Annotated in this window: 32 protein-coding genes; 14 read left to right on the forward strand and 18 right to left on the reverse strand. The window is 46.9% G+C overall.

Going from position 1 to position 47,906, the window contains the following annotated elements; all coding sequences use genetic code 11:
- Both A4R26_RS27080 and A4R26_RS27085 read left to right on the forward strand, forming a co-directional pair.
- Positions 1–5,611 (forward strand): HAMP domain-containing protein (locus A4R26_RS27080; RefSeq protein ID WP_081169702.1); only part of this gene is annotated, 5,611 nt, incomplete at its 5' end.
- A 72-nt stretch (positions 5,612–5,683) separates the two neighbouring features.
- Complete coding sequence (locus A4R26_RS27085) at positions 5,684–6,979, forward strand: response regulator (protein WP_081169670.1); 1,296 nt, start codon at positions 5,684–5,686, stop codon at positions 6,977–6,979.
- 171 nt (positions 6,980–7,150) lie between these two features.
- Here the strand turns inward: A4R26_RS27085 and A4R26_RS27090 are convergent, their stop codons facing one another.
- Positions 7,151–7,600, reverse strand: a complete 450-nt coding sequence (locus A4R26_RS27090) for a response regulator (protein WP_081169671.1) — start codon at positions 7,598–7,600, stop codon at positions 7,151–7,153.
- Positions 7,601–7,837: 237 nt separating this feature from the next.
- Here A4R26_RS27090 and A4R26_RS27095 point away from each other — a divergent pair, with 237 nt between their 5' ends.
- Positions 7,838–8,083 carry a hypothetical protein gene (locus tag A4R26_RS27095; RefSeq protein WP_133054794.1) on the forward strand — a complete coding sequence of 82 codons (246 nt, stop codon included), beginning with the start codon at positions 7,838–7,840 and terminating at the stop codon, positions 8,081–8,083.
- Positions 8,084–8,309: 226 nt separating this feature from the next.
- Here the strand turns inward: A4R26_RS27095 and nagB are convergent, their stop codons facing one another.
- From nagB to A4R26_RS27110, 3 genes are all read right to left on the reverse strand, one after another.
- A complete protein-coding gene (gene nagB / locus A4R26_RS27100) occupies positions 8,310–10,217 on the reverse strand; it encodes a glucosamine-6-phosphate deaminase (protein WP_081169673.1) in 1,908 nt (635 codons plus the stop codon).
- 193 nt (positions 10,218–10,410) lie between these two features.
- The gene (locus A4R26_RS27105; RefSeq protein ID WP_081169674.1) at positions 10,411–11,988 is read right to left on the reverse strand and encodes a beta-N-acetylhexosaminidase; all 1,578 of its coding nucleotides are present in this window, start codon (positions 11,986–11,988) and stop codon (positions 10,411–10,413) included.
- 331 nt (positions 11,989–12,319) lie between these two features.
- Entirely contained in the window at positions 12,320–14,218 is a 1,899-nt protein-coding gene (locus A4R26_RS27110) for a CocE/NonD family hydrolase (RefSeq protein WP_081169675.1), read from the reverse strand.
- 112 nt (positions 14,219–14,330) lie between these two features.
- On the opposite strand from A4R26_RS27110, the gene A4R26_RS27115 reads away from it, so the two are divergent.
- Positions 14,331–15,359: a glycosylasparaginase gene (locus tag A4R26_RS27115; protein ID WP_081169676.1), complete on the forward strand. Its 1,029-nt coding sequence runs from the start codon at positions 14,331–14,333 to the stop codon at positions 15,357–15,359.
- 257 nt (positions 15,360–15,616) lie between these two features.
- On the forward strand, positions 15,617–16,336 hold the full coding sequence (locus A4R26_RS27120; protein WP_081169677.1) for a copper homeostasis protein CutC: 720 nt from the start codon (positions 15,617–15,619) through the stop codon (positions 16,334–16,336).
- Positions 16,337–16,383: 47 nt separating this feature from the next.
- Here A4R26_RS27120 and A4R26_RS27125 read toward each other — a convergent pair whose 3' ends face one another.
- A complete protein-coding gene (locus A4R26_RS27125) occupies positions 16,384–17,061 on the reverse strand; it encodes a hypothetical protein (RefSeq protein WP_133054795.1) in 678 nt (225 codons plus the stop codon).
- A gap of 130 nt (positions 17,062–17,191) precedes the next feature.
- Positions 17,192–19,039: a M61 family metallopeptidase gene (locus A4R26_RS27130; RefSeq protein ID WP_081169679.1), complete on the reverse strand. Its 1,848-nt coding sequence runs from the start codon at positions 19,037–19,039 to the stop codon at positions 17,192–17,194.
- A gap of 131 nt (positions 19,040–19,170) precedes the next feature.
- Here A4R26_RS27130 and A4R26_RS27135 point away from each other — a divergent pair, with 131 nt between their 5' ends.
- On the forward strand, positions 19,171–19,647 hold the full coding sequence (locus A4R26_RS27135) for a nucleoside deaminase (protein ID WP_081169680.1): 477 nt from the start codon (positions 19,171–19,173) through the stop codon (positions 19,645–19,647).
- A 170-nt stretch (positions 19,648–19,817) separates the two neighbouring features.
- Here the strand turns inward: A4R26_RS27135 and A4R26_RS27140 are convergent, their stop codons facing one another.
- Both A4R26_RS27140 and A4R26_RS27145 read right to left on the reverse strand, forming a co-directional pair.
- Positions 19,818–20,177: a hypothetical protein gene (locus tag A4R26_RS27140; protein ID WP_081169681.1), complete on the reverse strand. Its 360-nt coding sequence runs from the start codon at positions 20,175–20,177 to the stop codon at positions 19,818–19,820.
- 39 nt (positions 20,178–20,216) lie between these two features.
- Complete coding sequence (locus A4R26_RS27145; protein WP_081169682.1) at positions 20,217–20,789, reverse strand: RNA polymerase sigma factor; 573 nt, start codon at positions 20,787–20,789, stop codon at positions 20,217–20,219.
- Between the two features lie 344 nt (positions 20,790–21,133).
- On the opposite strand from A4R26_RS27145, the gene A4R26_RS27155 reads away from it, so the two are divergent.
- Positions 21,134–21,904, forward strand: coding sequence for a C40 family peptidase (locus tag A4R26_RS27155; RefSeq protein WP_081169684.1), 771 nt, complete (start codon positions 21,134–21,136; stop codon positions 21,902–21,904).
- Between the two features lie 89 nt (positions 21,905–21,993).
- Here the strand turns inward: A4R26_RS27155 and A4R26_RS27160 are convergent, their stop codons facing one another.
- The 7 genes from A4R26_RS27160 to A4R26_RS27195 form a co-directional block, all read right to left on the reverse strand.
- Positions 21,994–23,352: a thioredoxin family protein gene (locus A4R26_RS27160; RefSeq protein WP_081169685.1), complete on the reverse strand. Its 1,359-nt coding sequence runs from the start codon at positions 23,350–23,352 to the stop codon at positions 21,994–21,996.
- A 206-nt stretch (positions 23,353–23,558) separates the two neighbouring features.
- Positions 23,559–24,101 (reverse strand): inorganic diphosphatase, encoded by a 543-nt coding sequence (locus A4R26_RS27165; protein WP_081169686.1) that lies wholly within the window; start codon positions 24,099–24,101, stop codon positions 23,559–23,561.
- Positions 24,102–24,431: 330 nt separating this feature from the next.
- Entirely contained in the window at positions 24,432–24,833 is a 402-nt protein-coding gene (locus tag A4R26_RS27175; RefSeq protein ID WP_133054796.1) for a hypothetical protein, read from the reverse strand.
- A 471-nt stretch (positions 24,834–25,304) separates the two neighbouring features.
- The gene (locus A4R26_RS27180; RefSeq protein WP_081169689.1) at positions 25,305–26,363 is read right to left on the reverse strand and encodes a PhoH family protein; all 1,059 of its coding nucleotides are present in this window, start codon (positions 26,361–26,363) and stop codon (positions 25,305–25,307) included.
- A gap of 300 nt (positions 26,364–26,663) precedes the next feature.
- Complete coding sequence (locus A4R26_RS27185) at positions 26,664–27,638, reverse strand: hypothetical protein (protein ID WP_081169690.1); 975 nt, start codon at positions 27,636–27,638, stop codon at positions 26,664–26,666.
- A gap of 649 nt (positions 27,639–28,287) precedes the next feature.
- Positions 28,288–28,806, reverse strand: a complete 519-nt coding sequence (locus tag A4R26_RS27190) for a YdeI/OmpD-associated family protein (protein WP_081169691.1) — start codon at positions 28,804–28,806, stop codon at positions 28,288–28,290.
- 520 nt (positions 28,807–29,326) lie between these two features.
- Positions 29,327–31,912, reverse strand: coding sequence for a rhamnogalacturonan lyase family protein (locus tag A4R26_RS27195; RefSeq protein ID WP_081169692.1), 2,586 nt, complete (start codon positions 31,910–31,912; stop codon positions 29,327–29,329).
- A gap of 276 nt (positions 31,913–32,188) precedes the next feature.
- Here A4R26_RS27195 and A4R26_RS27200 point away from each other — a divergent pair, with 276 nt between their 5' ends.
- Positions 32,189–33,445 (forward strand): alkaline phosphatase family protein, encoded by a 1,257-nt coding sequence (locus A4R26_RS27200; RefSeq protein WP_081169693.1) that lies wholly within the window; start codon positions 32,189–32,191, stop codon positions 33,443–33,445.
- 295 nt (positions 33,446–33,740) lie between these two features.
- Positions 33,741–35,012: a flavin monoamine oxidase family protein gene (locus tag A4R26_RS27205; protein ID WP_081169694.1), complete on the forward strand. Its 1,272-nt coding sequence runs from the start codon at positions 33,741–33,743 to the stop codon at positions 35,010–35,012.
- Between the two features lie 1,530 nt (positions 35,013–36,542).
- Here A4R26_RS27205 and A4R26_RS27210 read toward each other — a convergent pair.
- Together A4R26_RS27210 and A4R26_RS27215 are read right to left on the reverse strand one after the other, a co-directional pair.
- Positions 36,543–36,812: a hypothetical protein gene (locus A4R26_RS27210; protein ID WP_081169695.1), complete on the reverse strand. Its 270-nt coding sequence runs from the start codon at positions 36,810–36,812 to the stop codon at positions 36,543–36,545.
- A 530-nt stretch (positions 36,813–37,342) separates the two neighbouring features.
- Complete coding sequence (locus A4R26_RS27215; RefSeq protein ID WP_081169696.1) at positions 37,343–38,980, reverse strand: L,D-transpeptidase family protein; 1,638 nt, start codon at positions 38,978–38,980, stop codon at positions 37,343–37,345.
- An 811-nt stretch (positions 38,981–39,791) separates the two neighbouring features.
- Between A4R26_RS27215 and A4R26_RS27220 the strand changes: the two genes are divergently transcribed.
- Complete coding sequence (locus A4R26_RS27220; RefSeq protein ID WP_081169697.1) at positions 39,792–41,633, forward strand: gamma-glutamyltransferase family protein; 1,842 nt, start codon at positions 39,792–39,794, stop codon at positions 41,631–41,633.
- Positions 41,634–42,010: 377 nt separating this feature from the next.
- On the opposite strand, the gene A4R26_RS27225 is transcribed toward A4R26_RS27220, so the two are convergent.
- The gene (locus A4R26_RS27225) at positions 42,011–42,436 is read right to left on the reverse strand and encodes a tellurite resistance TerB family protein (RefSeq protein WP_081169698.1); all 426 of its coding nucleotides are present in this window, start codon (positions 42,434–42,436) and stop codon (positions 42,011–42,013) included.
- A gap of 418 nt (positions 42,437–42,854) precedes the next feature.
- Between A4R26_RS27225 and A4R26_RS27230 the strand changes: the two genes are divergently transcribed.
- The 4 genes from A4R26_RS27230 to A4R26_RS27245 form a co-directional block, all read left to right on the forward strand.
- A complete protein-coding gene (locus tag A4R26_RS27230; RefSeq protein ID WP_081169699.1) occupies positions 42,855–43,484 on the forward strand; it encodes an RNA polymerase sigma factor in 630 nt (209 codons plus the stop codon).
- Positions 43,485–44,264: 780 nt separating this feature from the next.
- On the forward strand, positions 44,265–44,846 hold the full coding sequence (locus tag A4R26_RS27235; protein WP_081169700.1) for an RNA polymerase sigma factor: 582 nt from the start codon (positions 44,265–44,267) through the stop codon (positions 44,844–44,846).
- 60 nt (positions 44,847–44,906) lie between these two features.
- Positions 44,907–46,034, forward strand: a complete 1,128-nt coding sequence (locus A4R26_RS27240; protein WP_165760427.1) for a FecR family protein — start codon at positions 44,907–44,909, stop codon at positions 46,032–46,034.
- 368 nt (positions 46,035–46,402) lie between these two features.
- A partial coding sequence (locus A4R26_RS27245) for a SusC/RagA family TonB-linked outer membrane protein (RefSeq protein ID WP_133054797.1) occupies positions 46,403–47,906 on the forward strand: 1,504 nt, incomplete at its 3' end.

Genomic DNA, 47,906 nt, shown 5'->3' on the forward strand with positions numbered 1-47,906 from the left:
TACGATGGTTGACCAGTTGAACTCCTTCTCCTCGGAAGTAACGCGTGTGGCGCTGGAGGTAGGTACCGAAGGTAAACTGGGCGGACAGGCGCAGGTTAAAGGGGTGGCCGGTACCTGGAAAGACCTTACCGACTCGGTGAACGGGATGGCCAGTAACCTTACCGGCCAGGTGCGTAACATCGCCGATGTTACCACCGCCGTGGCAAAAGGCGACCTGAGCCGCAAGATCACGGTGGATGTAAAAGGAGAGATCCTTGAATTGAAAAATACGATCAATACGATGGTCGATCAGTTGAACTCCTTCTCGGCCGAGGTAACGCGCGTTGCGCGGGAAGTAGGTTCCGAAGGTAAACTGGGCGGCCAGGCAAAAATAAAAGGGGTAGGTGGGGTATGGAAAGACCTTACCGACTCGGTGAACGGGATGGCCAGTAACCTTACCGGCCAGGTGCGGAACATTGCCGAAGTAACAACCGCCGTGGCGAAGGGTGACCTTAGCCGTAAGATCACGGTGGATGTACGCGGTGAGATCCTCGAGCTGAAAAACACCATCAATACGATGGTGGATCAGTTGAACTCCTTCTCTTCAGAGGTAACGCGTGTGGCGCTTGAAGTAGGTACCGAAGGTAAACTGGGCGGTCAGGCCCAGGTAAAAGGGGTGGCCGGAACCTGGAAAGACCTTACCGACTCGGTGAACGGGATGGCCAGTAACCTTACCGGCCAGGTGCGTAATATTGCCGAAGTGACCACCGCGGTGGCGAAGGGTGACCTTAGCCGTAAGATCACGGTGGACGTAAAAGGAGAGATCCTCGAGTTGAAAAATACCATCAACACCATGGTAGACCAGTTGAACTCATTCGGTTCTGAGGTAACGCGTGTGGCGCGTGAGGTAGGTTCAGAAGGTAAACTGGGCGGACAGGCAGATGTGCCTGGTGTGGGTGGAACCTGGAAAGACTTAACGGACAGTGTAAATAAAATGGCGAGTAACCTTACCTCGCAGGTGCGTAACATCGCAGAGGTTACCACCGCGGTGGCGAATGGCGACCTTAGCCGCAAGATCGATGTGGATGTAAAGGGCGAGATCCTCGAGTTGAAGAACACCATCAACACGATGGTTGACCAGCTTCGCGGTTTTGCATCGGAAGTAACGCGTGTGGCGTTGGAAGTAGGCACGGAAGGAAAGCTGGGCGGGCAGGCCCAGGTAAAGGGAGTAGCCGGAACCTGGAAAGACCTTACCGACTCGGTGAACATGATGGCCAGCAACCTTACCGCCCAGGTGCGTAACATTGCCGAAGTGACTACCGCGGTGGCGAAGGGTGACCTTAGCCGTAAGATCACGGTGGATGTAAAGGGGGAGATCCTCGAGTTGAAGAATACCATCAACACGATGGTGGATCAGCTGAACGGCTTTGCATCGGAAGTAACGCGTGTGGCGCGTGAGGTAGGTTCGGAAGGAATGCTTGGCGGACAGGCCGACGTACCCGGTGTGGCCGGAACCTGGAAAGACTTAAACGATAGCGTAAATAAAATGGCGAGTAACCTTACCTCGCAGGTGCGTAACATCGCAGAAGTGACCACCGCGGTGGCCAATGGCGACCTTAGCCGCAAGATCGACGTAAACGTAAAAGGAGAGATCCTCGAGTTGAAGAACACCATCAACACGATGGTTGACCAGCTTCGCGGGTTTGCATCGGAAGTAACGCGTGTGGCCCGTGAGGTGGGTACGGAAGGAAAACTTGGCGGACAGGCAAATGTGCCTGGCGTGGCCGGCACCTGGAAAGACCTTACCGACTCGGTGAACCAGATGGCCGGTAACCTCACCGTTCAGGTGCGTAATATTGCCGAGGTAGCCATTGCGGTGGCTAACGGCGACATGTCGAAAAAAATTACGGTTGACGTACGCGGTGAGATCCTGCAGCTGAAAGAGACCCTGAACACGATGGTGGACCAGCTGCGCGCATTCGCATCGGAAGTAACGCGTGTGGCCCGTGAGGTGGGTACCGATGGTAAACTGGGCGGCCAGGCGTTTGTGCCCGGTGTGGCCGGTACGTGGAAGGACCTTACCGACTCTGTAAACCAGATGACCGGTAACCTTACCGACCAGGTGCGAAACATTGCCGAGGTTACGAAAGCGGTGGCAAGCGGCGACCTGTCAAAAACGGTGGCCATCGACGTTAAAGGCGAGATCCTCGATCTGAAAAATACGATCAACACGATGGTTGACCAGTTACAGGGTTTTGCATCGGAAGTAACGCGTGTGGCGCGTGAGGTAGGTACCGAAGGTAAACTGGGCGGCCAGGCCGAAGTGCGTGGCGTGGCCGGCACCTGGAAAGACCTTACCGACTCGGTGAACATGATGGCCAGTAACCTTACCAACCAGGTGCGGGGTATTGCCAAGGTGGTAACCGCGGTGGCAACCGGTAACCTGAAACAAAAACTATCCATTGTGTCACGCGGCGAGGTATCGCAACTGATAGATACCATCAATGAAATGATCGATACGCTCGCAACCTTTGCCGACCAGGTTACTACGGTAGCCCGTGAGGTGGGAGTTGAAGGCAAGTTGGGCGGACAGGCCAGTGTGCCGGGAGCCAGCGGCATCTGGAAGAACCTTACCGAGAACGTAAACCAACTGGCGCAGAACCTTACCACGCAGGTGCGTTCGATCTCGGAGGTGGCATCGGCGGTAACGAAAGGCGACCTTACCCGTACCATTCGCGTGGAAGCGAAAGGGGAGGTGGAAGCCCTGAAAGATACCATCAACCAGATGATCACCAACCTGCGCGAAACCACCTTGCGTAACCAGGAACAGGACTGGCTGAAATCGAACCTCGCCAAGTTCGGTCAGATGCTGCAGGGACAACGCGACCTGAAAACGGTAACGCAAAAGATCCTGTCGGAACTGGCGCGGGTAGTAAGCGCGCACTTTGGCGCCTTCTACATTTTGCGGCAGGATGAGGATACCAACAATGAAGTAAAACTGAAGCTGTTTGCAGCCTACGGCTACAAGTCGGATAAAAATATTCAAACTATATTCAGCATTGGCGAAGGCCTGGTAGGACAGGTGGCGTTCGAAAAAGAACGGATCATTCTCTCCAATGTGCCGGCCAATTATATTCGCATCAGTTCGGCATTGGGAAAAGCGAAACCGGCCCATGTGATCATTCAGCCGGTGTTGTTCGAAAACAACGTAAAAGCGGTTATCGAGCTGGCGTCGCTCGATACTTTCAGCCAAACCCATCTCGACTTCCTCAGCCAGCTAACCGAAAGTATCGGTATCGTGTTGAACACCATCGAGGCGAATACCCGTACCGAAGAGTTGCTGTCGCAGTCGCAGTCGCTGGCCAGCGAGTTGAAAGTACAACAGGAAGAGCTGCGCAGAACGAACGATGAGCTGCAGGATAAAGCGCTGCTGCTGGTAAAACAAAAGAACGAGGTGGAAGCCAAGAACAAGGAGGTGGAAGAAGCCCGCCGTTCACTGGAAGAAAAAGCCGAACAGTTAACGCTTACCTCCAAATACAAATCGGAGTTCCTTGCGAATATGTCGCACGAGTTGCGCACGCCGTTGAACAGCCTGCTGATCCTGGCGCAACAACTGTATGAGAACGCCGAAGGGAACCTCACGGAAAAACAAATACGCTACGCAAAAACCATTCACTCATGCGGCGATGACCTTATACAACTGATCAACGACATTCTCGACCTGTCGAAGATCGAATCGGGTTTCATTACCGCCAATATAGCGCCGGTACGTTTCTTCGAGATCACTTCTTTTGTTGAAACTACCTTCAAACCGATAGCAGAAGCGCGGCACCTGCGCTTTACAATAGAAACGGATACCCGTTTGCCGGAAAACATGGAGACCGATATTCAGCGGTTGAATCAGATCTTGAAAAACCTGTTGTCGAACTCTTTCAAGTTCACCGAAAAAGGAGAGGTGAAACTGAAGATCTACGAAGCCAACAGGAACTGGAAACCCGGAAACTCATCCCTGCTCGACAGCGCGCAACGGGTGGTTGCCTTTGCCATCAGCGATACCGGTATCGGGATCCCGCTCGAAAAACAAAGCATCATCTTCGAGGCTTTCCAGCAGGCGGAAGGAAGTACCAGCCGTAAATACGGCGGTACCGGTTTGGGGTTGAGTATCAGCCGCGGTTTAACCGAGCTGTTAGGCGGTACCATCGAACTGGAAAGTACACCCGGCCAGGGAAGTACATTCACGCTGTTCCTGCCCATAGAGAATGTTTCGGGTGTGGTAACCCGCGAGGCCCCGGCCAAACTCACCGAATACCAGTACCAACTGGGCAACGATAGCGGTGAAATTGATACGCTGTTGAATTCGATAAGGGTAACCGGTGAAGGAAATGACACCGGCGGTTTGCATATCGTAAATGAAATGATCAACGATACCGGCGACGACCGCAACAATGTACAGCCAAGCGAAAAGGCCATCCTGATCGTTGAAGACGATATCCGCTTTGGTAAGATCATTATTGAAAAAGCGCACCAGTACGGGTTGAAAGCCATTGTAGCCACCAACTATATAGAAGTATTTGATTTTATCAACCGCTTTATGCCTATTGCCATTACGCTCGATGTGAAGCTGCCAGATACCAGCGGCTGGAAGGTGATGGAGCTGTTGCGCAATGATCTCAGTTACCGGCATATACCCATTCATTTGATCTCGGGCGAAGAGAACCGGGCACTGGCATTGAAACGGGGCGCCCGCAGTTTCCGGTTAAAACCGCTGGATAATGTATCGCTCAACGACCTGTTCGACGATATAGTGGCCTTCAATAAAAAAGATGTAAAACAGATCCTGGTGGTGGAAGATAACGAGGTAGATGCATCGCAGATCGTTAAATTACTGGGTACCGACAATATGCACGTAACGCTGGCCGAAACGGGAGAAAAGGCAATGCATGAGATCAATAACAGGGATTTCGATTGTATCATCCTCGATTATTCGCTGCCCGATCTGCCGGGAAGTGAACTGGTGAACCAGGTGGCGGAAAGAAAACCGAGGCTTACGCCGGTGATCATGTATTCGGCCAAAGATTTCAATAAAAAAGAATTACAGCAGCTGAACAATGTAAGTAGCAAGATCCTGTTGAAAGGCGTAAACTCGCTCGAGCACCTGCTGGAAGAAACCATTCTGCACCTGCATATTAACCATAAGGACCTGCAGTCGGAAAAACGGAAAGTGATCGAAAATATCAGGAAGAAGGAAGATATCCTTACCGGAAAGAATATTTTAGTGGTAGATGACGACGTACGCAATTTGTTCGCACTAACTACCGTGTTTGAACGTTATAATATCAACGTGATCACGGCCGAGAGTGGTAAGGAAGCCATCAATATCATCAGGGATGACAATCCGAAGATCGATATGGTGCTGATGGATATCATGATGCCGGAAATGGATGGGTATGAAACCACGCAAAAGATCCGCCGTGAGCACAAGAACAGTACGTTGCCCATCATAGCGGTAACGGCAAAAGCGATGAAAGGCGACAGGCAGAAATGTATTGAGGCTGGAGCATCGGATTACATTACCAAACCTTTAAAAATAGATCAGTTGTTATCGCTCATGCGTGTATGGTTCTATAAATAGCATTTCAACTTTACCATTGACCATTACCATTATGACAATGACCATTGATGAAAAACTAAGAACCCGAAACAAATGCGACCTAAAATTCTGTTAGTAGATGATCGCGAAGATAATTTGATGTCTATGGAAGCCATTCTGGCTCCCGACGGCTATACGTTTGTCAAAGCAGGCTCGGGAAGCCAGGCATTGAAGATCTTGTTGAATGAGATTGACTTCGCCCTTATTCTGATGGATGTAAAAATGCCTAACCTGAATGGATTTGAAACAGCAGCTCTTATCTATGAACGCGAAAAGCTGAAACACATCCCCATCATTTTTATTACTGCCAATAATTACGGTGAGGAGAATGTGTACAAAGGGTACCGCATGGGTGCCGTAGATTATATTTACAAACCCATTAACTCTGAACTACTGCGTGCGAAGGTGGGGGTGCTGGTCGACCTGTACCGCAAGAACCATCGCCTCATTGAACAGGAAAAACGGCTTATCGTTATAAACCGTAACCTCGAAATGGAGATTGCCGAGCGCAAGGCTTCCGAAGAAAGGGTAAAAGAGCTGAACCGCCAGTTGCTCGAAAATATCGCCCTGCTTGAATCGGCTAACCGCGATCTCGACCGGTTTGCGTTCATGGCCTCGCATGACCTGCAGGAACCTTTGCGTAAGATCCGCACTTTCAGCGACCTGTTGTTTGTAAAATACCAGGATGTGCTCGACAATCCTGCCATAAATTACATCAACCGCATTCAGAATGCAGCGGTGCGTATGCAAACGCTTATCAGTGATATCCTGGCGTTTTCGCGGATCAATAATGAGAAAGACACGTTTGTCAATTACAATCTCAATCTCATTTTACAGGAAGCCGTTGATGAGCTGGATTCCACTATCCAGGAGAAAAAAGCCAGTCTTGAAATACAGGAGCTGCCTGCCATCGATGTGAACCCCGGTTTAATGCGCCCGCTTTTTGAGAACCTGTTGAGCAATGCGCTCAAGTATAGTAAAAAAGAAGAAGCACCGGTAATAAATATCCGCTCGGAAATTATTACGGCCACCACTTCGAATAAAGAACCCGTCAAATACTGCCGCATTTATGTGCAGGATAACGGTATCGGTTTCGATCAGGTGTATGCCGAACAGATCTTCGACATGTTCCGCCGCCTGCATGTGCACAGCGAGTTTGAGGGAACGGGTATCGGCCTCACGCTATGTAAAAAGATCGTTGAAAAACACAACGGGTTCATTTCGGTGCAAAGCAAGGTGAACAAAGGCTCCACCTTTATTATTTCGCTGCCGGTTAACCAGCCTACTGTTGAAAGTAGTAATGAGCCTGATGTGGGCAACATTACTATTGTTGATGTGCGGGAAAAATAATCGGGAGTTTATGGTTTGTTGTTTGTGGTTTGCCGTTCATTAATTCGTAAAATCGTTATTAAATCTTAATCTCGCTTTAATGCTGCAAAAAAGAATTTCAAATTAATAGCGCATCTCAAAGCGCGGCAGCAACAACAAACTACAAACAACAAACCACAAACCACAAACTGTTTATTGTGGATTTAAAACAAACATGGAGCGGGGCGGAAAATACAATACTTTCTTCCAGTCGATAGTAAAGATCTTTTCAAGGATCGTCTTCAATTCGGTTATAGTATGCGGTTTAATAGCATACAGGTTCGATCCCTCGCGATAACAAAACTCTATATTCTGCAGGTCGCTTAATGAAGAATACACGATGATGGGAATAGCGTCGTACTTCCGGTTTGCCCTTATCTCGCGCAAACACTGGCGTCCGTCCTTGCAGGGCATCAGCAGATCGAGGAACACTATATCCGGATTATTTTCGTCCAACAGTTTAAAAAGAATGTCGCCGTTCTCCGCCCTTGATAATACCACTTTGAATGAAAGTTCTTCAATCGCAAGTGAAAAGATCAGGTAGTCCTCGTCGTCATCCTCCGCTATTAGTACATTTGTTGGATACTGATAAGAAACATTCATATATATACTTTTTTTTAGCCTGCTTCCCGGCTTTCACCAGGGACCTCAAAACGTTAACATCACTTTGAGAAATGAAAACAAACCGTAAATACTGCAAATAATAATACCGAAAATACAATCAAAATCGCAATGATGGAATACAATTTTTAGGTTATTGTTTTATAAAAACAGTAAAGTATGCAGGCAAAATCCAGGTATATTATATTGTATTGCGACCAATGCGAAAACATGCTCGCTATGAAACAGTTGTTGCAACATCTGCCGGTTCCTGTTGAAGCGGATTGTGTAGAGAATTTTCAACAACTTTTAGATCATCTTGATAAAAGGCTGCCTGAGTTCATTATCGTCTATGTTAATATTCCGGTAAAAAGCTATATAGATTACCTGAAAAGCCTGAGGGTAAATAACGGGATCGATGAGATTCCGGTATACGTATTTACCGAATTACCCGAAAAACAAACGTTGATAGATCTGATGAATTAATGCCTTCTGAAGAGTTGTGGAGGGCGTTGTTTTGAAAAGGGTGTCATTCATTTGGGTGACACCCTTTTCTTTTAATTAACAGTTACAGGTTCCATGTTACGGCGCTTGCCCCGCTCTGCGGGGGGAATAAATACAAAGGGCAATTTCTTTCGAAATTGCCCTTTGTATTTATTGAGGATGCTTCTTTCAGGATCCCCTGAAACATGCAACTTGTAACCTGTAATATTTAAAAATGCCAGCGTACGAATGCTTCCATGGCGGCGTACTTGGTAAGCCCCAGTTGAGCGTACAGGTTTGCGGTATTGCTGTTCCTGTCTTCAGCCCGCTGCCAGAACTCGCGGCTGTCGCTTCCCTGGAAGGGCACCATGTCTTTTTGCGACTGGTGAATGAAAATGCCAAAACGCTTTTTCATTACCTGGTCGGGGCTCATGGGAATGGCCATTTCAATTTCGCTGAGGTCCCATTCCTGCCAGGCGCCTTTGTACAGCCATACCCAGCAATCTTTTATCCAGTCGTCACCGGCCTCTTTTATGCGGCGTAACGATTCAAATATGATATCGAGACACACTTTATGTGTTCCATGCGGATCGGCCAGATCGCCTGCGCAATAGATCTGATGCGGTTTTATTTTACGCAGCAGTTCCATGGTGAGCTTAACATCCTCTTCACCCATCGGTTTCTTTTCAATGGTACCTGTTTCATAAAAAGGCAGGTTCTGGAAATGGATATTCTCGTCTTTGATGCCCACATACCGGCAGGTTGCCTTGGCCTCACAACGGCGTATGAGCCCTTTTACCGACCTGATCTCCGGCGTGTCTATCTGGTTCGAGCGCTTTGACTTCAGGTATTGACGGGCTGTTTCAAGGATCTGGTTCGACTTTTTACTGTCTACCCCGAACATGTCCTCAAAACCTACGGCAAAGTCCATGAACCGGGTAACGAATTCATCGGTAACGGCAATATTACCCGAGGTTTGATAGGCAACATGCACATCGTGGCCCTGGTCGTGCAAACGCTGGAAGGTACCGCCCATTGAAATGATATCATCATCGGGGTGGGGGCTGAAGATAACACAGCGTTTGGGATATGGTTTGGTGCGCTCGGGGTGATTGGGCAAATGCAGGTCGGGTTTTCCGCCCGGCCAGCCCGTAATACTGTCGCGCAGCATATAATACACCTGCAGGTTGAGCTCGTAAGCGTCGCCTACTTCAACCAGCAGATCGCTTAAACCGTTATCACGGTAATCGATATTTGTCAAACTCAATAAAGGCTTGTTCACTTTCAGCGCCATGTTCACTACCGCCTTGCGGATCATTTTAGGCGTCCACTCCATATCGCCGGTAAGCCAGGGCGATTTGAAGCGCGTAAGATCAGATGCGGCCGCTTCATCGAGTATGAACAAACTGTCGTTATGTTGTTGCAATAATGAGGCGGGTATTTGTTCTGTAACATTATCCTCAACCGATTTTTGTACAACAGCGGTTTTGGCTGGCCCCCATGCCATCAGTAAAATACGCTTGGCTTTCAGGATGGTGCTTATACCCATCGTAACCGCCAGGCGGGGAACTTCCGAGATGTTCGCGAATTCATGTGAATTGGCGATGCGTGTACTTGTATCGAGTGTTACCAGGCGTGTGCGTGAATGAATGCTTGAGCCTGGTTCATTAAAACCGATATGCCCGTTGTTACCAATGCCCAGTACCTGCAGGTCGATTCCGCCGGCATTGTCGATCATGTTCTCATATTCGAGGCAATGTTCCTTTATCTTTTCTTTTGGCGTTTCGCCGTTGGGAATATGAATGTTCTTTGGATCGATATCGATGTGATCGAACAGATGCTTATGCATGAAGCGGTTATAGCTTTGCAGTGCATCATTGTCAATTGGATAATATTCATCCAGGTTAAAAGTGATCACGTTCCTGAAGCTCAGGTTCTCTTCTTTATGCATGCGAACCAGTTCGGCATACATTGAACGGGGTGTTGAACCTGTAGCCAGGCCTAAAACACAGGATTGGCCGGCCGCCTGTTTACTGCGGATGAGATCGGCTATTTCCCTGGCTGCGAATTTTGATCCTTCTTTTAGATCGGGATAAATACGTACTGGTATCTTCTCAAACGAATCAACCATGCTCATATATAATCGGTTTTATAGTTGCGCGAAATTAAAGTTATTTCCAGTATTCAAAAGGAAATGCGGTTCTTTTCGGGTAGAAAAATAATAGCAAACGTTTGTGTTTGAAAAGTTTTAAGTTGTAAGTTATAAGTAGTAAGTAAAAACAGCCTTTAAACCACTTATTACTTATCACTTATTACTTATCACTTACAACTTACTCAAACGTTTTGTTGTAGTTCGTACCCCATAATGTATATCGTTTGCATTGTTCCTGCAGGCGTTTTTCGAAATCGTTCCAGCTGCGTTTTTCTGAAGGGCTCCACAATACTTCACTCAGTGCGCTTACACGCGGGAAGATCATATATTCCACCTTGCTTGTATTGGCCATGTATTCGGTCCATACATTGCCCTGTGCGCCAAGAATATGTTTGCTTTCCGCTGCGCTCAGTTCTTTCGGTACCGGTTCGTATTCGTATGTTTCTTTAACGGGTGTATATCCGCCAATGGTAAGAGAATCCTCTTTTTTTGCCTGCGAGTGATCGAGATACACGTAATTACCGGGTGTCATGATCACATCGTGATCTTGTTTGGCAGCTTCAATGCCGCCCTGCTCGCCACGCCAGCTCATTACAACCGCATTGGGCGCAAGGCCGCCTTCCAGGATCTCATCCCAGCCTATGATCGTTTTTCCCTTGCTGTTGAGATATTTTTCCATGCGCTGTATAAAATAACTTTGCAGTTCATGTTCGTCTTTCAGTTTGTTAACGGCCATCCGCTTCTGGCATTTGGGGCATTTCTTCCAGCTTTCCTTGGGACATTCGTCGCCTCCTATATGCACGTACTTTGAAGGGAATAAAGGCATTACTTCATCGAGTACATTTTGCAGAAACGTAAATACCGAATCGTTGCCTGCACAGAACACTTCGTTGAACACCCCCCATGTTTGCTGCACCTCATAGGGGCCGCCTGTGCAACCCAGGTAGGGATAGGCTGTTAGGGCTGCGGAAGCATGACCGGGCATTTCAATTTCGGGCAGAACGGTAATATAACGTTTGGCAGCATAATCAACTATTTCCTTTACTTCTTTTTGAGTATAGAAGCCGCCGTAACGAATGCTGTCGTTGCCTGTACCGGGGTGGTGGCCTATGATGGTGCCATTGCGCCAGGCGCCTGCTTTGGTAAGGTTGGGGTATTTTTTGATCTCGATGCGCCAGCCCTGGTCATCAGTTAAATGCCAGTGAAAATAATTCATCTTGTGCAGCGCGATGTAATCGATATAACGTTTTACAAAACTTACCGGAAAGAAATGACGGCTTACATCCAAATGAAGGCCCCGGTATTGAAAACGCGGATAATCTTTTATGGTTAAATAAGCTACAGGTAATGAGCTTGCTTTTGTTGTTGGCAGTAACTGAAGCAGGGTTTGAACGCCATAGAAGGTGCCGGTTGCATTATCGCCGCCGATGTAAACGCCTTTTGCATCTACTTCCATATTGTAGGCGCCGGGAATGGGATGATCGAGCCGGTCGAAATTGAGGCGGATGCCGGGCGTTGCGCCTGCTTTTTTAACCACAGGCAGGGTAAAACCATATACCTGTTTCAGGTAATCGTTCAGGAAACGCGCCGGGTTTTCAAGGCCCGAGCCCTCCAGGATAATGGGTGTTTTCGCCGTTATAATGAAGGCGCCGGCAGATTCCGGCATTTTTAGTTCGGCGGGTTGAGGAATAATGTTTACCTGAGCATAGCTGTTGATTGTCAGGAAAAAAAAGGCAATAAACCAAACTTTTTTCATATTGTGTAAAATGTTAATACCCCTGGCACTAAATAGTGTCAGTAACGGGTGTTTTGTAATGAAAATAAATGAAGTATACCGCGCAGGCGCGGTACTGTGTAATCAGCCTGGTTTTAAGTGTTGAGAGACAGTGTGCGCGGTTATAAGCTCATACAACCTGAGAAAGTGCAATATAGGGTGAAAAGTTGATAAGTTGACGAGTTAACGGGTTAACGAGGTGAAAAGCTTTACATGGCCCCGGCTCGCACGGATGCATAAAAAAGCGTCCCAATAAACCGGGACGCCTAAAATGGTTAGCCTGTATTCCTCGTCAACCCGTCAACCCAAACCCCTACTTCAATACCGGAAGTATAATTGAGCTACTATTCGCTCCATCATGCCAGACCTTAATAACCGCCTTTTGAAAATCGCTGTCGCTGCACTCGTAAATGTTTACGAATTTCTGCGGGTTGCGATCGGCCAGCGGGAACCAGCTGCTTTGGATCTGTATCATCAGTTTGTGGCCTTTTTTGAATGTATGGGCCACATCGGGCAGCTCAAATTTTACCCGTTCAATTTTATTGGGCTTAAATGCTTCCGGTGCACTGAAGCTGTTGCGGTAACGGCCGCGCATAATTTCGCCGCGCACCAGCATCTGGTAACCGCCCATGGGAACGGCGCCGCCTGCATCGCGCGAGTGGTTTATACTGGCGCCGGCGTATTTGAAATCATCGGGAAACACATCGATTACCTTCACAACAAAATCGGCATCGGTTGTTGAAATGCTGGTGAGCAGGTCGGCTACAACGGTTCCTCCCAATGTTATGTCGTTCTCAAGTACATCGGTCTCGAAACTCAATACATCGGTGCGGCGTGAAGCAAAACGCTGATCATCGGTCATGTAATCGCGGGTGCGCGTGAAGTGTACATTTTCGGTATATGGCACCGGATGCGCCGGATCGCTGGTGTATTCGGTGAAACTGCTTTTGGCGGCAGGCTTGTTCCAGCCCAGTTTACCACCCGGTTGCAGGTAAATGGCTTCGTCTTTTTTATCGGCAGGGGGCCATGTTTCATATTGTTTCCATTCATTGGCGCCGGTAAAGAATACGGTAGCTTCCGCCAGTTTCGACAGGCTGCCTTTGCCTTTCAGGTAATAGTTAAAGAAAGGCATTTCTATATTGTTCTGGTACCAGGTGCTGGTGTTGCTGCCGAACTGAACATTGCCCATATGGGTGCCATTGGTTGAAGACCATTGCCCGTGATACCAGGGCCCCATTACGATCCGGTTATTATTCTTTGCTTTTTTCTCTATAGCCTCATAGGTGCGCCATGCACCAAAACAATCTTCCGCATCAAACGTTCCGCCTACAACCAGGGTGGCGGTGCCTTCCGGCACGTTGTTTACAAAATTCCTTACGTTGCGCGCCTGCCACCATGCATCGTAATTGGGATGCGCATACAGGTCTTTCCAGAATGGCAGGCTGTCACGTGTAAGCGCCATGAAATTTTTCAATGATCCGGTGCGCAAATAATAATTATAATTATCCTGGCTTGTTATGGTAACAATAGGTTTGTACCTGTTTCGGGTTGGCTGGGGACGGGGCGTTCCGAAACCGGAGGAATAGAAAGCAAATGCATCCATCAGGAAAAAGGCCCCGTTGTGATGGAAATCATCACCTATGAACCAGTCGGTCACCGGCGCCTGCGGGCTTACTGCTTTTAATGCGGGGTGACCGCTCAGCGCGGCCATGGTTGAATAAAAACCCGGATAGGAAATACCCATTACACCTACATTGCCATTGTTATTTTCAAGATTTTTGATCAGCCAGTCGATGGTATCGTACGTATCGCTTGCTTCGTCAATATCGTCTTTTGTTTTTTTGTTCGGGTTGAACGGGCGTACATCTACAAATGTGCCTTCGCTCATACAGCGGCCGCGTACATCCTGGAAAACAACCGCGTATCCCTCCCTTGCATAGTAACGGAAGTACCGTTCCCAGAAAGCGGGATTGAAATTGTTTTCGCCATACGGATGGCACGAGTAAGGCGTGCGAAGTAAGAGAATGGGATGTTTTTGTGTTACGTCTTTTGGTATGTAAGCTGCCGTAAACAGCTTTACGCCATCGCGCATGGGGATCAATGATTCTTTCTTGATATAATTTTCCCTGAACCAGGCCGAATCCTGTTCATATTGAGCGTTAATAAAACCTATAAAGTGTAGTGCGACAAGTAAAAGAAATAATTTTCTCATGATAAGCTCTTAATTTAGATGCTTAAATGTAAGTTGAAAAGTTAACAAGTTAACCGGCTAATTCGTCAACTTGTTAACGCGTCAACTCGTTAACTCATTAACTAAAAAATACATGTCAACGCGTAGGAATTTTTTACAGACATCGTTCCTGGGATCACTGGGACTGTTTACAGGAAAAAAGATGATGGCCCAATCGGAAGAAGTGTATCCCACAGTAAAGAATGAACCCATTGTACTTTCCACCTGGGATTTCGGAAAAGCAGCCAATGCAGAGGCCTGGACCATATTGGGCAAAGGCGGCCGTGCGCTGGATGCGGTTGAAGCCGGTGTAAAAATACCTGAAGCCGATGCCAGTAATCAATCGGTTGGTTATGGGGGTTTACCCGATCGTGATGGCCGGGTTACACTCGATTCCTGTATCATGGATGAAAATTACAATTGCGGTTCGGTAATGTGTCTTGAAAATATCATGCATCCTGTTTCGGTTGCGCGGCTGGTAATGGAAAAAACGCCACACGTGGTGCTGGTGGGCGAAGGTGCTTTTCAGTTTGCACTTGACAACGGGTTTAAAAAAGAGAACCTGTTGACGCCTGAGAGCGAAAAGGTATGGAAGGAATGGCTAAAGACCTCGAAGTATGAGCCTGTAATGAATATAGAAAACAAGCTGCATAAACCCGCAGGCGGTGGCGTTATGCCCGGCGGGCCCGATAACCACGATACTATTGGCATGATCGCTATGGATGCCAGCGGCAATTGCAGCGGCGCCTGTACAACCAGCGGTATGGCATTTAAAATGCGCGGCCGGGTAGGGGATTCGCCCATTATTGGCGCCGGTTTGTATGTTGATAATGAAATTGGCGCTGCTACTTCAACCGGTGTTGGGGAAGAAGTGATAAAGATCGTAGGCTCGCACCTGGTAGTGGAGTTAATGCGGCAGGGACTGGCCCCTGAAGCTGCCTGTAAAAAAGCGGTTGAACGGATCATCAAACGTAACCCGGCCAAAGCCAAAACAGTGCAGGTGGGTTTCATTGCGTTGAATAAAAAAGGCCAGTATGGCGCGTATGCTTTGCAGAAAGGATTTACGTATGCGGTGAAGAGCGGGAAAGAAGAGAAGATCATCCCTGCTAAAAGTATCTATTAGGTTATAGTTTACAGTTTGTTGTTTGTGGTTTGTAGTTTGTTGTTTGTTGTTGCTGCCGCGCTTAACTAGTTTGTGGTTTATGGTTTGTAGTTTGTTGTTGCTGCGCGCTTTGGAGCTCGCTATTATTTTAATAAACCTGAACAGGCTGGATCGCAGGTTATTGCATTTGGTATTGACTTCACGAATTGATGAACCACAAACCATAAACCACAAACCACAAACCACAAACAACAAACAGTTTAATTTAAAGAAGTAGTATGTTATTAGAAGTATGTGCCTTTAATTTACAATCGTCGGTCATCGCGGAACGCGCCGGCGCAAAACGGGTTGAATTATGCGAAAACCCGCTCGATGGCGGCACCACGCCCTCATATGGCACTATAAAACAAACCCGCGAAAAGATCGGGATCTCATTGTACCCGATCATCAGGCCCCGCGGCGGTAATTTCTTTTATGATGAAGAAGAGTTCGCCATTATAAAACAGGATATCCTGCTGTGCAAACAGTTGGGTTGCGATGGCATTTCAACCGGCGTGCATTTGCAGAATGGTGAAATAGATACGGAGCGTTTTAAACGTATTGTTGAATGGGCTTATCCCATGGGGGTAACCTGTCATCGCGTTTTTGACGCCACACCCGATCCTTTCAAAGCGCTGGAAGAAATTATTGATTGTGGTTGTGAGCGCATATTGACGAGCGGACAAAAAAACGTTGCACCTGAAGGGATCGAAATGCTTGCCGACCTGGTACTGCGTGCCGAAGGCCGCATTATCATTATGCCGGGTGCAGGGGTGCGTTCATCGAATATTGAAAAACTGATCAGCGGTACCGGCGCTACCGAGTTTCATACTTCCGCAAGAATAGCGGCGCCCGATCCGGTTACATTCCGTAACCCGGCTATTGCAGATGCCGGTCACTGGTATCTTGCCAATGAAGAAGAGCTTAACAAAATAATTGCGATCCTCAATAAGGCGTAAAGCGGGCAGCATGATATAGGTTTAGGGTGTTTGAACAGGATGCCAGCCTATTTATTGTTCCTTATTTTAACTAACATACCTACGTGGCCGAACCACGGGAATACCCGTACGCCATGGCTCCATTCACCGGTGTTCTTGATAGCCAGCCCCTGTAGAATTTCGAACCGAACATTGTTGCCGCCTATTGCAAAACCAAAATAGGGTTGGTAATACCACAGATAATCATTGAATGGAGCGCTTTCCTTTGTGCCTTCATAACTCAGGTAGTTCACCTGTACACCCAGGAAACCATCGAGGCGGGCCGCGCCAAGTCTGGCATCGATGGCCGATTGTTGTACCTGCAAAAAGGTGCGGTTGAAATCGCCGGTTAGTCCCGTACGTTTTTTTTCATTACTGCCACCGCTATGGCCAATATAAAAACTGGTTACATGGTGTTCCTGTTGCGGGTTGGTTTGAATACCAAGCGAAACTTCAAATTCTTTACTGCCATAATTATCATTGCCGGCAGGCAGGGCACCTGCCCAGGCATTCACGCTTATATTTTTTGTGATGGCAACGCCGCCTTTTGCGCCTATACCGGGCGAGCCAAACATAAACCCGAGTTGTCCTTCACCTGCCCGGCTGTAGGCGGTTGTGTTCATGGTGGCGGGCACATAGCTGTAGCTGGGCGGTTTGCATGAATACAGGGAATAACAGGCGCCTATAAGGCAGGCAATTTTTTTCATATGCAGCGGTTTGCCTGCGAAAGATAAATACATTATGAAAAACGAGCAACTATGGGGAAAAGTTCACAGTTCATAGTTCGTAGTTCATAGTTCACAGTTCATAGTTTAGAACCATGTTTTGACCTGAATTTTACTGAATTGCCTGCCTGTTGTCTATTGTTCTCACTTTCGTGCCCAGCCAGTTGTCGCGAAACGCTTTCATTTCACCGGTAAGGTTCAACCCGGCCTGTTCGTAGGTTTGCAGTGAATAGGAAGGGTTTTCACCGAGGATAAGCGTTGCTGTTTTTGTTGCCGTGCGATGTTTGTATTGAATGCTTATGGAATCACCGGGCTTATGGCTGCCGAGCGCTTCGTTTATATCGGCCGGCCGGGCCACCAGTTTGCCATCCAGTTGAGTTATTACATCTTCAAAGTCAAGTCCGGCATTGTACAACGGCGAACCAATGATCGTATTGGAACTGATGGTAGTTGTATTTTCTGCAAACTGCACCTGGCCCAGCCATGCTTTGCCGGCATATTGTTTTTTCAATACAATACCGGCTTTCTCCAGCAACGGTGCATAGTTGAAAGATTCATGACCGGTAATATAACGGCTAAAGAAACCGGCAGCAAATGTTTTGTCGCTGGTAATTCCGGCCAGCACTTCTTCGAGCCCCGCAACGGTATAGGCGATCTCCGTTTTACCAAAGCGCTTCCACAATGCCGTCATATAATCATCCAGTGTAAGATTGAATTTAGTGCGCAGCGTAAGATCGAGGGCCAATGCAATAGCGCCGCCGTATGGATAATACGAACTGTACATGTTGGGGTAGTTCGTTCTGTCAATTGCAACGCCGGCATCCACAAAAACCGCATGGCGGCTTGCTTCCACGGGTGAAAAACGTTTGGCGCCGGCGCTGTTTTCCTTGGTGTTGATCAGCCCGGCCATGGCGGCCAGCACGCCTTCAACCGGTTTTAAACCTGCCCGGCCTAATAACAGATCGCCGTAATATTGGGTAAACCCTTCTGCGCACCACAGCTCATTGCTCATGTTGCTTTTTTCAAAATTGAAGGGTTCCAGTGTTTTGGGGCGGATGCGTTCTACGTTCCAGCAATGAAAAAACTCGTGGGAGAAAACACCCAGTAAATTATTAGCTCCGTTAAATGAATAGGGCAAACTGATCATGGTGGAATTGCGGTGTTCCATGCCATCGCCTTTGACATATGGGTTAATGCTGGCGATAAAAGTGTACGTGCCGTAATCGAATGCAGGCACTTCGCCAAACACGGCCTGCGCTTCCTGTGTAATGCGTTTTACTTTGGCGGCGAACGATGTTACCAGCGTATCGGTCGCATCTGCTTCCAGCGCCAGTTTGAACGTATAATTGTTGCCATTGGGGTTTTTCAGGCTCCATTCCTTCCAGTTAAGGTTGCCTATTTTGGTGGGGCAGTCCATAAAATATTGCAGTCCCGGCGCAAAGAATTCAGCGGCATTGGCGGTTGGTTTTAACTGGGTGGCGATCGTCCATTTTTTATCAAAAGGCTGCAGGTTGAACTTAATGGTGATGGGCGCTTTGTCGAATCCTTTGATCCACATAAACGTGGAAGGCATGTTCAGGTGAATACTGCTTTGATCGATGCCAGAGTAGGTGCCATCGGCATGAGCGGCGTATAACGTGTAATTGATCTGTACAGTACCATTTTGTTTGGGTACTTCCCAGGTATCGCCGTCGGTGTGGTTAATGGTTACGGGCCTGCCATCGCTATCCAGGGCTTCCACATCGTATACGTTTTTTCCAAACTCATGCGTGGCGTAACGGCCGGGCGAAGAACGGCTCATGCGGAATACCGCTTTACCGGCCGGAATGCCTGAAGCGATGACCGAGATCCTTGCTTCGTGATGTTGTATGTTGGGGAACGTTACTACATAGCTGATCTTTTGAGCGTAGGTATGCGAAATTATAAGTACGGTAAGGAGCAGGAAAAGTTTTTTAGTCATAATCGTATTGATATTACCGGGTACAATATAAGAAATTTTAAAAGTCAGCTAAATGGGTCGCTCTGCAGCGGTAGTTCAGCCTGCATTCAAATGAACGCCTTTTTAGTTAAATTTGATAAAAAGGAAATGTTATGAGCGATCGTGAATCAGGATTTATGCAGGCGGCGCTTGATCTGGCCCGGAAAGGAATGAACAGCGGTATCGGCGGGCCCTTTGGTTGTATTATCGTAAAAGGCGATACCATCGTTGGCAAAGGCTGCAACAGCGTGAGCAGTACCAACGATCCTACTGCGCATGCAGAAGTGGTGGCCATTCGCGATGCCTGCAATAACCTGCAGACCTTTCAGTTGACCGATTGCGAAATATATACCTCCTGCGAGCCCTGTCCCATGTGTATGGGCGCTATTTATTGGGCGCGGCCTAAAAAGGTATACTTTGGCGCCACCAGGCACGATGCCGCTGACGCGGGTTTCGACGATTCGCTTATTTACAGGGAGCTTACGTCGCCGCTGCACGATCGCCTGATTGAAATGGTTAGTTTGGGAAATGAAAGCGCTGTAAAGGTGTTTGATGAGTGGAGGGAAAAGCCGGATAAAATAGCGTATTAGTAAAATAGGGACTTTTATTGTTTGCCAGGTGATTGTAGGTGACGTTTAATTGGCAATGGACAATAGGCAATAATCAGGGTTAACCGTTTATTGGTCTCTCGAACTTATTTGCCATTTGGGAATAGTCTGTTGCCTGTTGGTTTTCTTGCCAATTGTCAATTGCTCATTGCCTATTGTTTCAGCCTGCTGAGCACCAAATAGGCGAGAATAATGATGATGAGTATGAATACGATGGCGGTATACACCCAGAAGCCGTTGTTTATTCTTCTTTTATCGCGGCGATCTTTCTTTTGTTTGATGTACTGGTGTAATTCTTTGTTAAGCTGATCAACATAGCCGTCCAGCTTTCTATTGCCGTCCATCTGTTGCAGCCCTTCCATAGCATCGTTCTCAAATTCATTGTCGACCATCCATCTTTCCACCTCGTGTTTCTCCTGCTCCGACAGTTTACCGCTGAGGTAATCCATCAACTTCTGGTTGTCAATGTCTTTGTTACTATTGGATAATATGTTCAGTAGATCGTTATTCATTGTTCATGTCGTCGGTATTCATTCCTTAGACCCGGTAAATCAGAATTGGTTTAGTTTTCTTTCCATTAAGATCTTCAGGTTGCGTTTTCCGTTCTGGATATAGCTTTTTACCTGCATGAGCGAAAAACCGGTCTGGTCGGCTATTTCATTGTACGACCTTTTTTCAAGGTAAAACAAAGTTACGCACTGTTTTTGTTCTTTGTTCAGTTCCTGCAGGCAAACCTCCATCAATTCGAGCTGGCGGTCTTTTTCGAGGTGCGGCGCCTGTCCGGCGTCTTCTTCACCGGCAATGGTCATTTCCTCTTTGATCTCGGCAGGGGTGCGGCCCTGTTTATCGCGCAGCTTCATGAGGCAATGGTTTTTTGCCACCATGTACAGCCATGATTTGAAGTATTCTACTTTGTACTTATGCAGTTCGGTAATGGCTTTCAGGAACACCTGTTGAACGCAGTCTTTTGCTTCTTCCTCATTTTTCAGGTATTTCATGCAAACACCCAGTAACAGCAGTGTATAACGCTGCAGTAGGATCCCCAGCCAGTGGTTATCGCGACTGGAATAAAAGTAGGCGAGTAATTGCTGGTCGCTGATATGTGAATTAGGGTCTGGTTTCACTATGCGAAAATGCTGTTTTCTTATTACTAAGATGCATAACGTTTAAAGTTCCACAAAAAATGCGTCACATTAACGCTACAAATCCTGCTTTATTGAGTGAATGTTTAGTTTGTGGATTTATGTTTATGGCTGCAGGTTACAGGTTGCAGGTTGCAGGTTACAGGTTACAGGTTACAGGTTACAGGTTGCAGGTTGCAGGGAAATACAAAATACAGGTTATAGGTTGGCAAATGCAGACTGCCAATTTCTTCTTTTGAGCTTCGGAATTAAGGCCCTGTACCTTGTAACCTGTAACTGCTATTCTTTCGCGTTTCTTTATTACTTTGCCTCAAATTATCCCAAATATGGCATATGCTGTTTGCAGGGTGCCGGTGGCTCCCTTACGGGCCGAAGCGGCGCATAAAAGTGAAATGGTCAGCCAGTTGTTACTGGCCGAGGCTGGGCTTATTCTCGAAGAAGCAAAGGATTTTATCAAAATACAGGGTGTACATGACGGGTATGAAGGCTGGTGCCAGCGCGGTCAGCTGGTGGTTATCGATAACTGGACGAAAGAACCTGCTTCCCAGGTGTATACGGCAGGTTGGGTAAGTGCCGTTTCCATCAATAATGTACCGGCGCATGCGCCTATGGGCATTCCGGTGCTGAATGAAGTGAATGCGCGGGAACTGATGGCTGTTCTGAACATAAATTATGGCGATGCCGCCACCTGGAATGCGGCCGGTGCTCAGCCGGAGGCCGCGGCTATCAGGAAAAGAGCGGAGCTGTTCTTAAATACGCCTTATTTATGGGGCGGCAGATCGGTGTTCGGCATCGATTGCAGCGGTTTCTCCCAAATGGTGTTTCGATTTTTCAATATTCCCCTGCTGCGCGATGCTTATCTGCAGGCTACACAGGGCGAAGTGGTTGGTTTCTTACAGGAGGCCCGATGCGGCGATCTCGCTTTTTTTGACAACGCCGAAGGGCGTATAACGCATGTTGGTATTTTACTGAACGATCACGAGATCATTCACGCTTCCGCCAATGTACGCATCGATAAGATCGATAATGCCGGGATCGTTAATTCCGAAACCGGGGTAAGAACCCACCAACTGCGAATCATAAAGAGAATTAGCTAATGTGATGATTAGATAATGTGATAATTAAATACATAAGAAAAGCGGTTGCCAAAGACAACCGCCTTGTATTTCATTATCGAATTATCAAATTATCGAATTATCTCATTTTTCTTCATCTTACTCACCACCTCCTCATGTTTTGCTGCTGAATACCCCTGGTTTTTCAGGATGGCAATGGCTTTTTCTTCCAGTTGTATTGCCCAATCAACGTTTTTATCGACTTTAAATACGAGGCGGGCCCAGGTATCGAGCACGTACGGCGTTTCAAAAAAACGGTTGGCGTACACCGACCATTGCAGCGCTTTCTTCAGGTACACCGGGTTGTTGGTCATAAGGTAAACCGAACGGGCGCCATTGTTCAGGAGCTGGCTATAGTGGCTGGCCTGCGACCTGTACCGGATAGTACTGGTGGTTCTCGTAAAATTTGCCGGCCTGCCAACGGTGTCTTGCGCCGGTGGGTTGAATTTTCGCCTGGCCAGTGCAGCCATTCGCAGGGAATCCAGTTTTTTGATGGAGTCTGCGCTGTATTTCTTTAGAAAACGGTCGTAGTATACAACGGCTGCTTTCAGAAAGGCGGCGGTATCCTTTATATGCCGGTGGAATTCCATCATGCTATAGTTATAGGCATTTTCACCTGCGTCTTTATCGGTATGGGACAGCCGGGCAAATTTTGCGGCTTCAACAGCTTTGGATAAACTCTTTTCTTCAACGGCTGCCTGGCGGCTTTTGAATATGATCTCCCGGTTAATGGCCAGTTGCTCACCCTTGTAGAAGCTGTTCCAGGCCTGGTGAAACAGTTGTTCATTCCCGCGCATGGCCGAGTCGGCTTTCGATTGCAGTACCGGGCTCATTTTGGCGATGCGTTTTATGGTGGTAATGCTGTTCAGGCTGTCGGCCGGTAATTGTTTTACATACTGGTCGAGCAGGGCGTCGATGGGTAAAGAAAGGGTGCGGCGTTTTTGCATCAATTGGTATAACCGGTCGGTTTCAATTTTACCGGTAAGCGCATCCTGTTCCAACGAACGGAGCTGATCGGCTTCGGCTTTTTTAGTCAGCGCGATCCTGCATTGCAGTAAGTATTTACTGTATTCGGTAGTGCTCATGTTCATGCGATAAACAAGCGTGCCCCATTTATCGAGGAACAGCACACTGTTCCCACCCTGGTAATTGTATTTGTCTCTCAGTAAATTCAGATCGGAATGAAAAGGGGAGATGCGAAGTGCCACAAAGTTTGCTGCAACGTAGTTTTTCAGCGAGTCGTTTTGAAAGGCTTTATCGGCCACATCGTTGCATTGCTGGCATTCTTCCGATTCTATCATTAAGAAGATAAGTCTGTCTTGCTGTGTGGCTTTTATATACGCCTGTTGCAGGGGCGCATCCGGCGAAAGAAACTGGGCGAAGGAAAAGGCAGGCGTTAACAGGATAAGGATCAGCAGGCGGAAATTCATTTGAATAAAGTTTTTGGGATTCGCTAAAATACCCAATAAAAGGCAGCCATGCTATCCTGTTTGCTTTATTTCAGCGAAATTTTTTCGCACTTCTTTTCGTGTGGAGAAAAGAAAGCCGGAACCTGTGTACAACTGAAAACAAAAAGGCAGCTTCAAAATATGTTGAGGCTGCCTTTTTGTATTTATCGAATTATCGAATTATCACATTATTTTCTGAAATTCTCTTTGTACAGTTTAAGCGCGTCTTCGATAATGGAAAGCGCTTTTGCTTTATCACCGTATTCGTTTACCTGTACGGTTTTGTTCTCGAGCGTTTTATACTCCTGGAAGAAGTGGCGCAGTTCATCAAAGAAGTGCGGGGGTATTTCCTCGATGTTATTGTAGTGTTTTACGCTTGGGTCGTTGGCGGCTACCGCAATGATCTTGTCGTCGGCATCGCCGCCATCGATCATTTGCATAACGCCAATTACCTTGGCTTCCATAAGGCACAATGCCTGTACGGGTTGAGAAGTGATAACCAATATGTCGAGAGGATCTTTATCGTCGCCGTAAGTTTGCGGAATGAATCCGTAATTACAGGGATAATAGAATGATGAATAAATGATCCGGTCGAGTTTTAACAAACCGCTATCCTTGTCAATTTCATACTTGGCCCTGGACCCCTGCGGAATCTCAATGACTGCATTTACAATCCGTGGAGCCTGATCACCAGGAGGCACGCCATGCCAGGGATGGGAAACAGTTATCATATTGTTCTTTTAAAATTTAAGCAAATCTATAATAAAGTTCATATTAACTTAATTAATACTATGCCCGGTCGGGTTGCCAGTAGGCCGGAGATGATACTGGCGCCGGTGTACAGCATGAAAACATTACAGTGCCGCTTTTGGGCAGGTTAATGTTTTTGCAAGCAAACATTGAGCAGGTAGTAAAGCCTCCCGTAGTGCGCTATAAGCTCCATTCCGGTGAAAGCAGGTTACCTTTATCGGCCAGGGCGCAAAATAAACCAATTAAAAAACAACCGGCAACATTTACTGTCATGGTCCTTCCCTGTATCCTCCTTTATGCATCCAACTTGTTTACATTTTTATAACTGATTTCAGATCAACGAACCAACTATCCTGGTTGCGTACGATCCGCAGGGTAGTGGTATCGGCGGGGTTTGAGGTGTGGTAGTATTTATATTGAACGGTAGAATCGTTATCGGGCGTAATGGCAACTGGCCTGATTGAGGCAGCTTTGTACTGATCTTTTTCCTTGCTGCTCAATTGATTGTAATTGGCCTGTTGTTTTTCGAACAACAAATTGTTGGTGCTGTCTTTCAAAAGGTAAAATGCCGCTTTATCATAGTCGCCATCCAGTGAAGCGCGAATGAACCGGGTGCCGGCATCCTGTGCATTTTCTGCTTTCTTATAACCACCGCCGCCTGAGTTACAGGATACGGTAGTAAGTATGCAAAAACTGGCAATTAATTTCTTCATAATCAACAAAAATAAACACAACGGGGGATATATATGGCTAATTTTTCATCAAAACCTGTTCGTGGGCAGGTTGGTTGGGAGTTGGGGGGGAAGTTGAGGGGGGAATTGGGGAAGTTGACTGGTTGACGGGTTAAATGGTTAACTGGGGTGGAATTGGGAATTGGGGATCAGGGAAGGGATGACGGGTTGGAATCAGGGGGGAAGGGTTGACGAATTAATTGTTTAACGAGGAAAATACAGGATTTGGGGATAACGAATTTGTTGATCGCTTGGCAAATGACGGCGTTAGCGGGGCCGGATGATCGTGGCGGGAAGGCGCAGCGCAGCTTTGCCGTTTAATTTCAACTCCTCAACCTGTTAACAAACTAATAAAAAATACGAGGCATGAATTCAGGAACTCATACCTCGTACTTCTTACACTGACCTTTTAAACCGATTCTCGTGAACCAGTCAACTCGTGAACCAGTCAACTTATTTCTTATCTTCCGACGCTTCTTTTTTATCGTCGGAACGTTCATTTCTGTCAAATTTCTGCACCTTATCTCTCCAGTGCTGCTGGGGATGCACATCGCCGTTCTCGCGGTGATCGCGGTCGTAGGCCCTGATAATGGCTTTTACGAGGCGGTGACGCACAACATCCTCTTCATCGAGCTCGATGTGAGCGATGCCATCGATGTTCCGCAGAATGCGCGCTGCTTTCTCCAGGCCGCTGCGTTGATTTTTCGGCAGGTCGATCTGTGTCAGGTCACCGGTAATGATGGCTTTCGCATTGGCGCCTATACGGGTAAGGAACATCTTTAATTGAAGATCGGTTGAGTTCTGCGCTTCATCGAGAATGATGAACGCGTTATCGAGCGTACGGCCACGCATGTAGGCGAGGGGTGCAATTTCGATAACCCGCGTGCTCATATAATATCCCAGTTTGTCGGCAGGTATCATATCGTCGAGCGCATCATACAACGGACGCAGATACGGATCGATCTTTTCTTTAAGATCGCCGGGCAGAAAACCGAGGCTTTCGCCGGCTTCCACCGCCGGACGGGTAAGAATGATCTTTTTGACCATTTTATTCTTCAATGCCCGAACGGCCAGGGCCACCGCGGTGTAGGTTTTACCAGTACCGGCAGGACCGATTGCGAACACGATATCATTTTTTTCAGCCACCTGCACCAGCCGTTTCTGGTTTATGGTACGGGCCCGCACCGTTTTTCCATTGGGGCCGAAAACAAGTATGTCGTTAGGATTTCGGTCAATAAAATTGTCGACAGTTTCGGCATCGTCGCCGCCGAGGATCTGCTCGAAATAGTTCTCGCTCATATGGCCATTGCGCTCAAGGTATTGAACGATGAGTTCAATTTTTTCTTTGGCGCTTTCAACCTGTTCGGGCGAGCCGCTGAGTTTAATTTGCGTACCTCTTGAAAGGATCTTTAATAGCGGGAATTTTTTCTTGAGAATATCCAGTTTTCCGTTGTTCACGCCGAAAAACTCGATAGGGTTTACAGTTTCAAGACTGATTATAGTTTCTGTCAATGCGCTTCAGTTTAAGTTCACAATTCCAGGATAGGAGCGTCCTGATTTCCTCTTGATTTGATCTATTCCAAATATAATTATTTAGAACATCATTTTCGTAAAGTTACTTATACACAACATGTGGAAAAGCGAAAAAGTTGTGGTGTTTTAGTTAAATAATGGCGGGTGTTTTCGCGCTTCACCCAATGAAAAAATGGTTAATGTATTTCAATTTGAAAATGCATCGATGAACCGTCTTTAAATGAAAAATGTCCCGAAGAATCGGGACATTTTTCATTATGATAGTAAGTGATTTAACACTTATTTGCTTCTCTTTGTTTCTACTATTTTTATGGGAATTCCATTTTTATCGTAAGTGTATTCCGTGCAATGCTCCAGAATGTTTGGCTCACTTACATCTTTAGAACAGATACGCACCAGTTGGTTTGCATCATTATAGAAATACTCGTTCAGCGGAGCGCCTGTCATATAAGGCAGGGTAGCCGTATGTGGTTTTGAGCTGCTGTAATAAGACCACATCGGGAAGATGAACGGGATCTTCTTTTGCTGGCGTGCATCTACTTCCCAGTTGTCGTTATCGAATTGCAGTACGCGACCGGGAGAGCTGATCTTTTGCAGTTTATCGCCATTATATGCGTATGTCCATGTATCGGTTTCCTGACCGGCGCCGGTAGGCACAACCTGAACAGAGGTGATCAGACCGCTACCGTTGAAGTTGTACACCAGGTCATATTCTTTCTGAACCGAAACGGCGCCACCGCCGCTTACACGGGCAAAGTACTTTTCAATTTTTACAACACTGGTTCTTTTCTTGGTGATAAAAGCCGGGTTAGGCATAAAAGGCAAACCGGGGTGCGATGACAGGTAGAAATTGATACCCGCATAATAATTGCTGGTACTTAAATCGAAAAAGTCATCGGGGCCCGCTGGTACTGACTTATAATTAACCGGAGACGTTGAAGACACTTTCGTGTAAACTTTCTTTGTGCCGCTGGTTGCGTCGGTAATGGTTTTACCATCGCCCGACAGGCTTAATGTCATTTTAGATGCATCCGGTTCAAAATGCACCAGTTCCTCACCGCTGATGGTGAAGGGCAGAAATTTAGCTTTACTTGGAAAATAAACAAATACTGCCGGGTTACTCTGTCCACTTTGGCTTACTAACAGGCTGTCTTTTTGGTCCTGGGTTTTCCATACTCCTTCAACTTGTTTTTGACCGAAGCTGACTGCGGAGATGATGAGCAGAAGTGTGGTTAGGGAACACTTACTTATCATAGAACGGTTTTTAAAATTAATTGATAAAAATAATTGAAACTACCATATTGTTTTAAAGTTCACATTCAGTTGTCGGGTCGCCGGTTCTTGGCCAGGCGGAGGCATTCTTTTCAGATACCCCGGGTGTTGCGCTTATCATGGACCGTTTTTCACTTTCAAAGGTTGTACAGTTTTGTTTTTTGACTATAGAATTTTTATTTTTTACACACTATTACCACACACATTTCCTGCTTCGCCCATTCTATGCGCGACCAATACCTATTGAAATATAAATTCTGGATTTGCTGAAAAACTGAGAGCGTATTTGCCTTGATGCAGTAAAACCGCTAAACAGGGCAAGGTTGTTATACACATGAAAGAAAGTAGAATTATATTCATCATAGGGTATTAGTATACTGCGGCAAATTAGTAAATTAACTAATTTAAAAAATAGGTTATTGGGTTTTTATTATTAAAAAGATGCTGTTATTATTAATAGATTACATACAAAGCCTACCGAAAAGTACTTATTCCGGTATAAAGATATAACGCAGAATTTAAAACGGCAGTATACGCGATTTGAAATATGTTACAACAATTTACAGTATATAACCGCTTATGCAATTCGTTTTGAATGGGTAAGCAGCCACCCCTCCGGTACATCGGGAATTTACCACTCCTCTTTGTTCTGTTTTCCTTCCCTGATCATACGGCCATAGTCCCATTTTTTTGCCAGTGCGGTCATGGTTTTGACAAGCCGGTTTGTGCGGGTGGCCTCGGTTTTAGCGCCATCGATCCATTTGCTGAAGTAGGAGCGGTGGCTGTTGGAAAGTGAATTGAAATATGCTTCGGCCTCCGGATCGTCTTTCAAACACGCCAGTAATTCTGCGTTAACCGGTATGGTGGCTTTATCTTCCTGTAATTGTACTTTTACCATAGCGCCTTTACGCTTTCCGATGCCTTTCCGCATTTCGGCATTTACGGCCAGAATGAAATTACCGCCGCCCATGGGCATTACCGCCACCGATTTTATGGCAAAATTGTCAATTTTACCTTTTACGCGGAACGATTTCCTGTTATCTGGCTTTATTTTCTGTGCAACATCTGCCGGAATTTCAATATACGTCCAGCCGGTTTTTTCACCCTGTTGGGCAAATTGCAGTAATGTGGTGGTAAATGTTACGGGCATAACGATGCTAATATATAAAGTATTTGCCTATTACATCTGGTTGCCAGGCTAAAGGCGATGGCCTTAAGGAAATACAGTTTCATTTTATGCTTACGGCTCCTGCTTCATCGTAATAATCTGTATAGTCATATTTGTATTCGCTTTCGCCTTTAGGCTGTATTCCAAAAGAAAGGCGATGCTAAAATTAATTAGCACCGCCTGATCTTCTCTCTCTATTGTTAATTGGAAAACACGTGACTGCAGGAAAAAAAATTATCCTGAATTGCTAGGTCTGGGCTGTGATGCATATTGATCTCCGGCCTGGCAATCGAATGCCGCCCCCAAGCACTCTTTAAAATGCAGCTATTGGTTTTGAGGCCAACCCACAAACCACAACCCACAAACGACAAACCACAACCCAACAAACATCCGGCTATTAGTTTTGAGCCAACCAACAAACGACAACCCACAAACGACAAACATCCGGCTATTAGTTTTGAGCCTAACCATAAACAATAAACCATAAACCATAAACACCAAACTATCCCTTTCTCTTAAGAATTTTTATCGATTCTGACTTATTCGCATATTCGAGCTGTATAGTATAGGTTCCCTGCAGCAGTCGCCGGCCGATCTGTGTTTTGTTTTGTCCGTTCCCTTTTTCAACCAGCCGGCCCAGCTGATCATATACCGAATACCTGAAATTCCCGGGCGCGGTAATGGTGAACACGTTCGCGCTGGGGTTGGGCGCTACGACTATTGCATTGGCGCGGGCTGTGATGTTTGTTACAGCGGTTATTGCAGCAGTGCAGTTCACCGGTGTTACGCCGGCTGAACCGGTTATATTGATGTTATCGATATTGGCCAGTCCGCCGCTGCCCGTTGCCTGTAACCTGATGTTGGTTGTGCCGGCATTCAGGTTAATCACGGTCGATGCGGTTGTCCAGGTGGTCCAGTCGGTGGTTGCCGGAAAAGAGATCGACGATACGGCGGTTCCACCATTGATAAGCAGGCTGCCGGGTCTGTCGGTTCCGCTCCCGTTCGCATACCGCCAGCTGATGGTATAACTGCCTGCCGCCGGTACGGTCACCCGCCAGTTGACGCTACTGCCCACAGCATTGGCACTGTTGGCAAAACCGGCGCCGGTGAAGCCGGCATTGTTGTTATCGATGGTTCCGTCGACACTGCAAAAGCCGGTACTGTTTTCCTGGATGGTTACGGTGGTGCCGCTACCGGTGCCCGGGAAATAAATGTTGGGCACAGGCGGGGCCGCCATATCGCCGCCTAAGTAAAACCCGGGATGCGGCGGCTGGTTATATGCCGCGTTCTGCCAGGCGACAGCCACCCGGTATTGCGGATCGTGCATGAGGGTGTAAATGCGGTTGGTGGCGGTAATGGTGGTGGTGAATACGCGTAATGCGCTATTGTCGCTTGTTCTCAGAATAACTTCTTCGCGCCAGTCGCCGAGGATATCGGCCGATAAATTAGGCGTGGCCTTTGTGCCGTTGTTGCTGGCGCAGCCCGTAGCGGTGAGCAGGGTAGAGGCGGTGCTGCTGCTGTAATTCCATTTGCTGATGGTGATATTGTCGAGCAGTTCGCGCTGCAGATCGGCATCCCACCAGACTGCGAAATTCATCGATGGTTTTGATGTGGAGATGCTGGCGCCGGTACAGGTATACAGGTTACCGCGCGAGGCCCACATTTCATACCCTTTATAACGTGGATCAATATCGGCGGCGAGCCCGCGGCCCACATCGGCCGACGCTTCGGCAACGGTGAAGATGCGCGCACCGGTGGCGGCGTCTGTCAGCGCTGCGCCCACACCGCCATTACTGCCGGGCGATTCATAAGGCATCCATATTTCCTTACCGGGCCGGTCGGGGTTCATATCGCTCATATGCAGGGCGTCGCCATGGCCCATACCATTGGCCCAGTACCCCGCGCCATTATCATTGATGGCGCTGGAGCCATTGAAGATTTCATCACGGCCATCGCCATCTGCATCGCCAACGGTCATCTGGTGATTGCCCTGGCCGGCATAGGAACCGTTGTTATTGCTGTCGAACGTCCAGCGATGGGTAAGCGAACCATTGCGCCAGTCCCAGGCCACGCGCACCAGCCGGGTATAATAACCACGGCCAAACACCATGCTGGGTCTTTGTCCGTCAACATAGGCAACGGCGGCAATAAACCGGTCTACCCGGTTGCCGTAATTATCGCCCCAGCCCGATACCGTTCCTCTTGCGGGCAGGTAATTGGTGGTAGCCATGGCGGCGCCTGTTTGCCCGTTAAAAACAGTGAGGTATTCGGGACCGGTCAGTATATAACCGCCCGTGTTGCGATGATCGGCGCTGGCGCTGCCGATGACGGTTCCGGCCCCGTCAACAGTACCATCAGCGGTTTTACAGGCCAGCTCCGCTTTGCCGTCGCCATCGAAATCATACACCAGGAACTGGGTATAGTGCGCTCCGGCGCGGATATTTCTGCCGAGGTTGATCCGCCAAAGGCGCGTGCCGTTTGTCTGGTACGCATCGATATATACGTTGCCCGTATAACCGCTTTGCGAATTGTCTTTGGCATTGGATGGCTCCCATTTTACAATGAATTCATAATCGCCGTCGCCGTCGAGATCGCCTACGCTGCAATCATTGGCGCTGTACGTGTAGGCTACCCCGTCGGGTGTGGCGCCGCCGGCGGGAATTTGGAGCGGAATGTTCACATAGTTTTGCGACCATACGCCGGCCGGTTCCGAAGCGGCCTGCTCAACACCGTTTATTACCGGGCGAACCGAATAGGCGCTGTTGGTGGTAATGTTGTCGACATAATTGGTTGAACTGGTAATGGGCGTAGCGTTCAGCAGGGTCGAATTGCGGTAAACATTGAATCCTATACCGGCAGGATCGTTCCCAAAGAGGCGCCAGCCGATATACACCTGGCTGCTGCCGGTGCGTACGGCTACCACGCCGCGGTTCAGGCGTTCCATTTGTTTTTGCGCGGTTAACCGGGCCGGCGTAAGGAATAACAATACAACCAGGAAGAATAAACTACAGTTGATCGTAGTGAGGAATTTCCTGCGAAAAAGGCAGGGCATGGCCCTTACCGCACGTTGTGTAAATGCGAGATTCATATGGCTGAGTTTTAGTTGAAAATCACCGGGGGATGATCCTTTTTCAACTGGTTGGGTTGCGGCAATCGTTGGAAATACGGATACTGTAGGAAGTTAGTGCCATAGCGGGGTAAAACCGTCCTGAACTTACAGGTTCTTTTAGTTTTTCAGTTCTCAGTTCTGGGCTTTACGGCTTACCGCTTTTCCCCGAACCTGCTACAATCTTTATATTTGTCTTAAGCGTTTTGCGTTCGGCGTGGAGCGTTCCGCATTTATTTACATTTACAACAAAAACACATGAGACCATACTTTGCGCTTTTGACCCTTATAATGCCCCTGTTGCTGACCGCCCAGGTAGATATTACCCAGCATATTGTGCCCGGCCGCAGCAACAGTTCGCAGCAACAGAAAAAGCCTTATGTGATCCTGATCTCGGCCGATGGTTTTCGGCACGATCTGGCCGATAAATACGACGCTAAAAATCTGCAGCAGCTGCGCAGTAACGGAGTAGCCGCAAAGTCAATGATCCCTTCTTATCCCTCGCTTACTTTTCCCAATCACTATACCCTGGTAACGGGGTTGTATCCTGCGCATCACGGGTTGGTCGACAATACCTTTTACGATAAAAAAAGAGATGAGATATACCGGCTCGGCAACCGCAAAGTAGTGGAGGACAGCAGTTGGTACGGCGGCACGCCATTGTGGGTACTGGCAGAACAACAGCAAATGGTGACCGCCAGTTTTTACTGGGTAGGGTCAGAAACGGCGGTAAAAGGCGTTCGCCCCACTTACTATTACCGGTATAATGATTCTATCGATATCGATACCCGTATTCAAACCGTGAAGAACTGGTTAACGCTGCCGGAAGACAAACGGCCCCATCTCATCACTTTTTATTTGCCCGAAGTAGATCATGAAGCGCATATGTATGGGGTCGATTCAAAACAAACCGAAGAAGCGGTACATTTTATTGATAATACCATTGGTAAAATGGTACGCATGACCGATTCACTGCAACTGCCGGTGAATTATATTTTTCTGTCAGACCATGGTATGACGGCGGTTGATACGGTAAACCTGATCGCTAAACCTTCGGCCATAGATACCACGAAATTCAAAGTGCCCGATGGCGATGTGCTGGTGCATATGTACGCGTATAATGCAGGTGATGTACAACCCGCATATGAAGCGCTTAAAAAAGTAGCGGTTGATTATGATGTGTACCTGGCAACCAATGTGCCTGCACGCTGGCATTATGGTGCTGCCGATGACCGTTATCAACGCATAGGCGATATCATTCTGGTGACGCGGGCGCCAAAATCTTTCCAGTTCCGGCGCCACAGAAACCAGCTGGCCGGTAAACATGGTTATGACAATGCCCTGCCCGATATGCATGCCACGTTTTATGCCTGGGGGCCTTCCTTTAAAAAACAACTGCAAATACCATCGTTCGAAAACGTGCACGTGTACCCGTTGATCGCGAAGATCCTCGGGCTGAAGATCAACGAGAAGATCGATGGCAGGTTGAAAGTGTTGAAGCCGGCTTTGAAATAGGGGAAGTGGACAGTTGATAACGTTGAAAAGTTGATAAAGTTGATAAAGGGGCAAACTTTTTGCACGCCGGGTTGAAAGTTGACAGGGTTGGTCTCCCGTTAGCTATCGGGTGGCTCACCCTTGTTGGGTTTTTAGTTAGTGGTGCAAGGTCTGATTTTTGATTTTAGGATTGAGGTTGAAGTATTTTGAGGTTCGACAATAAGCATGCTCCTGAAAATTTATAAGCCATCTTACTTCTTATTTCCTACCTCTTACTTCACATTCTTAATACCTTCAGTTACTCAATTAAACCACAATGCAACACTCCATAATGATCATCGGCGCCGGCGCAACCGGCCTTTTTGCTGCACGCAAACTGAGCGCCGCCGGGCATGCGGTTACCGTGCTGGAAGCGGGCAACCGGGTGGGGGGAAGAATTCATACCATTCAACCGGCTGGTTTTCTACAGCCCATTGAAGAAGGTGCAGAGTTTATACATGGTAAACTTTCCCTTACAATGCAGTTGTTGAAAGAGGTGGGGGTAGCATATCAGCCGGTAGCGGGAAAAATGATCCAGGTGAAGAACGGCCGCTGGTCGGAACAGGAAGAATTTGTAGAAGGATGGGATGAACTGATCCATCGCATGGCCGGCCTCAAAACCGATATGACGCTGAGCGATTTTCTGCAACAATATTTTGGCGACGAAAGATATACTGATCTGCGAAAGTCGGCCTGCCGTTTTGCCGAAGGGTTCGATGTGGCCGATCCCAAAGAAGCGAGCGTAATGGGACTGCATGAGGAATGGATGAAGGAGCAGGAAGAACAATACCGCATTCCCGGCGGCTACACACAGCTTATACAATACCTGCAACAGGCAGGTATTGCCCATGGTTGTATTATACATACAAGCTGCGTGGTAAAAACCGTGCGCTGGGAAACCGGTAAAGTGCAGGCGGTAACCGCAGACGGAAGAACATTCACCGCGCAAAAAGCGATCATTACGGTTCCCCTGGGGGTATTACAGGCGCCATCGCCACATGCAGCGGCGATTGCATTTGAACCGGCCATCGATGCAGTAAACAAGGCGGTGCGGCAGATAGGGTATGGGGCGGTGGTGAAAGTGTATTTGCAGTTTTCAGCGCCTTTCTGGTTCGAATACCGGAAGGATATTGGCTTTCTGTTGAGTGAAGAAACCATTCCCACCTGGTGGACCCAGTTGCCCGATTCCACGCCGGTGTTAACCGGATGGCTGGGCGGCCCCCAGGCGGCGAAGTTCAAAGACGTAGCCGGGGATGCAATTTTACAGCAGGCATTGCAGTCGCTGGCGAATATTTTTTCAATGCCGGTAGAAAAATTAAAAACATTGATTACCGCATCGCATGTGGTAAAGTGGGAGTTGAACCAATTCAGTATGGGGGCATATAGTTACAGTAAGTTGTTTACTGCAGCTGCACGTAAATTATTGAATGAACCGGTTCAGGAAACCTTGTATTTTGCGGGTGAAGCATATTATGATGGTGAAGCCGGCGGTACTGTTGAAGCTGCATTGCAGTCGGGCGATTCAGTTAGTAAGTTAGCCGGTTTATAAGTAATTCAGTTAATGAATTTGCAATTACGAATGTGAAAGTTTGAGTTACAGGTTTCAGGGTAATAACTGCTAACTCAAAAACAAAAAATAGCGATCCGGGAATCGGAAATCGATAGCGGGTACCCGTGCAACCTGCAACCTGTAACCTGAAACGGCTCCGGTATCGTAGATTTACTACTTCAAATAAATGATTGATCATTCCACATAGTAGACTGTATATTAATAAGCAAGCTGCTAAAAAAAATTGCGTAGCTTCTCTAACCTTAACATTACAAGTGGCACTATTTTGGATATATAGTGGTCGACTAATTGTTACCTATGAAGAAGATTGGTGAGGCAACCTTTCTGATAGTAGCGGATGTTTTGCATCTTGATTCACTTTCCATCCGTTCTTTATTGTTTTATTGTAGCAGATCTATCGTAAATGAAGAACAATCTTCTTTGAAGAAGAGCTATTGTATGAAAGAGTAGCGTCTTCTGTAGTCACGCCTTTTTTTATTCAATCCCCTTTAAATGTTCAGCCGGTAACGCTTGTATTGCTTTAACAATATTGGTGCTATTGCGCTTCAAGTCTTTTGTTTAATCCATACTCCTTACCTCGGGCGTAGCAGCCTGGAATAGTCGGCTTACTGGCTTGCTACGCCCATTATGTTAATTGTATTTACTACAATAACATATCGCTGTATTGGTACTACCCTTTAGCTATCAACATGCAAAACGTCCCGATGTTATGTCGGGACGCTTTCTGTTTGGCTGTGCGCTGCTTCTATTAGTGTAAAAATGAATTCATTTTTATTTGCTTAGGAATCCATCGATGCCTATATATATACATGAGGCTACGAAAGTAGTTATCAGAAAAACCACGAAGGTTATCAATGCTATATTTTCCGAATTCCTGTACAATTCCTTATTTCCGCTGTATCTGTTATTTGCCGGTTTCATAGCTTAATGTTTTGCTTATATAATTAAAAAGGAATGCCCCGGGTATGCTGTATTGAATTTCAGCGTATTACAAAAATGTAGTGTAGAAAATTATTGTTAAAAACGGGGAAAAAGGAGGGCAATTTGATAATGTGCTGATTTGCTGATGTGCTAATGTGAAGTGAACTTGGGGTAACGGGTGAAAGTGTATGGTTGAGGGGGAGCGGTGGAATGTTGGTTTGCCGGGGACGGGGAGAAGTTTAAAGTGGAAAGTTTACAGGGAAGTGTGTGCGGCGATTAAGACAGGGCGGGGAAGACCGCTGTATTTCGATTTCGGCTGTATTCGGCTTGCAGCCTGCAGCCTGAAGCTTAAAGTATGCCGCTGTATTTAGCTTTCAGCCTTTGGCTTTCGGCTTTTAGCTGTATTCGGCTTTCAGCTCCTGATAACACATTGAAAACAAGTACATTCGTCCTGTTTTAACCAAAACATGACTGGCAATATACAGCTTATGCCCCCGCACTTTGGCGGGACCAGGCTTTGAGAGGGGGAGACAGGAAAATCCCGGAGCTCCCGGCACTTACTTACCGGGACGGGAATTAGCGGTATTATTACATACTGCGCAGCTCTTCTTCAATAAGATCATGGAAAGTGTTCTCTTTTTCCATAACCCAGTTTGGCAGTTGCTGTGGCAGAATTTTCCAGATGTCTTGTTCTTTTTGCATGCGGAACAGGATCCTGTTGCCCCTGTCATCGCTAACATCTACTGTGAAAAGACCTTCATTAGGGCCGCCCAGTTTCCTGAAGTTAAACTCCTTCAACCTTCCATTCACTTTCACCAACTTGGTGAAGTGTATATTTTTCTTTACTTCAATTCGCATAGTCCAAAAAATGTAACAAGTGAAACACAAAGTTAAAAGCAATTCTCATGCTACGATTATAAAAAGATATGATTTAATAAAATTTTACACCCCGCATGCAGGGTGTAACATCGCTTCCCGTCTGCATTTTACGTGATACATACACTTTTTGATCTTCCTCAACTAATACATATGTTCCAAAATGCTGTAAATTTTTTCCATTTTACATATAATGGTTTAGGAAAACCTAAAGTGAAACTATCAACGCAAAACGATTAATGCCTCAACCAGAATAACTAATGCCCGTTCTTCTTCATTTAAGCTTATACTATGTAAATATTACTCATTCTTTGCAAAGAGCATGATAAATATAAAACAAACGAACAGTCGGTAAGTTCATTTGCTCATTGAGCATACGCTTACCGGTGTCGCCTGTAGCGTATATTGAACCCCTTGCAGATATATGCGCTATAAGCTACAAGCCGCTGCAAGCTTCACGCCGCAAGAACGGCAAAATACAGCTAATAAAGCGCTACAAACTAAAAACTGACCTAAAACAATTTTGTCATCATCTCTTTATCATGCCCGTACACATCATCCCTGAAGTTTAAACGCCCTTCTTCATCAACCCAGGCGGTATAATAGGTAATGAACACTTCCGCCTTATTTTTCAGCTTTACTACCTTTTGTTCTTTGCTCTCCATGGCCTCCTGTATTTTAGTGGCATCCCAATTGGGATCATTGCGTAACAGGTACTCTGCCATCTTTTGTGCATCGGCCAGCCGTATACAACCATGACTGAACGCCCGTTTGCTTCTGCTGAACAAACTCTTGGCGGGTGTATCGTGCAGATAAATATCAAAACTATTGGGAAACAGGAACTTTACTTTACCCAATGCATTTTTTTCACCAGGCAGTTGCCTTATGTCATGAATACCGTCGCCATCCTTATCGCCCTGGTCTTCCATATCATTTTTTACAAGATAGTGCTCGTCTTTTTGGATCTCGGGCATTATTTCTTTGGTCACGATGCTGGGTGGAATATTCCAGTATGGTGCAAATACGATCTGGTTCATGGTACCAGTGAACTGCGTAGTGCTGTGCCCTTCTTTTCCTACCACTACATTCATGTCGAACACTTTACTGCCATTTTCCAGTACATGTAAATTAAACTCGGGAATGTTTACGAGAATGAGCGTTCCATTGGGCTGCGTGGGCATCCAGCGCATGCGGCTGAGATTGATGAGCAGTTGCTTTATGCGGTCGCGTACAGGCACGTTCATGGCCGTGATCAGTTCTTTGGTCACTGTGCCGGTGGGTTTCATTCCAAATCGTTGTTGTATGCTTGTTATGCCCTGTGCCAGCGTGTCATTGAAAACAGCCGATGTGTCGTTCCCCGGCATATCGCCGGTTAAGGCGAGATACTTTTTTAGAAGGGTCACCTCGGGCGCTGAAGCGCCTTTTTTCAATGGTTTCTTTATGGCAGGGATCACCGGCCAGCCGCCTTTTTTATGAATGTCGTAATACTTTTGCAGCTGACCTTTCAACGCTTTGTAGGAGACGTTGATGTCTTCGAAATATTTATTGTCTTTATGCTTTTTTGTGAGCAGGGAATCAGCCAGTTGTATGGGGTCGGTTTTTTTGAACGGAACGAAGCGCTCCAGTTCCTTGCGCTTTACATACCCTTTTTCAAAGTTTTTCATCGCATAACCGATAAGGCTTTGCGTAAGCTGCCATTCGGTTTTAAGAAAACCTTTATCGTTGGCGCCTACCGAAAAACTATCGGTCAGCATGCGGTTCATATTTTTTTCGAGTGGCCTGTTTTTCAGTGTGGTGTCGCCCGAATAGGTGAGGTAGTGGTCGAACAGGTTCCAGAAGGCCTGCGCTTCTTCGGTAAATCCATCGCTGTTGAACCAGGCGTACTGGTAATTGCGGGCATTGTAAAAGCTGATCATGCGGTTGGCGATTGAATCAGGCACCTGGTTGGCGGCGATATATTCGGCCAGCGAGGCGCTGTCGAAGAACAGGTCTGAATACGAATTTTCCTTTGTTATGGTGATGTCGCGCGTTGAGATATTCTTTTTGGCGGAATTACCGCCGGCATCGCTCCCTTCATTTGTATGCTCGTTGTTATTCAGGCAACCTGCTAAAAGTACGGTCCCCATCAATAGATAGAAGATGTGTTTCATGATCAATTGGTAATATAATTTCGTACCACTACCCGGCGGCGGCTGCCAACACCGGTTGCGCAGGCAGTTGCAGTCGCCCGTTTGTTAGTTGAACTAAATCAGTTGATTACTTACAAAAGGAGAAATGTCGTTGGAAGCGTTGTGTAGAATTTGTTCTACACTGCTGCATGTTTGAACAGACCCAATTGCAATTCATCGTACATCAGTTTCTTTTTGTTCCGGTGCGTTTGGCTAAAACCGCTATTAATTTCCGTTTGCGCAGGTACGGTTTTATTTTTAACCGGGCTGTTTCTGTTCGAACCATTGCATTTTTCGTCAGCGCGAACACCGCGCTAACAGATTTCACCTGTTTTCTGTCAGCGCGAACACCGCGCTAACAGATTTCACCTGTTTTCTGTCAGCGCGAACACCGCGCTAACAGATTTCACCTGTTTTCTGTTAGCGCGAACACCGCGCTGACAGATTTTGCCTGTTTTCTGTTAGCGCGAACACCGCGCTGACAGATTTTGGTATTGCGCTAACAGATTTTCGACATTTTTTGTCAGCGCGAACCCTGCGCTAACAGATTTCGGCTGATTTCTGTTAGTGCGAAAACTGCGCCGACAGGTTCTTCCACAATTAGAATCAATACCGTTACTACACTAACAATTTTCATATGTTTTCTCCCAATACGGTGGTTGTTTTCCGCTGCTTTTCATGAAAACCGCAATGGTTTATATCACTAAGAACTGTGAACTAAGAACTGAGAACAATGACTGAGAACTAAGAACTAAGAACTCTGAATTATCTTTAGCAAACAAAACACATCATCATGAGAAGATTCTTCCTGCTGTTCTGCAGTGTCCTGTATTATTTCTTTCCCGCCCAGGCGCAGTTAACTCAAAAACCGCCGCTCCATGGTAAGAACTGGATGGCCATTACCGGCAAGCCGCTGGCTGCAACCGCCGGCGCCGCCATTTTTCAAAAAGGGGGAAATGCGGTCGACGCTGCCTGCGCCATGATCGCCGCCACCTGCACCATGTGGGATGTGCTTAGCTGGGGCGGCGAAACGCAGGCCCTTATTTATAACCCGCATACAAAAAAAGTAATTGGCATCAACGCCCTTGGCGTGGCTCCTACCGGCGCAACCGCCGCCTTTTTTAAAAATAAAGGCATGAACTATCCGCCTGAATATGGTCCGCTTGCCGCGGTAACTCCGGGCACACCCGGCGGTATTTGCACCATGCTGGCCGAATACGGTACCATGAGTTTGAAAGAAGTGCTGGCCCCGGCCATGCAAATGGCGGCCGGTTACCCTATAGAAGCCCAAACCGCCAATAGTATGGAACGCGGCAAGGACAAAATAAAACAATGGCCTTACTCAAAGGCCGTGTTCCTGCCGCATGCCGGCGAACAGCGCGAAGCGCCGGAGGCGGGGGAGATCTTCAAACAAAACGACCTGTTCGAGACCCTGCGTAAAATGGTGGAAGCCGAACAACAGGCGTTGAAAAAAGGCAGGAGCCGGAAGGAAGCCATTTATGCCGCCAACGCCCGTTTCTATACCGGCGATATTGCCAAAGAGTTTGTACGCGGTTGTAAGGAGCAGGGCGGACTGATCACTGAAGCCGACCTTGCAAAATGGAAAGTGCAGATCGAAGAACCGGTGAGCGTAAATTATAAAGGGATTGAAGTTTATAAATTGTCGCAATGGACGCAGGGGCCGGTCATGTTACAGGCGTTGAACATCCTTGAGCAGTTCGATCTGAAAAACATGGGCTTTAATTCATCGCGCTATATACATACCGTTACCCAGGCCATGCACCTTGCATTTGCCGACCGTGATTTTTATTATGGCGACCCGTATTATGCGCCCCACGAGCCGATGAAAGGTTTGTTGTCGAAAGAATATGCAAAGGAGCGGGCGAAGCTCATCGATCCTGCTAAAAATTTATCGCCGGCGGTTCCGGGCGATCCCTATCCGTTTGAAGGGAGATCGAATCCATATAATAATTACCTGCAAAAATGGAGTGGCGACAAACCCCTGGCTGTGGCACCCGTCGATGAAAAATACCTCGAGCAGTTATGGCGGGGAACTACATCGGTTGAGGCGGCCGACTCGGCCGGCTGGGTGGTAAGTGTTACGCCCAGCGGCGGCTGGCTGCCCGCCTGTATTGCCGGCAAAACCGGTATCGGCATGAGCCAGCGCATGCAGAGTTTTGTGCTGGATTCGGTTTTTAATCCATACAATGTGGTAGAACCGGGTAAACGCCCGCGGGTAACGCTGACACCTACACTGGCACTGAAAGATGGTAAACCGTTTTTATCGTTTGCGGTTCAGGGTGGCGATACACAGGACCAGAACCTGTTGCAGTTCTTTTTAAATATGACGGAGTTTGGGATGACGGTACAGGAAGCGGTTGAGGCGCCGAATGTAAATACGTATCAGCTGTACCTGTCATTGGGCGGGGAAGACCGCAAACCAAAACCCGGCTCGATACTGCTGAACAGCAACACACCGGAGTGGACGCGCCGCGAACTGATAAAAATGGGATATAAATTAACGTTTGACGATCGCACAAGCGGCCCGGTTAACGCTATCTATTTCGATCGCAAACACGGAACATTCTGGGGCGGCTCAAGCAACCATGGCGAAGATTATGGGGTGGGTTGGTGAGAAACGTGGAAAATAAACTACAGATCATATTGTTACATATGTAAATTGACCTTATAAACCAGTGGCACAGTTTTGTTAATGTTATTAACAAACAGCAGTTTTTGAGATGTTTGAATATGTGCAATTGACAAAATTATGGATGTTTGAAATGATGTCAATTCAAAAATAACGCATGGAAGAATAGAGATGTGGTAGCACGCCGGGTGCCTTGATGGGCATCCGGCTTTTTTTTGTAAAAGGGAGAACAAAGTTATTCAGTTATTCAGTTGATGAGTTATTGAGTTACATAATGTTTTATCCATGCTATTAATCGCGGGCGAACTGAACAACTGAACAACTGAATAACTGAATAACTGAACAACTGAATAGCTGAACACTTAAAACTTTTTCTCCATTCCAACCTGTCTCCGCTGAGTCATTAGTCTTTTTAACAACTCCTGCTCGGTATCGCCAATATCGAGTAAACGGGAAATGCGGGTGAGGAGGCGGTCTTCTTCGATACTTACATCGCCGTCGGCAGTACATAGTTCAACACACCAGGAGAACAGCGCCAGGGGGCGAAGCGGTTTAATGATACTGATGAGGTACTTCAGGTAAATGTCTTCATCGGTGATCCCATTCACATACGATTTGTATTTCTGCATCTCATCTTTGAAATTGAGTTTTTTGTGCAGATCGATCGATACCAGTTTGTCGGAAATAGTATCCAGTTCCGATTCCCTGAACGAGCCGTCTTTCATGCAGCAGTAATAAAACAAATGGCAAACACCCTCTTCCGGGGCTTTAAGCAAACCAGTATACATATGTTAGTTGTTTATTGTGACTAATGATTCAACAATGATGCCATGAGGGGAATCGGCAAACATGAAATGTGAAACGGCAAACTTCAGCGCGGCCTTCATCGGTAATGGGGAAACGGCTCGAAATCCGGGCGGCGCAAGGTCGTAAATAAATCCCGGGTTTCGCGAGCACTTTCACAGCCTGCCCCGATGGAGCCGGGGTTTCACGTTTGCCGTTTCGCGAGGCCATTCACGATTGACGATTGCCGATGTTAATAAAGAAATTTACGTTTTTTGGCGGGAATTCCTGCTGAGAAATACATCAAAGTCTTATATTTATATCCCATCCTCATCCTGCCTTATCCATTCTAACGGTAATCTGCGAGCTCATCTATCTGGCGAAAGCTTTATCCGGCTAATTTTTTCTTTTCAATCATTAACTATGCCCATGACCCTATCGCCCCGTAACCAACAGGTCGTTGATGAATTTCAACGCGGCCATTTCACTGCTGTAAAAGAAATGTACGATGAATATTATCCTGCACTGGTTGATTTTGGTACGCAACTGACCCTGAACAAAGCGGAAGCGCATCACATAGCGCAGGAAACGTTCATCAAATTATTCCAGATGCGCCACCGGTTCGACAAGCTGCCCGACATAAAGGCATTTTTGTACATAACGGTTCGGAACATTTGTTTTGCTTACCTCAGGTCGGAAAAAGAAACCGCGCCTGCACCCGGTGCCGGCAGCGAAGTTGACTGGGAAGAACAATCGCTTATTGCTACCGCCCGTTTTGAGGAAGGGGCCCAACGCGAAGAGGCGATTTGTAAGATCACCAAAACAGTTGACGAACTGCCCGAACCGGAGCAAACGGTTTTTAAAACCATCTTTTGCAACAGGCTTACAATTCCCGATACGGCAAAACAAATGAAACTTACCCCGGTAGCGGTTACCCAGCATCGTATCAACGCCATCAGATTGTTGCGTGAGCGGCTGATAAAAGCCGGTTTGTTCTCGGCGCCGCTCTTTATTTTTTACGTTGCGGTTTTTTGCGGCGGGCAAACTGAATAGAAAATGCAATTATTATAAAGGCGGGCTTCCTGTTGATGGGAAGCCCGCTTTTTTATTTCCAGGATGGTTAAAAACTTTGATATTCAGCAAGTATGAAATAAACACTAATGAGTGCGCGCGCTGAAATGCGCCCCGGTAGCAGGTTACAGCGGGGCTAAAAAAATGCTAACCTCACTTTTTAGCATAAACGTTTGTAAGTTTCAAAACTTTTTCAGTACATTAGGCATCCAATCCGCTGTTAAATAATCCAGTACAAGAAAGAAGACCAAAACAATCAATTCGATAATTCGATAATGTGATAATGTGATAATGCATCACTGTCATGCAGTCCTATGCGATTCGACGCTCACGCGAGTATTCGCAGCAGCTGTATTCCATTATCAATTTATCAGCAGACAATGTGATGATTCGATAATACATAAACTGGCATGTAGCTCCTGTAAGATCCGAAGCGCACGCGAATGCATTCACTCCAGCTGTATTCCATTATCAAATTATCACATTAGCTAATTATCACATTAACATTTGCTTGTCAGTTAGTATTACAAACGGAATGCACGAATCATAGCAACTCATTTCCGCGCCCGTCATAGTAACGTGTGTACGCTCCTGCGCGCCTTCGCCAAACATGCGAAGTGAACGCTTTCGCAAGCTTCGGCTGCGCGAATGCGCCTTCGCAAGGCCATGCGAAACGCAGTGAATGCCGTGCTGAACGTTTATGTACCTGGTTGAAAGACTGGTATGTAAAACTTAACTATTAATGGCAAAAATACAAAACGAATGGGTGCTGAAACTGACCATATCCTACTACAACTGCTCAAAACGGCTGACCCCTTAGGGTTTAAAGCGTTATTCCAGCGATACTACAAAACGCTGTGCATACAGGCATATCTGCTTTTGCAGGACGAAGGCGAAGCGGAAGACCTGGTGCAGGACGTATTTGTAAAATTCTGGCAGGAACGCAAGTATGAGATCGTACAGCAATCGCTGGGTTCTTACCTCACTACCATGGTAAAGCATGCTGCTTTGAATTTGCTTAAGCATAAAAGCAGGGTGAACCGAAAAGAAAAGACATACCAGGAGCGCATCGAAATTATCGAGAATACCCACGTAATGGAAATACAGGAAACAGCTCAAATGGTACAAAGCGTTATTGCCCAACTCCCGGAGCAATGTAAACGTATCTTTGAACTGGTTTGCGTGGAAGGCAAAAAGTACCAGGAGGCAGCTGTTATTGCCGGCGTAACCGTTAATACGGTGAAAACACAGCTGCGACGGGCATTTGCAAAACTCCGTGAAAGTCTGCGCGACTATTATTATTTTACCGGCTTGTCACCCGTTTTATATATTTTATTGTCTTAATATATTTGACACCCCCCCTGATGTTTGAATAGCATACTTGCCATGAACAATTATATTGATATGAATGATGTCGAGCAACTCATAATAGATAAACTGACGGGCCACATTGGTGAGGAAGATGATTTACGGCTATCAGATCTCATCGCCCGGCACCAGGAGGTTGAACAATTATGGCAGCAGATGCAACAGGTATATGCTATGCGAAAGGCAGTGAGCTTCGATCAGTCATTTAATGTTGATGAAGCATGGCTGGCTTTGCAACAAAAGGTAAACATTCCCGAGCGGGTAGCGGAACCCGTTACCGATACCGTGGCTATGCCTGTGCGCAAAACAAATCCTTCATGGGTTCGCTATGGTATTGCTGCAGCCGCAACAGGTATTATCATCTTGGCAGTATGGTTTTTGAAAAGTGAGTTCAATTCACAGGAAGGAACAGTCAAAAGCATTCAGATAAAACTGGCCAATGGCAGCATCGTACAAACCTCTGCACAGGATTCGCTTGCCGGCTGGATGCAGAACGCCCGCAGCGCCAATATAAACCCCGGCGAATGGAATACGTTGACGGTGCCCGCCGGTAAAAGTTATTCTTTTAAACTGGCCGATGGCAGCAGGGTGTGGATGAATGCGGTATCTGAATTACGTTTTCCTTTATTGTTCACGCGGCCGCAACGTATTGTTGAATTAAAAGGCGAAGCCTATTTTAAAGTGGCGCACCAGGCCAGCCAGCCGTTTTGGGTGCAGGTGAACGGATTAAAGGTAAAAGCCCTGGGAACCGAATTCAATATTAAGTCATATAATGGTGAATCAACTTATATTTCCCTGGTGAACGGCTCGGTGGAGGTAGAAAATGCAAAGGGGCAACAAATTGTTTTATCACCCGGCGAATCGGTGGTGGTGGCCGACCGCAACAGCGCATTGCAAAAGGAAACATTCGATAACACCGTAGTGCTTGGCTGGATGCAGGGCCTGTACTATTTCAGAAATGAAAAGCTGCAACAGATAGCCGTCGTTGCCGAACGATGGTTCGATATAAATGTACAATTAAAAGATCCTTCGCTGGCCGCGCTGCATTTCTCCGGCGCTATGGACCGCAATAAACCGATAAATACGTTCTTCAATATGCTCGCCTCCTCGGGTGACATAAGGTTTAGGAATGAGGAGGGGAAGGTGATCATTACGCGTAATTAGTGGCAGGCGTTATTCGTGAAACCCCAACTCCATCGGGGAAACGGCAAACGTGAAATAATACAGTTGCCAGTTACCTGTTTCCCGTTACCGGGCCCTTAATGCCAGCTTCATAACTATCATTTCTGCTTTTCGCTCTGCCATTTGCCCAAATAACAATCCCTGCAATCAACTACGCTTAACCTGTATTACCCGGTAACAGGTGCCTTGTAACAGGTAACAGTTTCCGTTACATCAGTAGTATACGATTATCTATAAGCGTAAATGTCTTTCATACCAATTAAAAAAATAAAAATTAATTAACTGCTGTCACCCGATTCAATAGTTTCCTTGTCTAAATAGTATAACCGATACAAAAAACTAATTGTATTATGAGATTTCCCTCCGGACGTTGTCCCCACAATATCCGGGTAATGACATTGTTTTGGATATCCATAAGCATCGTGGCTATTCTATCAACATTACCCCTTTCCGTACTGGCCGATCCATCGCAGGAGTTCAAGGTAACCATCCGTGCCAAGCGTGCAGCGTTTAGCGAAGTGTTCAATGAAATCCGCCGCCAGACCGGTTTTGTGGTCTTCTATAACAATGATATTTTCAATGATAAGGAAAAGATAAGTGTGAACTTTGTCGAAGCCGGTCTCGATGAAGTAATGAAGAATTTATTACGCGGCCGGTCACTGGGTTATAAAATAGCAGAGAACTTTATCATCATCATAAAGGCCCTTGAAAAAAAGAAAGACGGAAAGGCCGGCATCGTTAATCCAACACCGCGCGCCAGCTTAGATACATTACCCGCCTATAAATTAAAAGGAAAAGTTACCGGCAAAGAGGAGGATGCCCCGTTGGGACAGGTGTCGGTGGAGAACCTGGGTGATCACAAGGGCGTATTTACAAATGGCAAAGGCGAGTTTATGATCAATGCGCAACCGGGTGACAGCATCCGGTTTTCATACGTAGGAAAAGCAGCGAGAACGGTCATTTACAAAGGTCAGGCATTTTTGAGTGTTGAACTTATCAATGAAGAAGAACGTGCGCTTTCAGAAGTGATCGTTACCGGTTTTCAGAATATCGATAAGAATAAATTCGCCGGTGCGGCTGTTCATTTAAAGGCCGATGAAATAAAACTGCAGGGGGTAACCGACGTAAGCCGCATGCTGGAAGGCCGTGCCGCCGGTGTATCGGTACAGAATGTGTCGGGCACATTTGGCGCTGCACCTAAGATCAGGGTGCGTGGCGCTACTTCCATTAATGGTGATAACAAACCATTATGGGTTGTCGATGGCGTGGTACTGGAAGATATCGTGAACATTTCGAACGACCAGCTATCGAGCGGCGACCCTACCACGCTTTTAGGTTCTGCTGTGGCCGGTTTGAATGCCAATGACATTGAAAGCTTCAACATCCTGAAAGATGCAGCTGCAACCGCTTTATACGGCGCCCGCGCCATGAACGGGGTAGTGGTGATCACTACCAAAAAAGGACGCGCAGGCAGAACTTCGGTGAACTATACCGGCAACTACAGCACCCAGTTAAAACCAACATACAACGATTACAATATCATGAACTCAGCGCAGCAGATGTCGGTTTTGGCGGAACTGTGGCGCAAGGGCATCCTTAATTCCGACCTGCTCGACAGAAGCGATATTGGCGTTTATGGAAAAATGTATGAGCAACTGAGCACACTCGATGCAAACGGCAATTTCGTGCTGAAGAACAACAGCGCTGAACAACGGGCCTACCTCTTACGATATGCAAAAGCCAATACCGACTGGTTCGATCTCCTGTTCCGCAACAATTTCATGCAGGAACATTCCATATCCATATCATCGGGTACCGATAAGAGCCAGTCTTATTTTTCTACCAGTTATTATG

Origin of the sequence: Niastella populi (genome assembly GCF_002078015.1) — a bacterium.
GTDB classification, from domain to species: domain Bacteria; phylum Bacteroidota; class Bacteroidia; order Chitinophagales; family Chitinophagaceae; genus Niastella; species Niastella populi.

Bases quoted from the DNA above. Each gene is read 5' to 3' on its own strand.
- A4R26_RS27165 (WP_081169686.1), bottom strand. From the start codon at position 24,101: ATGATAACTGTTTCCCATCCCTGGCATGGCGTGCCTCCTGGTGATCAG.
- A4R26_RS27175 (WP_133054796.1), bottom strand. From the start codon at position 24,833: ATGAAGAAATTAATTGCCAGTTTTTGCATACTTACTACCGTATCCTGT.
- A4R26_RS27130 (WP_081169679.1), bottom strand. From the start codon at position 19,039: ATGACTAAAAAACTTTTCCTGCTCCTTACCGTACTTATAATTTCGCAT.
- A4R26_RS27125 (WP_133054795.1), bottom strand. From the start codon at position 17,061: ATGAAAAAAATTGCCTGCCTTATAGGCGCCTGTTATTCCCTGTATTCA.
- A4R26_RS27225 (WP_081169698.1), bottom strand. From the start codon at position 42,436: ATGTATACTGGTTTGCTTAAAGCCCCGGAAGAGGGTGTTTGCCATTTG.
- A4R26_RS27110 (WP_081169675.1), bottom strand. From the start codon at position 14,218: ATGAGAAAATTATTTCTTTTACTTGTCGCACTACACTTTATAGGTTTT.
- A4R26_RS27235 (WP_081169700.1), top strand. From the start codon at position 44,265: ATGGGTGCTGAAACTGACCATATCCTACTACAACTGCTCAAAACGGCT.
- A4R26_RS27105 (WP_081169674.1), bottom strand. From the start codon at position 11,988: ATGAAAAAAGTTTGGTTTATTGCCTTTTTTTTCCTGACAATCAACAGC.
- A4R26_RS27095 (WP_133054794.1), top strand. From the start codon at position 7,838: ATGAAACAGTTGTTGCAACATCTGCCGGTTCCTGTTGAAGCGGATTGT.
- A4R26_RS27160 (WP_081169685.1), bottom strand. From the start codon at position 23,352: ATGAATTTCCGCCTGCTGATCCTTATCCTGTTAACGCCTGCCTTTTCC.
- A4R26_RS27135 (WP_081169680.1), top strand. From the start codon at position 19,171: ATGAGCGATCGTGAATCAGGATTTATGCAGGCGGCGCTTGATCTGGCC.
- A4R26_RS27230 (WP_081169699.1), top strand. From the start codon at position 42,855: ATGCCCATGACCCTATCGCCCCGTAACCAACAGGTCGTTGATGAATTT.
- nagB (WP_081169673.1), bottom strand. From the start codon at position 10,217: ATGAGCATGGTTGATTCGTTTGAGAAGATACCAGTACGTATTTATCCC.
- A4R26_RS27190 (WP_081169691.1), bottom strand. From the start codon at position 28,806: ATGCCCGTAACATTTACCACCACATTACTGCAATTTGCCCAACAGGGT.
- A4R26_RS27195 (WP_081169692.1), bottom strand. From the start codon at position 31,912: ATGAATCTCGCATTTACACAACGTGCGGTAAGGGCCATGCCCTGCCTT.
- A4R26_RS27090 (WP_081169671.1), bottom strand. From the start codon at position 7,600: ATGAATGTTTCTTATCAGTATCCAACAAATGTACTAATAGCGGAGGAT.
- A4R26_RS27085 (WP_081169670.1), top strand. From the start codon at position 5,684: ATGCGACCTAAAATTCTGTTAGTAGATGATCGCGAAGATAATTTGATG.
- A4R26_RS27155 (WP_081169684.1), top strand. From the start codon at position 21,134: ATGGCATATGCTGTTTGCAGGGTGCCGGTGGCTCCCTTACGGGCCGAA.
- A4R26_RS27205 (WP_081169694.1), top strand. From the start codon at position 33,741: ATGCAACACTCCATAATGATCATCGGCGCCGGCGCAACCGGCCTTTTT.
- A4R26_RS27215 (WP_081169696.1), bottom strand. From the start codon at position 38,980: ATGAAACACATCTTCTATCTATTGATGGGGACCGTACTTTTAGCAGGT.
- A4R26_RS27240 (WP_165760427.1), top strand. From the start codon at position 44,907: ATGAATGATGTCGAGCAACTCATAATAGATAAACTGACGGGCCACATT.
- A4R26_RS27140 (WP_081169681.1), bottom strand. From the start codon at position 20,177: ATGAATAACGATCTACTGAACATATTATCCAATAGTAACAAAGACATT.
- A4R26_RS27210 (WP_081169695.1), bottom strand. From the start codon at position 36,812: ATGCGAATTGAAGTAAAGAAAAATATACACTTCACCAAGTTGGTGAAA.
- A4R26_RS27220 (WP_081169697.1), top strand. From the start codon at position 39,792: ATGAGAAGATTCTTCCTGCTGTTCTGCAGTGTCCTGTATTATTTCTTT.
- A4R26_RS27115 (WP_081169676.1), top strand. From the start codon at position 14,331: ATGTCAACGCGTAGGAATTTTTTACAGACATCGTTCCTGGGATCACTG.
- A4R26_RS27200 (WP_081169693.1), top strand. From the start codon at position 32,189: ATGAGACCATACTTTGCGCTTTTGACCCTTATAATGCCCCTGTTGCTG.
- A4R26_RS27120 (WP_081169677.1), top strand. From the start codon at position 15,617: ATGTTATTAGAAGTATGTGCCTTTAATTTACAATCGTCGGTCATCGCG.
- A4R26_RS27185 (WP_081169690.1), bottom strand. From the start codon at position 27,638: ATGATAAGTAAGTGTTCCCTAACCACACTTCTGCTCATCATCTCCGCA.